49 protein-coding genes (2 of these 49 cut by a window edge) are annotated in these 57,671 nt (G+C 72.2%); 30 read left to right on the top strand and 19 right to left on the bottom strand.

What is annotated here, in order from left to right; all coding sequences use genetic code 11:
- The 3 genes from ACRWK8_RS00735 to ACRWK8_RS00725 all read right to left on the bottom strand — a co-directional run.
- Positions 1-2,740, bottom strand: partial view of an ABC transporter permease gene (locus tag ACRWK8_RS00735; RefSeq protein WP_431867629.1) — the 5' portion only. Its footprint begins 206 nt before the window's first position; only the first 2,740 of its 2,946 coding nucleotides appear in the window; it begins with the start codon at positions 2,738-2,740; its stop codon lies off the left edge, out of view.
- Positions 2,741-3,397, bottom strand: a complete 657-nt coding sequence (locus ACRWK8_RS00730; protein WP_378734887.1) for an ABC transporter ATP-binding protein — start codon at positions 3,395-3,397, stop codon at positions 2,741-2,743.
- A gap of 637 nt (positions 3,398-4,034) precedes the next feature.
- On the bottom strand, positions 4,035-5,222 hold the full coding sequence (locus ACRWK8_RS00725) for an alpha/beta hydrolase (protein WP_378734889.1): 1,188 nt from the start codon (positions 5,220-5,222) through the stop codon (positions 4,035-4,037).
- A 73-nt stretch (positions 5,223-5,295) separates the two neighbouring features.
- On the opposite strand from ACRWK8_RS00725, the gene ACRWK8_RS00720 reads away from it, so the two are divergent.
- The 6 genes from ACRWK8_RS00720 (at position 5,296) to ACRWK8_RS00695 (ending at position 14,007) form a co-directional block, all read left to right on the top strand.
- Entirely contained in the window at positions 5,296-5,991 is a 696-nt protein-coding gene (locus tag ACRWK8_RS00720) for a TetR/AcrR family transcriptional regulator (protein ID WP_378734891.1), read from the top strand.
- Between the two features lie 176 nt (positions 5,992-6,167).
- Positions 6,168-9,539 (top strand): pyruvate carboxylase, encoded by a 3,372-nt coding sequence (locus ACRWK8_RS00715; protein WP_431867625.1) that lies wholly within the window; start codon positions 6,168-6,170, stop codon positions 9,537-9,539.
- A 268-nt stretch (positions 9,540-9,807) separates the two neighbouring features.
- Positions 9,808-10,521: a PIG-L deacetylase family protein gene (locus ACRWK8_RS00710; protein ID WP_378734896.1), complete on the top strand. Its 714-nt coding sequence runs from the start codon at positions 9,808-9,810 to the stop codon at positions 10,519-10,521.
- A 75-nt stretch (positions 10,522-10,596) separates the two neighbouring features.
- Entirely contained in the window at positions 10,597-11,457 is an 861-nt protein-coding gene (locus ACRWK8_RS00705; protein WP_431867623.1) for an NAD-dependent protein deacetylase, read from the top strand.
- Between the two features lie 131 nt (positions 11,458-11,588).
- On the top strand, positions 11,589-12,794 hold the full coding sequence (locus ACRWK8_RS00700; protein ID WP_431867621.1) for an FAD-dependent monooxygenase: 1,206 nt from the start codon (positions 11,589-11,591) through the stop codon (positions 12,792-12,794).
- 100 nt (positions 12,795-12,894) lie between these two features.
- Positions 12,895-14,007 carry a CobW family GTP-binding protein gene (locus tag ACRWK8_RS00695; RefSeq protein WP_378734902.1) on the top strand — a complete coding sequence of 371 codons (1,113 nt, stop codon included), beginning with the start codon at positions 12,895-12,897 and terminating at the stop codon, positions 14,005-14,007.
- Positions 14,008-14,189: 182 nt separating this feature from the next.
- Here ACRWK8_RS00695 and ACRWK8_RS00690 read toward each other — a convergent pair whose 3' ends face one another.
- The gene (locus ACRWK8_RS00690) at positions 14,190-15,206 is read right to left on the bottom strand and encodes a LacI family DNA-binding transcriptional regulator (RefSeq protein WP_431867618.1); all 1,017 of its coding nucleotides are present in this window, start codon (positions 15,204-15,206) and stop codon (positions 14,190-14,192) included.
- Between the two features lie 217 nt (positions 15,207-15,423).
- On the opposite strand from ACRWK8_RS00690, the gene ACRWK8_RS00685 reads away from it, so the two are divergent.
- Genes ACRWK8_RS00685 through ACRWK8_RS00670 form a run of 4 tightly spaced genes read left to right on the top strand, consistent with a single transcriptional unit; the run spans position 15,424 to position 20,059 of the window.
- Positions 15,424-16,716: an extracellular solute-binding protein gene (locus ACRWK8_RS00685; RefSeq protein ID WP_431867616.1), complete on the top strand. Its 1,293-nt coding sequence runs from the start codon at positions 15,424-15,426 to the stop codon at positions 16,714-16,716.
- Complete coding sequence (locus ACRWK8_RS00680) at positions 16,713-17,600, top strand: carbohydrate ABC transporter permease (protein ID WP_431867614.1); 888 nt, start codon at positions 16,713-16,715, stop codon at positions 17,598-17,600. The genes ACRWK8_RS00685 and ACRWK8_RS00680 overlap by 4 nt, the downstream gene beginning before the upstream one ends.
- A 1-nt stretch (position 17,601) precedes the next feature.
- Positions 17,602-18,432 (top strand): carbohydrate ABC transporter permease, encoded by an 831-nt coding sequence (locus ACRWK8_RS00675; protein WP_378734910.1) that lies wholly within the window; start codon positions 17,602-17,604, stop codon positions 18,430-18,432.
- Positions 18,433-18,457: 25 nt separating this feature from the next.
- Complete coding sequence (locus tag ACRWK8_RS00670; protein ID WP_431867611.1) at positions 18,458-20,059, top strand: glycoside hydrolase family 43 protein; 1,602 nt, start codon at positions 18,458-18,460, stop codon at positions 20,057-20,059.
- A gap of 43 nt (positions 20,060-20,102) precedes the next feature.
- Here ACRWK8_RS00670 and ACRWK8_RS00665 read toward each other — a convergent pair whose 3' ends face one another.
- Positions 20,103-20,810 carry a MerR family transcriptional regulator gene (locus ACRWK8_RS00665; RefSeq protein WP_378734914.1) on the bottom strand — a complete coding sequence of 236 codons (708 nt, stop codon included), beginning with the start codon at positions 20,808-20,810 and terminating at the stop codon, positions 20,103-20,105.
- A gap of 51 nt (positions 20,811-20,861) precedes the next feature.
- Here ACRWK8_RS00665 and ACRWK8_RS00660 point away from each other — a divergent pair, with 51 nt between their 5' ends.
- Positions 20,862-21,737: a CPBP family intramembrane glutamic endopeptidase gene (locus ACRWK8_RS00660; protein ID WP_431867609.1), complete on the top strand. Its 876-nt coding sequence runs from the start codon at positions 20,862-20,864 to the stop codon at positions 21,735-21,737.
- A gap of 243 nt (positions 21,738-21,980) precedes the next feature.
- Here the strand turns inward: ACRWK8_RS00660 and ACRWK8_RS00655 are convergent, their stop codons facing one another.
- Complete coding sequence (locus ACRWK8_RS00655; protein WP_431867607.1) at positions 21,981-22,661, bottom strand: LysE/ArgO family amino acid transporter; 681 nt, start codon at positions 22,659-22,661, stop codon at positions 21,981-21,983.
- A gap of 93 nt (positions 22,662-22,754) precedes the next feature.
- Here ACRWK8_RS00655 and ACRWK8_RS00650 point away from each other — a divergent pair, with 93 nt between their 5' ends.
- Positions 22,755-23,636 (top strand): LysR family transcriptional regulator ArgP, encoded by an 882-nt coding sequence (locus ACRWK8_RS00650; RefSeq protein WP_378734920.1) that lies wholly within the window; start codon positions 22,755-22,757, stop codon positions 23,634-23,636.
- A 7-nt stretch (positions 23,637-23,643) separates the two neighbouring features.
- Here ACRWK8_RS00650 and ACRWK8_RS00645 read toward each other — a convergent pair whose 3' ends face one another.
- Entirely contained in the window at positions 23,644-24,693 is a 1,050-nt protein-coding gene (locus ACRWK8_RS00645) for a LacI family DNA-binding transcriptional regulator (RefSeq protein ID WP_378735361.1), read from the bottom strand.
- A 249-nt stretch (positions 24,694-24,942) separates the two neighbouring features.
- On the opposite strand from ACRWK8_RS00645, the gene ACRWK8_RS00640 reads away from it, so the two are divergent.
- The 5 genes from ACRWK8_RS00640 (at position 24,943) to ACRWK8_RS00620 (ending at position 32,014) form a co-directional block, all read left to right on the top strand.
- The gene (locus tag ACRWK8_RS00640; protein WP_378734922.1) at positions 24,943-27,252 is read left to right on the top strand and encodes an AbfB domain-containing protein; all 2,310 of its coding nucleotides are present in this window, start codon (positions 24,943-24,945) and stop codon (positions 27,250-27,252) included.
- A gap of 117 nt (positions 27,253-27,369) precedes the next feature.
- Positions 27,370-28,488 carry an ABC transporter substrate-binding protein gene (locus ACRWK8_RS00635; protein WP_431867604.1) on the top strand — a complete coding sequence of 373 codons (1,119 nt, stop codon included), beginning with the start codon at positions 27,370-27,372 and terminating at the stop codon, positions 28,486-28,488.
- Positions 28,489-28,527: 39 nt separating this feature from the next.
- Positions 28,528-30,048, top strand: coding sequence for a sugar ABC transporter ATP-binding protein (locus ACRWK8_RS00630; protein ID WP_431867602.1), 1,521 nt, complete (start codon positions 28,528-28,530; stop codon positions 30,046-30,048).
- Entirely contained in the window at positions 30,045-31,007 is a 963-nt protein-coding gene (locus tag ACRWK8_RS00625; protein ID WP_431867601.1) for an ABC transporter permease, read from the top strand. The genes ACRWK8_RS00630 and ACRWK8_RS00625 overlap by 4 nt, the downstream gene beginning before the upstream one ends.
- Positions 31,004-32,014, top strand: a complete 1,011-nt coding sequence (locus tag ACRWK8_RS00620; protein ID WP_378734930.1) for an ABC transporter permease — start codon at positions 31,004-31,006, stop codon at positions 32,012-32,014. Before ACRWK8_RS00625 ends, ACRWK8_RS00620 begins: the two co-directional genes overlap by 4 nt.
- Positions 32,015-32,066: 52 nt before the next feature.
- Here ACRWK8_RS00620 and ACRWK8_RS00615 read toward each other — a convergent pair whose 3' ends face one another.
- Positions 32,067-32,861, bottom strand: coding sequence for a winged helix-turn-helix domain-containing protein (locus ACRWK8_RS00615; protein ID WP_378734932.1), 795 nt, complete (start codon positions 32,859-32,861; stop codon positions 32,067-32,069).
- A 172-nt stretch (positions 32,862-33,033) separates the two neighbouring features.
- Between ACRWK8_RS00615 and ACRWK8_RS00610 the strand changes: the two genes are divergently transcribed.
- Positions 33,034-33,882, top strand: coding sequence for a TIGR03620 family F420-dependent LLM class oxidoreductase (locus ACRWK8_RS00610; protein ID WP_378734934.1), 849 nt, complete (start codon positions 33,034-33,036; stop codon positions 33,880-33,882).
- A gap of 55 nt (positions 33,883-33,937) precedes the next feature.
- Here the strand turns inward: ACRWK8_RS00610 and ACRWK8_RS00605 are convergent, their stop codons facing one another.
- The gene (locus ACRWK8_RS00605) at positions 33,938-35,752 is read right to left on the bottom strand and encodes an AMP-dependent synthetase/ligase (RefSeq protein ID WP_431867600.1); all 1,815 of its coding nucleotides are present in this window, start codon (positions 35,750-35,752) and stop codon (positions 33,938-33,940) included.
- Between the two features lie 264 nt (positions 35,753-36,016).
- On the opposite strand from ACRWK8_RS00605, the gene ACRWK8_RS00600 reads away from it, so the two are divergent.
- Both ACRWK8_RS00600 and ACRWK8_RS00595 read left to right on the top strand, forming a co-directional pair.
- Positions 36,017-37,231, top strand: a complete 1,215-nt coding sequence (locus ACRWK8_RS00600; RefSeq protein WP_431867599.1) for an acyl-CoA dehydrogenase family protein — start codon at positions 36,017-36,019, stop codon at positions 37,229-37,231.
- 56 nt (positions 37,232-37,287) lie between these two features.
- Positions 37,288-37,521 carry a hypothetical protein gene (locus ACRWK8_RS00595; RefSeq protein ID WP_378734940.1) on the top strand — a complete coding sequence of 78 codons (234 nt, stop codon included), beginning with the start codon at positions 37,288-37,290 and terminating at the stop codon, positions 37,519-37,521.
- A 5-nt stretch (positions 37,522-37,526) separates the two neighbouring features.
- Here ACRWK8_RS00595 and ACRWK8_RS00590 read toward each other — a convergent pair whose 3' ends face one another.
- The 4 genes from ACRWK8_RS00590 to ACRWK8_RS00575 all read right to left on the bottom strand — a co-directional run bounded on the left by ACRWK8_RS00590 (position 37,527) and on the right by ACRWK8_RS00575 (position 40,442).
- Positions 37,527-38,264 (bottom strand): class I SAM-dependent methyltransferase, encoded by a 738-nt coding sequence (locus ACRWK8_RS00590; RefSeq protein ID WP_431867598.1) that lies wholly within the window; start codon positions 38,262-38,264, stop codon positions 37,527-37,529.
- Positions 38,265-38,334: 70 nt separating this feature from the next.
- Positions 38,335-39,384, bottom strand: coding sequence for an aldo/keto reductase (locus ACRWK8_RS00585; protein WP_431867597.1), 1,050 nt, complete (start codon positions 39,382-39,384; stop codon positions 38,335-38,337).
- A gap of 51 nt (positions 39,385-39,435) precedes the next feature.
- Entirely contained in the window at positions 39,436-39,759 is a 324-nt protein-coding gene (locus ACRWK8_RS00580) for a putative quinol monooxygenase (protein WP_431867596.1), read from the bottom strand.
- Between the two features lie 170 nt (positions 39,760-39,929).
- Positions 39,930-40,442 carry a lumazine-binding domain protein gene (locus tag ACRWK8_RS00575; RefSeq protein ID WP_431867595.1) on the bottom strand — a complete coding sequence of 171 codons (513 nt, stop codon included), beginning with the start codon at positions 40,440-40,442 and terminating at the stop codon, positions 39,930-39,932.
- A 272-nt stretch (positions 40,443-40,714) separates the two neighbouring features.
- Here ACRWK8_RS00575 and ACRWK8_RS00570 point away from each other — a divergent pair, with 272 nt between their 5' ends.
- The 3 genes from ACRWK8_RS00570 (at position 40,715) to ACRWK8_RS00560 (ending at position 45,491) form a co-directional block, all read left to right on the top strand.
- Positions 40,715-42,349, top strand: coding sequence for a bifunctional aspartate transaminase/aspartate 4-decarboxylase (locus ACRWK8_RS00570; RefSeq protein ID WP_431867594.1), 1,635 nt, complete (start codon positions 40,715-40,717; stop codon positions 42,347-42,349).
- 41 nt (positions 42,350-42,390) lie between these two features.
- Positions 42,391-44,082: an aspartate-alanine antiporter gene (gene aspT, locus ACRWK8_RS00565; protein WP_431867593.1), complete on the top strand. Its 1,692-nt coding sequence runs from the start codon at positions 42,391-42,393 to the stop codon at positions 44,080-44,082.
- Positions 44,083-44,255: 173 nt separating this feature from the next.
- Positions 44,256-45,491 (top strand): PucR family transcriptional regulator, encoded by a 1,236-nt coding sequence (locus tag ACRWK8_RS00560; RefSeq protein ID WP_431867592.1) that lies wholly within the window; start codon positions 44,256-44,258, stop codon positions 45,489-45,491.
- 60 nt (positions 45,492-45,551) lie between these two features.
- Here the strand turns inward: ACRWK8_RS00560 and ACRWK8_RS00555 are convergent, their stop codons facing one another.
- Positions 45,552-46,517 carry an LLM class F420-dependent oxidoreductase gene (locus tag ACRWK8_RS00555; protein WP_431867591.1) on the bottom strand — a complete coding sequence of 322 codons (966 nt, stop codon included), beginning with the start codon at positions 46,515-46,517 and terminating at the stop codon, positions 45,552-45,554.
- Positions 46,518-46,692: 175 nt separating this feature from the next.
- Between ACRWK8_RS00555 and ACRWK8_RS00550 the strand changes: the two genes are divergently transcribed.
- From ACRWK8_RS00550 to ACRWK8_RS00535, 4 genes are all read left to right on the top strand, one after another.
- A complete protein-coding gene (locus ACRWK8_RS00550) occupies positions 46,693-47,223 on the top strand; it encodes a YbhB/YbcL family Raf kinase inhibitor-like protein (RefSeq protein ID WP_378734960.1) in 531 nt (176 codons plus the stop codon).
- 257 nt (positions 47,224-47,480) lie between these two features.
- Positions 47,481-48,524 carry an ATP-grasp domain-containing protein gene (locus ACRWK8_RS00545; RefSeq protein WP_378734963.1) on the top strand — a complete coding sequence of 348 codons (1,044 nt, stop codon included), beginning with the start codon at positions 47,481-47,483 and terminating at the stop codon, positions 48,522-48,524.
- Positions 48,521-49,309 (top strand): inositol monophosphatase family protein, encoded by a 789-nt coding sequence (locus ACRWK8_RS00540; RefSeq protein WP_431867590.1) that lies wholly within the window; start codon positions 48,521-48,523, stop codon positions 49,307-49,309. Before ACRWK8_RS00545 ends, ACRWK8_RS00540 begins: the two co-directional genes overlap by 4 nt.
- Before the next feature lie 124 nt (positions 49,310-49,433).
- Positions 49,434-49,889 (top strand): DUF1707 SHOCT-like domain-containing protein, encoded by a 456-nt coding sequence (locus ACRWK8_RS00535; protein ID WP_378734968.1) that lies wholly within the window; start codon positions 49,434-49,436, stop codon positions 49,887-49,889.
- 21 nt (positions 49,890-49,910) lie between these two features.
- Here ACRWK8_RS00535 and ACRWK8_RS00530 read toward each other — a convergent pair whose 3' ends face one another.
- Positions 49,911-50,405 carry a DUF3145 domain-containing protein gene (locus tag ACRWK8_RS00530; RefSeq protein WP_378734970.1) on the bottom strand — a complete coding sequence of 165 codons (495 nt, stop codon included), beginning with the start codon at positions 50,403-50,405 and terminating at the stop codon, positions 49,911-49,913.
- A gap of 433 nt (positions 50,406-50,838) precedes the next feature.
- Here ACRWK8_RS00530 and ACRWK8_RS00525 point away from each other — a divergent pair, with 433 nt between their 5' ends.
- The 3 genes from ACRWK8_RS00525 (at position 50,839) to ACRWK8_RS00515 (ending at position 54,117) form a co-directional block, all read left to right on the top strand.
- On the top strand, positions 50,839-51,318 hold the full coding sequence (locus ACRWK8_RS00525) for an RNA polymerase sigma factor (RefSeq protein ID WP_378734972.1): 480 nt from the start codon (positions 50,839-50,841) through the stop codon (positions 51,316-51,318).
- A 3-nt stretch (positions 51,319-51,321) separates the two neighbouring features.
- The gene (locus ACRWK8_RS00520) at positions 51,322-51,741 is read left to right on the top strand and encodes a hypothetical protein (protein ID WP_352387743.1); all 420 of its coding nucleotides are present in this window, start codon (positions 51,322-51,324) and stop codon (positions 51,739-51,741) included.
- A 225-nt stretch (positions 51,742-51,966) separates the two neighbouring features.
- Positions 51,967-54,117, top strand: coding sequence for a CHAT domain-containing protein (locus ACRWK8_RS00515; protein WP_431867589.1), 2,151 nt, complete (start codon positions 51,967-51,969; stop codon positions 54,115-54,117).
- A gap of 48 nt (positions 54,118-54,165) precedes the next feature.
- Here the strand turns inward: ACRWK8_RS00515 and ACRWK8_RS00510 are convergent, their stop codons facing one another.
- The 4 genes from ACRWK8_RS00510 to ACRWK8_RS00495 all read right to left on the bottom strand — a co-directional run.
- Positions 54,166-54,819 (bottom strand): MBL fold metallo-hydrolase, encoded by a 654-nt coding sequence (locus ACRWK8_RS00510; protein ID WP_378734975.1) that lies wholly within the window; start codon positions 54,817-54,819, stop codon positions 54,166-54,168.
- Between the two features lie 99 nt (positions 54,820-54,918).
- Entirely contained in the window at positions 54,919-55,743 is an 825-nt protein-coding gene (locus ACRWK8_RS00505; RefSeq protein WP_378734977.1) for an enoyl-CoA hydratase-related protein, read from the bottom strand.
- Between the two features lie 257 nt (positions 55,744-56,000).
- Positions 56,001-56,579, bottom strand: a complete 579-nt coding sequence (locus ACRWK8_RS00500; RefSeq protein WP_378735365.1) for a DUF5998 family protein — start codon at positions 56,577-56,579, stop codon at positions 56,001-56,003.
- An 86-nt stretch (positions 56,580-56,665) separates the two neighbouring features.
- On the bottom strand, positions 56,666-57,671 hold the 3' portion of the coding sequence (locus ACRWK8_RS00495; protein ID WP_378734979.1) for a bifunctional acetate--CoA ligase family protein/GNAT family N-acetyltransferase. 1,715 nt of this gene lie beyond the right edge of the window; only the last 1,006 of its 2,721 coding nucleotides appear in the window; its start codon lies beyond the right edge, outside the window; the stop codon is at positions 56,666-56,668.

The raw sequence follows: 57,671 nt of genomic DNA, 5'->3' as shown, positions 1-57,671 counted from the left end.
GGGCGATCCCGCTCACGGTGATGACCAGGGACTCGATCAGGAAGAGCCTGCGGACCCCGGAGATCTGCATGCCGATGGCGCGCAGGACGCCGATCTGGTTGCGGCGCTCGGAGATCGACCGGATGCTGACCACTCCGAGGGCCGCGCAGCCGACCACGAGCCCGAAGCCCATGAACGCCATGAGAAGCCACTGCACGACGCCGTTGGACGAGGCCCGGAACTCCACCTCCTCGCGCATCGGGGTGGTGGTGACCCCGTGGTCCATCAGCGCCCTCTGGAGGGCGACCTCCAGCTTGCCGACCTCGTCCCGGTCCTGTGCCCGGACGAACCAGTTCCCGGGTACGGCGTCCTCACCGGTGACCCGGCTCAGCCCCTCGGTCGAGGTGACGACGTCACCCAGGTACTCGGCGCTGCGGTCCACGACGCCGATGACCCGGAGCGTCGTGGTGGTGTCGCCGTCCGGTTCGGTGACCTCCAGCCTCAGGTTCGCGGGCAGGCCGTCGTCCAGGACGTCGACGCCCTCCAGTTCGAGGTCGCTCCCGCCGCCGACGAAGGCGGCGGAGTCGCTGGGGATCATGGCGGCGGAGACCACGGCGGTGTTCGGGGTGCGCCGGAGCTCGTCCCAGACCTCCTCGGAGGTGTCCAGGCCGTCCGCGCGCAGGAAGACCGGGTAGCGGTTGCCGAGCAGGTAGTCGTCGTCGGCCCCCCATACCCGCACCTCCTCCGCGTCCGCGTCCGCGTCGATCTGGCGGGCCTCGGTCGTGACCTCCTGGTAGCCGCCGACGCGCTCCACCTTCGCGGCGTCCACGCGCGGGCTCTCCGCCAGGACGGTGCCCAGTTCGGGCGGCGCGCCCTGACCGGCGACCCACTCGGCCCGCACGTCGAACCCGCCGGTCACCGAACGGTGGTCGGAGTAGACCTGGTTGACGGCGGCGGTGACGAACCCGCTGAGGGTGATGGTGAGGACCACGATGCTCAGCATCGCGATCGTCATCCCCGCCTGGGCACGGTTGCGCACGGAGTAGGCCACCGAGATGGGCACCACGGAGGCCATCGACGGCAGGGGCGCCAGGACGCGGCGCAGGAAGCTCTGGACGAGGTCGCTGTTGGCCACGAACAGCCACACCCCGGCGGCGACCAGCGCCATCCCGGCGAGGAAGAACAGCGTGATCCCGGAACCGGTGTCCCCGAACAGCTCCCCCGGCACGGACCAGAGCGCGATGATCACGGCGGCGCACAGCGAGTGGGCCGGGCGCCTGGGCACCCGCAGCCTCGGCAGGAGCGCGCCCAGGCCCCCGAGCGCCAGCGTCAGACCGGTCAGGGTCTCGGTCGCGGTGCCGTTCTGGACGCCCAGAGCGGCCGTGGCCAGCCCGAGCAGCAGGATCAGGGAGAGCAGGGGCACGGTCCACCAGCGGCGCCGCGACGGGGCCTCGGACCCGCGCAGCGCGGACACGATGTCCACCTTGGAGGCGCGCGCGGCGGCGAAGGTGAACACCACCGTGATGACGCCGACGCCGATGAGGTAGGCGGTCGCCATGGCCACGGGGTCGAACCCGAACTCCAGCGCGGGCGGGGGCAGGGCCGGGTCGGCGACGCGGTCGCTCAGCACCCGCGAGGCGGCCACGCCCGCCAGCCAACCGGCCAGTGTTCCGGCCGCCGAGGCCAGCACCGCGTAGCCCAGCCCCTCGACGGTCAGGACGAGGCCCAGCCGTCCGCGTTTCATGCCCATCGCCCGCAGGACGCCGAACTCCTGGCGGCGCTCCCCCGCGAGCATCATGACGACGAGCACGATGAGGAGCACGCCCGCGACCATGGAGAGCTGGCTGAAGAGGAGGAACAGGGTCGCCAGGTCCGTCGTGAGACGGTCCGCGCTCTCGTGCGCGGAGGCGCGGAGCGGTTCGGCCTCCCACCCGTTGGTCCTGACCAGGGAGGAGAGGTCGGTGCGGACCGGGTCCTCGTCCGCCTCCCAGGTGACCTCCTGCCCGTAGGACAGGGTGACGGTGTTCACCCGGCCGGTCAGGTCGGCGGTGCGCTGGAGCGCGGAAAGCGGCACGAGGGCGGACTCGGGCGGGGCGAGGGGCGCACCGGCCTCGTAGACGCCGACGACGCGTGCCTGGCGTCCGGCGACGACGACCGTGTCGCCGCGGTCGGCGCGCAGCTCCCGCGCGGCCTCCCGGCTCAACAGGACGTCGTCCTGGCCGAGGCCGCCGCGCGAGATCTCCGCGCCGTCGCCGTCCACGAGCCGGATCGCGGCGTCGTTGTTGGCGACGCCGAGCACCGTGAGCCCGGGGTCGCCGCGGTCGGCGCGCTCGTGGGCCACGGGGAGGCGCAGGGTGAGCAGGGAGGAGACGGTGGTGTCGGGGTCGTCCAGGGCCCTCTCGACGGACCGGACGTCGTCGCGCTCCAGCATGGGAGGTCCGGCGTCGGGGTCGTTGTCGGGGTCGTCCTCGTCGCGGTCGTCGTCCCCGCCCGGCGTCACGACCGCGTCGACCTCACCGAGGTCCGCGGTCTGCTGCGCGCGCATCGCCTGGTGGAGCGTGGACTCCAGCGTGAAGGAGGCCGAGAAGAGCAGCGCGGCCAGAGACAGGCCCATGGCCACGAGGAGGGTCTGCCCCGGGCGCCGCCCGACGTTGCGCGCCGCGATGCGGACGCTCAGTCGGCCCCGCGCCGAGAGCGCCACCAGTGCGATCAGCGCCAGGGGGGACGCGACCGCGACGGCCAGCGTGATTGCGTCGTTCATCTACTGGTCGCCCCCGGCGGCGGCGTCGGCGGTCCGCGTGGTGTGGTCCTCGACCCGGTCCACGAGGCCGTCGAGCATGTGGACCTCGCGGTCGCCGTAGGCGGCCACGTCGGGGTCGTGCGTGACCATGATCAGGGTGAGGCCGTCGGCGTGGAGCTCCCGGAGCAGCGTCAGCACCTCCTCGGTGGAGGCGGAGTCCAGGGCCCCGGTGGGCTCGTCCGCCCAGACGATGGCGGGGGCGTGCACGATGCCGCGGGCGATCGCGACCCGCTGCTGTTGGCCGCCGCTCAGTTGGGCGGGGACGTGGTCGGCGCGTTCACCCAACCCCACGCGGGTGAGCGCCGAGACCGCCTTGCGGCGGGCCTCCCTCGGCCGGACCCCGCCCAGGAGGAGGGGCATCTCCACGTTCTCCACGGCTGAGAGGACGGGGATGAGGTTGTAGCCCTGGAAGACGAAGCCGGTCCGGCGGGCGCGCCACGCCGTGCGCCTGCGCTCGGACATGGAGTGGATGTCCTCACCCTCGACGAGCACGCTGCCCCCGTCGATCCGGTCCAGGCCGGAGGCGCAGTTCAGCAGGGTCGACTTGCCGCACCCGGAGGGCCCCATCACCGAGACCCATTCGCCCTCAGCGACGTCCAGGGAAACACCGCGCAGCACCGGAACCGCAATCCGGCCGTCACCGTATGTCTTTGTTATGTCTTTCAAGCGCACGACTGGGTTGGTCACGAGTTCCCTTACTGATGTCACGAGTCCACCACCGACCAGTGGTGTCCCACGCGCCTGGACCGCCCACTCGATCAGTTTCACAGTTGATCAAGACTTGCGAGCCAAATCGAAGCAGAGGCAATGCACCTTGTCAACACTCCCCAAGGATTTCCGAACCGAAATGATCCGACCCGATCGACCACCCCCGGAAAGGGACCGGGTACCGGCCAGAACAATGGTTTCACCTTTGCCGCAAGCCGACCCACGGGCAGGTTGGGCGCGCTTCACCGGCGGAAATGGGGTTCCGCCCCAGACGTTTTCCCCGCTGCGCACGGAACCCGCCGGGACGCCGGGAATCACTGCCAGTAGGCGCTTCTGCACGCCAAGCCTCTTCTGGAGGCACTCCCGGAGGGTGAAATCAGGGGACCAGAACAATGAGGACACGATCCTGATACCGACTCTTAGGACTCCTTTAAGTTGAATCCCGGACCATGTGTCGAATCGGGAACCGCAGAAAACGCGAAAGAAGGCCGACTCACCGTGATGCGGATATCACGCACCGGGTCCGTCGGCCCTGGGAATACGGGACCTACAAATGGTCGCCGAGGAAGTCGTCAATACTCTGCCGCGCGACCTGACTGGAGAATCCACCCCAGTTCAGGTCGAACATGTGCTCGGTCCACGGCAGTTCCACGTGGTGGTGGGGAACTCCGACCGACGCGAGGCGGTCGGCCATGCGGTCGTTGTCCTCGGTGCCGAGAAAGAAGTCGTGGCCCGCCGTGATCAGCAGAGTCGGGGGACCGTCCTCGTCCACCTGGAGAAGGGGCGACATCGCCTCGTACTCCTCCGGATACTCCTCCGGTGGGCCGCCGACCATGCGCTCACTCGACTCCAGCAGGTCGTCCCCCACCGGGGACCGCCGCTGCCGCCAGGGGACCGGCGGGGCCTCGTCGGTGCCGTCGGTGGCCGAGTACCACGCCACGACCGCGTCCACCTCCGGAACCTCGGTGTCACAACTGGGTTCGGGGCCGTCCGCGTGCGCGGCCAGCAGGACCAGGAGCCCGCCCGCCGACTGGCCGTTGAGCGCGATCCGCGCGGGGTCGCCGCCGTAGTCGGCGGCGTTCTCGTGCACCCAGCCCAGGGCGCAGCGCACGTCGGCCAGCGAGGCCGACCAGTCGCCGTCCGGGAAGTACCGGTAGTCCACGTCGAACACCACCCGCTCGCCCCCGCTGTCCGCGAGCCAGGTGTCCCAGCGGGGCAGCAGGCTCTGCGGCAGGTCCTCCGCGCCTCCGTGCACGTTGACCACCACCGGGAGCCGGGCGTCCTCGGGGACCCCGCCCTCGGGTCGCCACACGTCGAGCTCCAGCGGGTCTCCCCCGGGGCTGGCGTACTCCAGCGTGACCGGTTCGCGGTCGGCCGTCGTGGCGAACCCGGCCGCGTACTGGAACGGGTCCAGCCGCACGCCCTCGGCGCGGGCCGTCCGCCAGACGGACACCGAGGGAACCAGTGCCAGGACCAGTAGGAGCACGTTCACCAGCGCCAGCAGGAGCGCGCCGCGGCCGCCCCGGGAACGCCTGGCCCACAGTGCCAGCACCACGCCGCACAGGGAGACCAGGGCGAACACGGCGGAGAACTCCAGCGCGACCAGCGCGGCCTGCCACATCGCCAGGGACACGGGCGGCAGGAGGACGAGACCGACCCCGGCCAGGGTGGTCAGGCACAGCAGGGCCGAGCCGGCGAGGAGGAGCCGCGAGCGGGCGGGGGCATCTTCGAGCAAGCGCGCACAACCTTAATACGTACGTATCGATACGAGCGTATCATTCCTGCGCGCCCTGTGCCAGAATGCGTCCGTGCCGAAGAACGTGGACAGGGAGGGCCGGCGACGCGAGATCGCCGAGGCCCTACACCGGATAGCCGCGCGCGAGGGCCTGGAGGGCGTCAGCGTCCGGACCGTCGCCGCGGAGGCGGGCCTCTCGGCGGGCGCCGTCCAGCGGGAGTTCGACTCCAAGGACAGGCTGCTCCGCTTCGCCCTCCGAGCGACCGTGGACGAGGTCACCGAACGCTTCGGGCGATTACGGATCGGGCCGGGAGGGCTGGACTTCTCGGCGGCCCTGCGTCAGGTGCTGCTGGAGCTGCTGCCCACCGACGGACGGAAGCTGGCCCAGGCCCGCATCTGGTCGGCCTACTACGCCCGCGCCGCCGTGGACCCGGTGTTCGCGGACACCCTCGAGGCCCTGACCGAGGAGACCCGCGCGAGCTTCCTGCGGCTCCTTGAGTACGCGCGGAGCCAGGGCGCCCTCGCGCCCGGCACGGACCTCGAAGCCGCCACCGAGATGCTCCTGGTGATCATCGACGGACTCTGGATCGGCTGCGCGCGACTGCCCGAGGCCGCCTCCCTGGACGGACACCGCGCGGCGGTCGAGGCCACCGTCGAGCTGCTGGGCCAGCCGACACCGGAGGGGCCCCGGAGGAACGAGGACCCAAGGTCCCGAAATGCGCAGATCATACGAAACACCCCAGCGCAGAACGAACCTACCCACGGGTAACCCCGACCGGCGCCCCACTCCGCGCCGCTCGTTAGGGTTCCCGTGGCCCTGCCTGGGCACCGCTTCCCTGGAGTGGCGCCCTGCGCGGCCACCGGCAGCACCCGGAGTACCGGCAACACCGGCGACGGCGCCGGCCCGTGCCGGTACCGCGTCACGGAGTCCAGGAGGCATCCGGCATGTTCGAGAAGATACTGGTGGCCAACCGAGGTGAGATCGCCATCCGCGCCCTGCGCGCGGGGCACGAACTGGGGGCCCGCACCGTCGCGGTCTTCCCCCACGAGGACCGCCACTCACTGCACCGGCTCAAGGCCGACGAGGCCTACCAGATCGGTGAGCCCGGGCACCCCGTCCGCGCCTACCTGTCCGTGGACGAGATCGTCCGCGCGGCACGGGAGGCGGGCGCCGACGCCGTCTACCCCGGCTACGGGTTCCTGTCCGAGAACCCCGCCCTGGCCCGGGCCTGCGCCGAGGCGGGCATCACCTTCGTCGGTCCGCCCGCCGAGGTCCTGGAACTGACCGGGAACAAGGCGACCGCCATCGCCGCCGCCAAGCGGGCCGGCATCCCCGTCCTGGACTCCACCGCGCCCTCCACCGACGTCGACGGCCTGGTCACCGCCGCCGAGGAGATCGGCTTCCCGGTCTTCGTCAAGGCCGTGGCCGGTGGCGGCGGCCGGGGCATGCGCCGGGTGGACGCTCCCGGCGCCCTGCGTGAGTCCATCGAGGCGGCCATGCGCGAGGCCGAGACCGCCTTCGGCGACCCCACGGTGTTCCTGGAGCGCGCCGTGGTGGACCCGCGCCACATCGAGGTGCAGATCCTCTCCGACGGCGAGGACGTGATCCACCTCTACGAACGCGACTGCTCGGTCCAGCGCCGCCACCAGAAGGTCGTCGAGCTGGCTCCCGCCCCCAACCTCGACCCGGAACTGCGCGAGCGCATGTGCCGGGACGCGGTGCTGCTCGCGCGGGAACTGGGCTACCGCAACGCGGGCACGGTCGAGTTCCTGGTGGGCCGGGACGGCCGACACGTGTTCATCGAGCTCAACCCGCGCATCCAGGTCGAGCACACGGTGACCGAGGAGGTCACCGACGTGGACCTCGTGCAGTCCCAGATCCGGATCGCCTCCGGTGAGACCCTCGCGGAGCTGGGCCTGTCCCAGGACGCGATCGTCCTGCACGGCGCCGCGCTCCAGTGCCGCATCACCACCGAGGACCCCGCCAACGGGTTCCGGCCGGACACTGGGACCATCAGCGCCTACCGGTCCCCCGGCGGCTCGGGCATCCGTCTGGACGGCGGGACCGCGGCGGCGGGGTCGGAGGTCAGCGCGTACTTCGACTCGCTCCTGGTCAAGCTCACCTGCCGGGGCCGCGACTTCGCCACGGCGGTGAGCCGCGCCCAGCGCGCGGTGGCCGAGTTCCGGATCCGGGGCATCTCCACCAACATCCCCTTCCTCCAGGCCGTGCTGGAGGACGAGGACTTCCGACAGGGCCGGGCCACCACCTCGTTCATCGAGGAGCGCCCCCAGCTGCTGACCGCGCGCCCCTCCGCCGACCGGGGCACCCGCCTGCTCACCTACCTGGCCGACGTCACGGTGAACAAGCCGCACGGCGAACGCCCCCACCTGATCGACCCGGCGTCCAAGCTTCCCGCCGTCCCCGAGGGCGCCCCGCCCGCCGGGTCCCGGCAGCGCCTGCTCGACCTCGGCCCGGAGGGGTTCGCCCGCTGGATGCGCGAGTCAGCGACGCTGGGCGTCACCGACACCACCTTCCGCGACGCCCACCAGTCGCTGCTCGCCACGCGGGTGCGCACCCAGGACCTCCTGGCGGCCGCGCCCGCCGTCGCGCACACCCTCCCCGAGCTCCTGTCCCTGGAGTGCTGGGGCGGGGCCACCTACGACGTGGCCCTGCGCTTCCTGGCCGAGGACCCGTGGGAACGGCTGGCGGCGCTGCGTGAGGCCGTGCCCAACGTGGCCCTCCAGATGCTCCTGCGCGGCCGCAACACCGTCGGGTACACCCCGTACCCCACCGAGGTCACGAACGCCTTCGTGCGGGAGGCCGCCGCCACCGGCGTGGACGTCTTCCGGATCTTCGACGCCCTGAACGACGTCGAGCAGATGCGCCCGGCCATCGACGCGGTCCGCGAGACCGGCACCGGGCTCGCGGAGGTCGCGCTCTGCTACACCGCCGACCTCTCCGACCCGGCCGAGAAGCTGTACACGCTGGACTACTACCTGAGGCTGGCCGAGCGGATCGTGGAGTCCGGCGCGCACGTGCTAGCGGTCAAGGACATGGCCGGACTGCTGCGCGCACCGGCCGCCTCCCGGCTGGTGAGCGCGCTGCGCCGCGAGTTCGACCTGCCGGTCCACGTGCACACCCACGACACGGCGGGGGGCCAGCTCGCCACGTACCTGGCGGCGGTGAACGCGGGCGCGGACGCGGTGGACGGCGCGGTCGCGTCCATGTCGGGCACCACCTCGCAGCCCTCCCTGTCCGCGATCGTGGCCGCCTTCGACCACTCGGACACCCCCACCGGCCTCTCCCTGGACGCGGTGAACGAACTGGAGCCGTACTGGGAGGCGGTGCGCAGGGTCTACGCGCCGTTCGAGGCGGCCCTGACCTCACCGACCGGCCGCGTGTACCACCACGAGATCCCCGGCGGCCAGCTGTCCAACCTGCGCACCCAGGCGGTCGCGCTGGGGTTGGGCGACCGGTTCGAGGACATCGAGGCCGTGTACGCCGCCGCCGACCGCATGCTGGGCCGCCTGGTCAAGGTGACCCCCTCCTCCAAGGTGGTCGGCGACCTGGCTCTGCACCTGGTGGGCGCGGGGGTCTCGCCCGAGGAGTTCGAGGAGGACCCGGACCGGTTCGACGTGCCCGACTCGGTGGTGGGCTTCCTCCGGGGTGAGCTGGGGGTTCCCCCGGGTGAGTGGCCCGAGCCGTTCCGCACCAAGGCGTTGCGCGGGCGTGGTGAGGCCCGTCCCACCACTCCGCTCAGCGAGGTCGACCGCGCCGGGCTGGACGAGGAGCCCCGAGCCACGTTGAACCGGCTCCTGTTCGCCGGGCCCACGAAGGAGTTCGAGGCGCACCGGGCCGCCTACGGCGACACCAGCGTGCTGGACAGCCGGGACTTCTTCTACGGTCTGCGCGAGGGCGAGGAGCACGTGGTGGACCTGGAGCCGGGCGTGCGCCTGCTCATCGGGCTCCAGGCGGTGAGCGAGGCCGACGAGCGCGGGATGCGCACCGTCATGACCACCCTCAACGACCAACTGCGGCCGCTGCACGTGCGCGACCGCTCCCTGGCCTCGGACGCGCCCGAGGCGGAGAAGGCCGACCGCGACGACCCCGCGCAGGTCGCGGCTCCCTTCGCCGGGGTCGTCACCCCGACCGTGGCCGTGGGCGACGAGGTCGCCGCCGGGGACACCGTCGCGACCATCGAGGCCATGAAGATGGAGGCCTCCATCACCACCCCGCGTGCCGGGGTGGTGGCGCGGGTGGCCGTCGAGGGCGTCCAGCGCGTGGAGGGCGGCGACCTGATCGTCCACCTCCGGTGAGACTCCGGGTGGCCGCCCCGAGGGCGGCCACCCGCCGTCCGGCACACGGGAACTCCCGCGTGGCGGGGGCTTCCGGGGGCCGGGGTCGGCCCCGCCCGTTGGGCCGCCCGGATCCGGTGGAGGTGGGCGGCCCGCCGGAGACCGACAGGTACGGCGCGGTCGCGCGCACGCCCTGACCCGCCCGCGCCCCGGGGTGGTCCTCTGTGGCGGTTTCGTACGATGAAGACCGACTCGATCACGCGGGGCGTCCCGCGACGAAAGGAACCCCGTGGCTGACGTACCCGAACGCGCCCTGGTCGTGATGGCCCACCCCGACGACGCCGACTTCTCCTGTGCGGGGACCGTCGCGGTGTGGACCGAGGCCGGAGCCGAGGTGGTCTACCTGATGGTCACCGACGGTGAGGCGGGCGGTGACGAACTCACGCTGGAGAGCGCGGAGATCGCCGCCATGCGCCGCGAGGAGCAGCGCCGGGCCGCGGCCGAGGTCGGGGTCAAGGACGTGCGCTTCCTGGGCTACCCCGACGGGAGGGTGGAGACCACCCTCGACCTGCGCCGGGACATCACGCGGGTGATCCGCCAGGTCCGCCCCGAACGCATGGTCATCCCCAACCCCGAACGTGACTGGGACAGCGTCGCCGCCAGCCACCCCGACCACAGGGCCACCGGCGCGGCCGCGTTCGACGCGGTCTTCCCCGACTCCCGCAACCCGCACGCGCACCGCGAGCTCCTCCACGAGGAGGCCCTGGCCCCGTGGACCGTCCCCGAGGTGTGGGTGGTCGGCGGCCCGGCGCCACACACCCACTCGGACATCACCGACGTCTTCGAGCGCAAGGTGGCGGCGCTGGCAGCGCACGAGAGCCAGATCGGTGACATCGCCGAACTGGAGCCCATGCTGCGCCAGTGGATGGGCGTCAACGCCGCGGAGGCCGGGCTGCCCGAGGGGCGCCTGGCCGAGGTCTTCCGGGTCGTGCGCACCGTCTGACGCGTCTGGGGGGCGGCCCCACCGGCCCCGCCCCGGCGACCGAGGCGTCGGCGATGCACGACCTATCCTCGAAGGGTGACGAACACGTTCCACCCCACCGGGGCGACCGAGGCCGCCCACCGTGTACGCGACGTCCTCGGCGCGGGGCCGGTGGTCGTGCTGACCGGCGCGGGGATCTCGACGGACTCGGGCATCCCCGACTACCGGGGCCCGGACTCACCGCCGCGCAGGCCCATGACCTACCAGGAGTTCGTCGGGGACGCGGCCTTCCGGCGCCACTACTGGGCGCGTAACCACGTGGGCTGGCGTCACGTGGCGGCCACCGCCCCCAACGACGGCCACCGTGCCCTGGCCGAGCTCGAACGCGCCGGGCTCGTGTCCGGGGTGATCACCCAGAACGTGGACACCCTGCACGACGCGGCGGGCAGCCGGAACGTCATCGACCTGCACGGCCGCTACGACCGTGTGGTCTGTCTGGGCTGCCGGGCCGTGACCGGCCGCGCCGAGCTGGCCGTGCGGCTCACCGACCTCAACCCGGGCTTCGCGGAGGAGGTGGCCGACGTCGAGGTGGCCCCGGACGCCGACGCGGTGCTGGCCTCCACCGCGCACTTCCGGGTCGCCGACTGCTCCGACTGCGGCGGCGTCCTCAAGCCGGACATCGTGTACTTCGGTGAGAACGTGCCCCGGCCACGGGTGGAGGAGGCCTACGCGATGGTCGACGGAGCCGCCGGACTCCTGGTCGTGGGCTCGTCGCTCACGGTCTTCTCCGGTCGCCGGTTCGTGAAGCGCGCCGTGGGGCAGGACCACCCGGTGGTCATCCTCAACCGGGGGCCCACGCGCGCCGACGACGCCGCCACCCTGACCGTGGGGTTGGGCTGCTCGGAGGTCCTGCGCGCGCTGGCGGACGGACACACCGCGCGTCGCGGATCTCCCTGACGCCACCGCACGCGACGTCCCGCCGTTGTGTACCAACCGGACGGTACAGTACACCCGAGGGCGTCCCGACGGCCCTCCGCCGGCTCCTCCGGGCGGGGAGAACCACCATCCGAGCGCACACGGAGGTCCACGTGCCGATCAGCAACAGGAACATCCTCGTCTCCGGGGGCGGCGTGGCCGGAAGCGCGCTGTCCACCTGGTTGGCCCAGCGGGGCTTCCGACCCACGGTGGTGGACGTCGCTCCGGGGCCGCGCCCGGAGGCCTGTCCCGCCGAGGTCTCCCGCCAGGGGATGGCCCTCCTGGACCGGATGGGCGCGGGCGAGAGGGTCCGCGCCCTCGGCTCACCCGTGACCGAGGTCCGCACCCACGTCAGCGGACGCCGGGAACCCACCTGCGTGCCCGGGGACCCCGGGACCCTGGTCGTCCGACACGAGGACCTGGTCGGCGCCCTGCGGGAGGACGAGGGCCGGGTCGAGTACCTTCCCGGCGACGGGATCACCGCGCTGAAGCAGGACGCGGACGGCGTCGACGTCACCTTCGCGCACGCTCCCGCACGCAGATTCGACCTGGTCGTGGGCGCGGACGGCCCGTACTCACCCGTGCGGGGGCTCGCCTTCCCCGGCCCGGACGAGAAGCGCCTGCGCTACCTCGGCACCAACACGGCGACCTTCGAGACCGACAACGTCCTCGGCACCGACAACGCCACGGCCTGGCACGTGTGGCCGCACCGGGGCTGCCTGGTCACGACCCTGCCCGGCGGCGACCGCGCCTCGGTGACCCTGGTGGTGCGCGAGCGCTTCCCGGTCGACGCGGACTCCCTGGACCAGGAGGCCCGGCGACGCTGGGTGGAGGAGGCCTTCGGCCGGGACGGCTGGGAGATGCCCCGGCTGCTGCGCGCCGCGCGCGAGGCCGACCTGCGCGTGGCGCCGTCCACCCAGGTGCGTATGGACGTGTGGGAGCACGGTCGCGTGGTGCTGGTGGGTGACGCGGCGTGCGCTCCCGACCAGCTGAGCGGACAGGGTCCGACGATCGCGCTGATGGGCGCCCTGGCGCTGGCGGGCGAACTGGTGTTCACGGAGGGCGACCACGGTCGAGCCTACTTCTCCTACGAGGCGGCACTGCGGCACTCCGTGCGCGAGGCCCAGACCGTGGCTCCGTACGTGGTGGACAGCGTGGCCCCGGAGGCGGGGCGCTACGAGACGTGGATCCGGGAGCGCGCCGAACTGGCCCTGGCCCGGGGTACCCGGCTGATGGGGCGCCTCGGCATCCGCCCGCCCGTGGACGCGGTGGGCGGGGAGTTCGCGCTGGAACGCTACGCCTCGGTCCTCGACGGCTGAGGTTCCGGGGCCCTCCCGACGGGCGCACCCTGGTGTTCCGGGGTGACGCACGCGTGCGCTACGATAATGATTATCGTTTCCGCCCCAGGGAGGATCCCCCATGACCGTAGCGACACCCCTGCGCGTGGTCGTGGTCTCCGGGCTGCACCGGCTGGCCCGGCGCGGCACCGTGGACGACCTCGTCACCACCGTCCCCGGTGCCGTCACCCTCCACCACGACCTGGACGGGATCTCCGAGGGCGTCGTCCTCCGGGTCACCCGCGACAGGTGGGGCGTCCTGGACCGCGCTCCCGTCGACCTCGACCACCCGTGCGCCACCTGCGCGCTGCGCGAGGACCTGCTCCCCGTCCTGCTGGAGCTGGCCGCGCGCGGCGAGCACGGCCTGTGCGTGGTGGAGACCTGGGACGCGGTCGAACCCCGCTCCGTGGCCGAGGCGATCGCCGCGCGCGAGGAACTCCACCTGGCCGCCGTGGTCACCGCCGTCGACGCCGAACGCCTGCTCCCGGACCTGTCCAGTGTCGACGCCCTCTCCGACCGCTCCCTGGGCGTCGTCCCCGAGGACCGGCGCACCGTCGCGGGGGTCCTCTCCGGCCAGGTCGAGTACCCCACGGTGGTCACCCTCCACGGAGACCGCCATCGGGAGGAGGCCCGCGCGCTCGTCGAGCACCTGAACCCGGCGACCCTGGTGGTCCCGCCCGGGGGTGGCCTGGTCGCCCTCACCGAGGGGCGCTTCCGCCCCGAGGTCGCCGCGAACCGGCTCAACCCGACGTGGGCCCAGTACCGGGACGCGTCCGACGCGAGGGTCGGCACCGTGGTGTGGACCCGGAGACGCCCCCTGCACCCGGTGCGGCTGCACGAGGCCCTGGAGCGGATCGTCTCCACCGGACTGCGCGGGCGCGGCCGGATCTGGCTGGCCAGCAGACCCGACACCCTGCTGACCTGGGAGAGCCACAACGGCACCCTGGTACTGGAGAGCGCGGGCCCCTGGCTGGCCGCCCTGCCCGGCGCCGCCCTCGACCTGGTCTCCGACACCCGGCGCGCCTCGGCCTCCCTGGACTGGGACCCGGTGGTGGGTGACCGCCGCCAGCACCTGGCCGTCACCGGGGTGGACCTCGACGCCGACCGGCTGACGGACCTCCTCGACTCCTGCCTCCTCACCGACGAGGAGGCGGGGAGCCCCCTCGCCGTGGACCCCTTCGCCGACGCGCTCTAGCCCGTCGACCCGTACCGGTGGTGTCCGCCGTCGGCACCCACCGGTCCCGAGAACGGGGCCGACCGTTCGTGATCCGGTCGGCCCGAAGGGTTCCCGGGGTCCTCCCTCCCCGGAGCCCCCTCCCCCGCCCCGGGAACCCGCCTCCGCCCGGGGGCCCGGCCGGGAGCAACCGGCTCCCGCGCTCACTCCTTGGGCGGTGCCGTGCTGTCGCGTCGGACCAGACGGGTGGCCAGTTCCATCCGAGTGGTCTCGGGCTCGCCCCCGTTGACCAGGTCGAACAGCATGCGCGTGGCCATCTGCGCCATGTCCCGCAACGGCTGCCGGACGGTGGTCAGCGGCGGGGTCGCCCACCTGGCCTCGGGGAGGTCGTCGAACCCCACCACCGAGACGTCGTCCGGCACCCTCAGGCCGCGTTCGTACAGGACCTCGTAGGCACCCCGGGCCATCTGGTCCGAACCCGCGAAGATCGCCGTCGGCGGTTCGGGCAGGTCGAGCAGGACCTCCGTGAGGTCCTTGCCGGTCCCGGCCAGGAAGTCCCCGTGAGTGACGTAGCCGTCGAGCACGGGGAGCCCCGCGTCGCGCATGGCGCTGCGGTAACCGTCCACGCGGGCCCTGCTGCACATGACGTCCGGCGGGCCGGCGAGCATGGCGACGCGCCGGTGACCGAGGCCGATCAGGTGCTCGGTCGCGGTCAGACCACCGTCCCAGTTGGCGGCGCCCACCGCCGGGGTCTCCCGCGCGGGGTCTCCGACGGGGTCGACGAGGACCACGGGGATCCCCAGCGCGTCCAGCTGGTCCTGCTGCTGGGGGGAGAGCTCGGACAGCACCAGCACCACCCCGTCGGAGCGCCGGTCCTGGATGTTGTCGAGCCACCTGCGGCCGGGCCTGCTGCGCTTGCGGTCGTGCACGGCGGAGACCACGACCCCGAATCCCGCGTCGTGCGCGACCTCCTCGACCCCGGTGAGGATCTCCATGGCCCAGGGGCTGCCCAGGTCCAGGAAGACGAGGTCGATCAGCCCGACCGGTCGGCGCTTGCGGTGACGCCGTTGCTGGTAGCGGTGCTGCTCCAGCAACCGCTCCACCTGGCGGCGGGTCTCGGCCGCCACGTCGAGATGACCGTTGATCACCTTGGAGACCGTCGAGACGGAGACCCCCGCCTCACCAGCGATCTCGGCCAGTGTGGGGCGACTCTTCGCCATGTGCCTCCTCGTCGTCGAAGACCGGTGTCCCGTGATTCACACTGCGCTGGATTCTATCCCGAAAGTTTTCGGAACCGAACACCGCAACCTCCTCGCAATCCAGACTCCCCTTGACGGAGGCACAGGGACGACTTAGCGTCAGCCTTCCGAAAGCTATCGGAAATCTTTCGAATACTTTCGGCACCCCCCGGAACAACGGAAGAACGGTGTACACGCCATGAGTCGCACCCACCGGACACGTGTGATCGGCAGTACCTCCCTGGCCCTCTCCCTCCTCCTCGCCACCGGCTGCGGCACCTCCGGCCCGGGTGGAGCCGACACCGTGCAGGTCTGGGCCCTGGAGGACGCGGCGGTCAACGAGATCGTCGAACGGGGCATCGAGGCGCACAACGCGTCCCATGACGTGCCCGCCGAACTCGTCACCTTCGTCAACGACGCCTACAAGCAGCGCCTCCAGGTGGCGCTCGGCTCCCCCAACGCGCCCGACGTGTTCTTCAACTGGGGCGGCGGCAACCTCGCCCAGTACGCCGACCAGGGCCGGGTCCTCGACCTCACCCCGGCCCTGGACGACAACCCCGGGTTCCGCGACGCCTTCCTTCCCAGCGTCCTGGACGTGGCCGCCATCAACGGCTCCTACTACGGCGTGCCCCTCCTCGGCGTGCAACCCGTCGTCATGTACTACAACAAGCCCGTCCTGGCGGCGGCCGGACTCCAGCCCCCGCGGACCCTCGCCGAGCTCCACGAGGCGATCGACGTCCTCCAGGCCGACGGCGTCACCCCGATCGTCCTCCCCGGCGCGCAGGGCTGGACCCAGCTGATGTGGTTCTCCTACCTCGTGGACCGGACCGGCGGCCCCGACGTGTTCCAGGCGATCGTGGACGAGGAGGAGGGCGCCTGGCGGCACCCCGCCGTCCTGGAGGCGATGGAGGCCTGCCAGGACCTGGTCGACCGGGGCGCCTTCGGCACCAACTTCACCTCCATCGACTACGACAACGGCAGCGCCTCCACCCTCCTGGCCACGGGCGAGTCCGCGATGTTCCTGATGGGCAGCTGGGACCTCGCCCAGCAGATGGACGCCAACCCCGAGTTCGTCGAGAACGGTGATCTCGGGTTCACCTCCTTCCCCGCCGTGGAGGGCGGGGCGGGGGACCCCGACGCGATCGTCGGCAACCCCAGCAACTACTTCTCCGTCAACAGCGACAGCGAGCACGCCGACGCGGCGACCGACTTCCTCGTCGAGACCATGGCCTCCGAGGAGTACGTGGCCGAACTCATCAGGGAGGGCCAGGTCCCCGCCGTCGAGGGCATCGAGGACCAGCTCCAGGAGAGCGACCACGCCGAGTTCGCCACCTTCACCCACGCACTGGTCTCGGAGGCGCCCACGTTCACCCAGTCGTGGGACCAGGCCCTGCCCCCCGCGGCGGCCGAGGCCATGCTGACCAACCTCCAACTGCTCTTCATCGGCGACGTCACCCCCGAGGAGTTCGCCGAGGACATGGAGCAGCGGTGAGGAACTCCGCCACGGTACGGCCCGGACTCCTCTGGGTCACTCCGGCCCTGCTGTTCTTCGGCCTGTTCGGCCTGGCCCCCGTGGCCGTCGTGGGGTACCTCAGCCTCACCTCGTGGGACGGGATCGGCACCCCGCAGTGGGTGGGACTGGCCAACTGGTCGGCGCTCCCGGGCGACGGCCAGGTCCGCGGCGGACTCACTGTCACCCTGACCCTGACCGCCCTGTGCTGGGCGACCCAGACCCCGCTGGCGCTGGCCTTCGGGGTGTGGGCGGCCGGTCCCCAACGCGTCCGGGCGGTGGTGAGCGCCGTCTTCTTCCTGCCGCTGCTGTTGTCCACCGCGGCCATCGCCCTGGTGTGGAAGGCCCTGCTGGACCCGAGCTTCGGCATCCCCTCCCAGGTCAGCGAGTGGTTCGCGCTGAGCCACAGCAACGTGCTGGGAGATTCCACACTGGCGCTGTACGCGATCGTGCTCATCCTGCTGTGGCAGTTCCTGCCGTTCCACATGCTCCTGTACCAGGCGGCCGCGCGACAGGTGCCGCGATCGCTCCACGAGGCGGCCGAACTGGACGGGGCCTCGGGTCTCCAGCGCTTCCTGCACATCACCGTGCCACAGCTGCGGCACACGATCATCGCGTCGTCGGTGCTGATGCTCGTCGGCTCGATGACCTACTTCGAGACGGTCCTGCTGCTGACCGGCGGGGGGCCGGGCAACGCCACCCGCATCCTGCCACTGCACATGTACAACCAGGGGTTCGTCTCCTTCCAGATGGGCTACGCCAGCGCCATCGCGGTGCTGCTGGTGGTCCTGGGAACCGGACTGTCCCTGGCGGTGGTACGGGTGACCGGCTACTCCCGCATGACCAGCCAGAGGGAGGGGATATGACATGGCGTCCCGAACCGGTGCGCGACCGGCGTACGCCTCGGGGATCGGCGCCGCCCTGTGGCTGCTGGTCGTGTGCGTGCCCCTGTACTACCTGGTCGCCACGAGTCTGCGCGGACCGGGCGACTACCTGTCGCGGGGACCGCTCTCCCTGCCCGAATCACTCACCCTGGACAACTACCGCAACGCCTTCGAGGTCGGGTTCCTCGGCTTCCTGGCCAACAGCCTGATCGTGGCGTCCGGAGCGATCCTCCTGGTCCTGGTGGTGGCCGTACCCGCCGCGTTCGCGATCGTGCGCGGGCGCAGCCGCGCCATCCGGATCAGCTTCACCCTGTTCCTCCTGGGGCTGGCGGTCCCGGCCCAGGCGGTGATCATCCCCATCTACCTGATCATCACCCGGCTGCACCTGTACGACAGCCTGCCGGCGATCATCCTGCCGACCGCCGCGTTCACGCTCCCGATCTCCATCGTCGTGCTCACCAGCTCGCTGAGGGACGTGCCCGGCGAACTGTACGAGGCGATGGCGCTGGACGGCGCCGCGACCTGGCAGGTGTTCCTCCGCCTGGTCCTGCCGCTGTCACGGCCGGGCGTGGTGACGGTGGCGATCTTCGTCGGCCTCAACGCCTGGAACAACTTCATCTTCCCGCTGGTGCTCACCCAGAGCGAGTCCAACCGGGTCCTCCCCCTGGGGCTCTGGGCGTTCCAGACCCAGTACGGCACCGACGTCCCCGGCCTGATGGCCGCCGTGGTGCTCTCCACCCTCCCGATCCTGGCCCTGTACCTGTTCGGCCGAAGACACCTGCTGGGCGGCCTCGCCGCCGGTTTCGGCAAGTAGAGGACCACCCCACCGAAAGGCCGTGATGACGAACGCGACCATCACCAACCCCGTCCTGCCCGGGTTCCACCCCGACCCGTCGATCCTGCGGGTCGGCGAGGACTACTACCTGGCGACCTCGACCTTCGAGTGGAGCCCGGGGGTGCTCCTGCACCACTCCCGGGACCTGGTCCACTGGCGCCCCCTCGGCGGAGTCCTCGACCACGACCGGCTGCTCGACCTCACCGGCCACCGCGACGGAGCGGGTGTGTGGGCGCCGTGCCTGTCCCACAAGGACGGGGTGTTCCACCTGATCTTCACCGACGTGGAGAACTACGCCGGAGGCTTCTGGGACACGCCCAACTACGTGACCACCTCCCCCACGCCCGACGGGCCGTGGAGCGACCCCGCGCCGATCCACTCGATGGGCTTCGACCCGTCCCTGTTCCACGACGAGGACGGCCGCAGCTGGGTGGTCAGCAGCCTCATGGACTGGAGGCCCGGGCACCACGCCTTCGCGGGGATCGTGCTCCAGGAGCTGGACACCGAGTGGATGCGCCTCCTGGGCGAGCCGACGGTGGTCTTCGAGGGCACCTCGGCCAGGGTGACCGAGGCCCCGCACCTGTACCGGGAGGACGGGTGGTACTACCTGGTGACCGCCGAGGGAGGGACGCAGTGGGACCACCAGGTGACGGTGGCGCGGTCCCGGGAGATCACCGGCCCCTACGAGGTGGACCCGGCCGGGCCCACGCTGTCCTCCCGGCGGCACCCGTCACTTCCCCTGCAGAAGGCCGGGCACGGGAGCCTGGTCAGCACCCCGTCGGGTGAGTGGTTCCTGGCGCACCTGACGTCCCGCCCGCTCACCGAACGCGGCCGTTGCGTGCGCGGTCGCGAGACGGCCCTGCAACGCGTGGACTGGGTGGACGGCTGGCCCCGGGTCCGCGACGGGGTGCCGCACGTGGAGGTCGAGGGACCCGCGCTGGAACCGCACCCGTGGCCGGAGGTGCCCGCGCGGGACGACTTCGACGCGCCGGTGCTGCGCCCGGAGTGGAGCACGCTGCGGCGGCACGTGGACGAGGAGTGGCTCTCGCTGACGGAGCGCCCCGGCCATCTGCGGGTCCAGGGCGGACAGTCGCCCTCGGGCACCCGCGGCCCCAGCCTGGTGGCGCGACGGGTCCAGCACGAGCGGTGCGCGATGGAGACGGTGATGGAGTTCTCCACCCACACCTTCCAGCGGATGGCCGGACTGACGGCGTACTACAACATGCGGCAGTGGCACTACCTGCGCGTCGGGTTCGACGAGCGGGAGGGCCTGTTCGCGGGGGTGCTCAGCTCGGATCGGGGCCGGGTCCGCGAGTCCGGTGAGCGGATCGACGTGCGGGGCTGGGAGCGCTTTCACCTGCGCGCGGAGATCGACGGGGCCGAACTGGCGTTCGCGCTCTCCCCCGACGTCCGCGACTGGACTCCCGTCGGCGGGGTCCTGGACGCCAGCATCCTGTCCGACGACTACGCCGCCGAGTGCGCGGCCGACGGTGAGACCGCCACCATCTGGGGATTCACGGGCGCCTTCCTCGGGCTGTGGGTCCACGACCTGACCGGCACGGGCTGCCACGCCGACTTCGACCACGCCACCTACCAGGGATCCTGAGAATCGGACGGGGAGTGCCGGATGGGCACTCCCCGTCCGGCACTCAGAGCCGGTCGAGCGCGTCGAGCTGCGCGGCGTTCAGACGCAGGCGCCGCAGTTCGTCGAGCAACCCCGCGAGCCTGCCCTGGGGAACCCGCACGCCCGCGAGTGACGACAGATGCGGGCGCAGCGCGTCGGCGACGTGGCCCCGCGCCGTCTCGTCGGCGTCGGGAGCGAGTGCGACGAGAGCGTCGATCGCGGCGAAGAAGGAGGGGGCGTCCCTCAGACCGCCGATCGCGGCGAGGCCCTCCTCCACCACCGAGGTGTCCCCGCCGGACAGGTGCACGACGAGGGTGGCGATGTCGGAGTCGAGCCTGGCGGCCTCCGTCGGCAGGCCCGACGCCCGGTGCACGGCGGCGAGGGCGCCCACCACCCCGTCAGCGGACTCGGGCTCCCGCCACTGCTCGCGCAGGGAGCGCACGAGTTCCCGTTGGGTCCGCAGACGCGACATCCGGGCCTCGATGTCGGCCTCCACCCGGTCCAGGACCGCGACGGCGGACGCGTCCTCGTCCAGTGCCTCCCCGACGTCGGTGAGGCCGACGCCCGCCTCCACCAGGTGCCGGATCCGCAGCAGCCGGACCAGGTCGTCCGCCGTGTACCGCCGGTACCCGTTCACCGACCTCGGCGGCTCGGGCAGCAGTCCGATCTGGTGGTAGTGGCGCACCGTCCGCACGGTCACCCCGGCCAGGTCCGCCAACTCGCGTGTGCGCATCTTCTGGGCCTCCTTGACTACGACGCTACGTCATGGTTTGGGATGGTCCGCATGAACGCATCCGCCGCACCCTCGTACGTACACGCCCTGCGGTCCAGGCCACAGGTCTGGCGCACCCTCCTGGCCTTCGCCACGGGTCTGGGGGCCCTTCTCGTCGTGCTCCTCGTGGCGGCCGTCCCCGCCGGGATCGCCCTGGACCGTCTCCTCGGCGTGGAGCCCTTCGACCCGGCCGACCCGAGTTTCACCGTCGGGTTCTGGCTCGCCGGGAACCTGCTGCTCGCGGCGTTGATCCCCGTCTCCGGCCTGGCCCAGTGGGCGATCTACCGGGAGCGCCCCGGGTGGCTGTCGTCGGTCACGGGCCGGTTCCGCTGGGGGGTGCTGGCCCGCGCCGCGACCGTCGTGGTCCCGCTCTGGGTGGTCTACACCGCCGTGCTGCACCTGGTCATGCCGTTCGGGAGCCCCGAGTTCACGGCGGCGACCCTCACGCTGGCGATCGTCGCGATCGTGGTCGTCCCCTTCCAGTCCGCTGGTGAGGAGTACCTGTTCCGCGGGCTGCTCTTCCGAGCGGTCGGCGCGCGCTTCCGCCGCCCGGGCGTCTCCCTGGCCGTCGCCACGTCGGTCACCGCACTGGCGTTCGGCGCGATCCACGGTTCCCTGGACGCCTGGGCGCTGGGCTACTACGTCGTCGCCGGGGTGTGCCTCGCCCTGGTGACGCACCGCACCGGGGGCCTCGAATCAGCGGTCCTGGTCCATGCCGTCAACAACACCGTGCTGATGGTGTCGGTGATCCTGGCCGATCAGCTGGATGATCTGGCGGTGGTGACCGGCCCGGTCCTCGTGGTGCCGATGATCGTGATGGTCCTCGCCACCCTGGGCCTCTGGAAGCTGGCCCCGGGAAGAGAGCCCGCCCAGGCGGTCGCGCCCTGAACCCACCCCCGCGTCGCGCGGAGCACCAAGGGGAGCCCGATCGTGACCGCCACCGATGGGGACCATCCCCGCGTGCGCGGGGATCACCCTCTTTGACCTGCGACGCTGTGGAGCGAACCCGGCGGAATCCGCAAGTTGTCGAGAAACGGACTCCGGCGACAAACACCCCAGAGAGCACCTGGGTTCACTGTCGGTGGTGGCGTCAACACCCAGTCTTCCGCATCGCACCGACCATCGGGACGGCTAACCGCCCAGGGCCAGGCTGACGCCCAGGGTGAGCATCACGGCCGCGATGATCCCGTCCAGCACCCGCCAGGCGCCGGGGCGGGCGAAGACCGGGCGCAACAGCCTCGCGCCGAAGCCCAGGGCGAAGAACCACAGGAAGCTCCCGGCCACCGCCCCGGCCGCCCACCACCAGCGGGCCTCCCCGGCCTGCTGGTTGGCGACCGACCCGAGGAAGACCACCGTGTCCAGGTACACGTGCGGGTTGAGCCAGGTGAGCGCGAGGGCGGTGAGCACCGCCGCTCTGAGCCCGGTGGACCGGGTCGCCAGCGCGGTGCCCGTGCCCCGCCCCGTTGCCGCCGGGGCGGGGGCGTTCTCCGCCGGTACCAGGACCTCGGCCCGTCCCGGCCGCAGGGCCCGGTGGGCCGCCAACAGGCCGTACACCACGAGGAAGCCCGCACCCAGGAGGCGGACCACCACCATCGCGGTGGGCATCGCCTCGACCAGGCCGCCGATGCCCGCGACTCCGGCGGTGATGAGCGCCGCGTCGGAGACCGCGCAGACCAGCACCACAGCCAGCACGGCGGAGGGTCTGCCGTCGATGCCGAGGCGGAGCAGGTACGCGTTCTGGGCGCCGATGGCCACGATGAGCGCCAGTCCGGTGCCCAGGCCCATCAGTGCGGGAAGGAGTGTCTCGTTCACTGGGAAAGCGTCCACCATGAGGACCCGTGCAGTAAAGCTACACTTTCTCAGATCCCCTTAGGACTTCTTATGAGCGCACGTCAGGAGCGTACGATGCCCTTCCAGTTCGACCATCTGCGCACCCTGACCGCCCTGGTGGAGGAGGGCACCTTCGAGGCGGCCGCCCGACGTCTGCACGTCACCTCCTCGGCGGTGTCGCAGCGGGTCCGGGCGATGGAGCAGGCGGCGGGCCAGGTCCTGGTCCGCCGCACCAACCCGGTCCTGCCCACCGAGGCGGGCGACGCGGTCCTGCGCCACGCCCGCCAGGTGCTGCTCCTGGACCAGGAGGTGCGCTCGGAGCTCCGGAGCGTCGGCCACGAGCGGGGGCACGCGCGGGTGCCGCTCGCCGTGAACGCCGACAGCCTGTCCACCTGGTTCCTGGAGGCCCTGCCACCCGGGCTGGGCGCCGTCTTCGAACTCCACCGGGAGGACGAGGAGCACACCACGGGCCTGCTGAGGTCGGGAGCGGTGATGGCGGCGGTGACCTCCACTCCGGAGGCGGTCCAGGGCTGTTCCGTCGAACCCCTGGGCAGCCTGCGGTACCAGGCCGTGTGCGCCCCGGACTTCGCGGAACGCTTCGGCGCCACCGACCCCCGGCGCCTCCCGGACGCGCCGATGGTGAACTTCGACCGCAAGGACGACCTTCAGGACCGCTTCCTGCGCGACCTCACCGGCGGCGGCTCACGGGGGCCGACCCACTACGTCCCGGCTTCGGAGGACTTCGCCCGCGCCGTCCTGCTGGGCTGGGGCTGGGGTGTGATCCCCGAGCAGCAGTGCGCCGAGGGCCTGGCGTCCGGGGCTCTGGTGCCGCTGGCCCCGGAGCTCCCGGTGGAGGTCCGGCTGTACTGGCAGCGCTGGAACCTGCGGTCACCGCTCCTCGACGAGGTCACCCGGCACGTCCGTGCCGGGGCCGCCGCCCACCTGCGTCCGGTGTGAGCGGTCCTCAGGGTTTTCCCACGGTGCTCTCCCTGGGGACGAGGGCGAAGCCCGGCTGGACCCGCCGGGGCGGGATCGCGCCCCCCGGACCCTCGGAGAGGCGTTCCAGGAGCGCGTCCGTGGCGGCCCGGGCGATCGCCCGCTTGTGCGGGGCGACGGTGGTCAGGGTGGTGGTGCAGTACCGGCCGTCCTCGATGTCGTCGAAGCCCACCACCGCCACGTCCTCGGGGATGCGCAGACCGCGCTCGGTGAGGGTGCGCATGGCGCCTATGGCCACGAGGTCGTTGTAACAGAACACCGCGTCCGGGCGGACCCCCGAGTCCAGGAGGCGGGCCATCGCCTGGGCTCCGTCCTCACGGGCGTAGCCGTCGGTGACCGCGACGAACGCGTCGCCGGTGGGCCGTCCGTGCTCCGTCATCACCTCGCGCCATCCCTGGAGCCGCAGGTGGGCGGTCTGACGGGCACGCCCGTGCCGGGCTCCGAGGAAGGCGATCCGCCGTCGGCCGATCTCCACCAGGTGGGCGGCGGCCGTGCGAGCGGCGGCGACGTTGTCGATGGCGACGTGGTCGTGGGGGGCGTCGTACTCGCGCTCTCCGAGCAGCACCAGGGGCGCGTCGCTCTCGCGGGCGAGCAGGTCCTCGTTCTCCAGTTCGATGGGGCTGAGGATGAGCCCGTCGATCACCCGGGCCCGCAGCCCCTGGGCGAAGAGCACCTCCTGGTCGCGGCGCCCTCCGGTGTGGTCGAGCAGCACGATGTAGTCGAGCCCGCCCGCGTACTCGATGACGGCGTCCGCGAGTTCGGCGAAGTAGGGGTTGCCGAGCTCGGGCAGGGCGAGGGCGATCATCCCGGTCCTGCCCTTGCGCAGGTGGCGGGCGGTGAGGTTGGGGCGGTATCCGAGCTCGTCGATGACCCGCTGGACGCGCTGGCGGGTCTCGGGGGTGACGTGCCGGTAACCGTTGACGACGTTCGACACGGTCTTGACCGACACCCCCGCCCGTAGCGCGACGTCCTTCAGGCTGATGCCCACTCGCTTCCCCTTCCGGGCCGCTGCACCCAGGGCCGTTGAGTTTTACATCGTTATACAACACGGGTGCGGGCCCTGCACAGCGATGCTGACGGGCCCGTTTCACCGACACCACAGGGCTTGGGTGTTCCTCGGATGTCCAGCGGGTTTCCGTTCAGGGTCTGGACAGGACTCCTTGATCGTGCTGTCATCTTGGCTAAGTCAGGTTTCCCACGTTGTAAAAAGCGGGGGTGGCGCTGCCTCGTGCAGGTCCTCCCGCACCACTCGACACGGAGAACCCCCATGAGACGTCAACCCCCCGCGTCCCCGACTCCCCCACCGCCCCGCCGGACCGTCCGCGCGACCGCCCCCGTTCTGGCCGCGTTCCTGACCGCCTCGGCACTGGTCGCGCTCCCGGCCGCCGCCTCGGCCGAACCCCGCCTGGAGACCCCCTGGACCTCGGAGGTCTCCCCGGACAACGCCCTGCCCGAGTACCCGCGTCCGCAGATGGTGCGCGAGGACTGGGAGAACCTCAACGGCCTCTGGCAGTGGGCCCCCGCCGAGGAGGGCGAGGACCCGCCGTTCGGCACCGACCTGGACGGGGAGATCCTGGTCCCCTACCCGGTGGAGTCCGCCCTGTCCGGCGTGGAGGAGCACCACGACCGCCTCTGGTACCGCCGCACCGTGGAGGTGCCGGACTCCTGGGACGGTGACCGCGTCCTGCTCAACTTCGGCGCCGTGGACTGGGACTCCGAGGTGTGGGTGAACGGCACCTCCGTGGGCTCCCACCAGGGCGGATTCGACAAGTTCTCCTTCGACGTCACCGACGCCCTCCAGGAGGGTGAGAACGAGGTCGTCGTGGGGGTCCACGACCCCAGTGACGAGGGTGAGCAGGCCGTCGGCAAGCAGCGGCTGGAGCCCGGCGGCATCTGGTACACCACCTTCACGGGGATCTGGCAGACGGTGTGGATGGAACCGGTCTCCGAGGCCCACGTCACCCGCCTGGACATCACCCCGGACGTGCCCGGCGAACGGGTCGAGGTGGTGGTCAACGCGACCGGCGCCGAGGGCACCGAGGCCACCGTCACCGTCCGGGACGACGAGGGCACCGAGGTGGGCTCGGCCAGCGGCGACCCGAACTCCGCGATCACCGTGCCGGTCCCGGACGCCCGCCTGTGGAGCCCGGACGACCCCTACCTGTACGACGTCGACGTCACCCTCACCTCCGGCGACGAGGTCCACGACGAGGTAGCGGGCTACACCGGGATGCGCTCCATCGAGACCGGGGAGGTGGACGGGGTCCTGCGCCCGCTCCTGAACGGCGAGTACGTGTTCCAGGTGGGCACGCTCGACCAGGGCTACTGGCCGGACGGCGTCTCCACCGCACCGACCGACGAGGCCCTGCGCTTCGACATCGAGTCGCACAAGGAACTGGGCTTCAACACCATCCGCAAGCACGTGAAGGTGGAGCCGGACCGCTGGTACTACTGGGCCGACCGGCTCGGAGTGATGGTCATGCAGGACATGCCGTCGATGTCCGGTGACCCGAGCCAGGCCGGGCGCGACCAGTTCGAGACCGAACTGCACGCCCTGGTGGACGAGCACCGCAGCTTCCCGTCCATCGTCAACTGGATCGTGTTCAACGAGGGCTGGGGCCAGTACGACGGCGACGTCCGCCTCACCGAGGAGGTCCAGGCCTCCGACCCCTCCCGCCTGGTCACCGGCGCCTCCGGCTGGCACGACACCGGCAACGGGGACATCGTCGACTCCCACATCTACGTCGGTCCGGGCGACCCCGCTCCGGTGGAGGACGAACGGATCTCGGTGCTGGGCGAGTTCGGCGGCTACAACCTGCCGGTGGAGGGCCACGAGTGGAGCCCGGGCGACGGGTTCGGCTACGAGGACATCAGCGACGGCCACTCCCTGGCCACCCGGTACACGGGCCTGATGGCGGGCGTGCAGCGGCTGGAGCGCACCCACGGGCTGTCCGCCGCGATCTACACCGAGATCACCGACGTGGAGACCGAGCTCAACGGGTTCTGGACCTACGACCGCCGGGTGCTCAAGGTCGACCCCGAGATCGTCGCCCGGGCGCACGCGCGACTGCTGGCCGGGGAGCCGGTCGGCGGTGTCGCGGAGGTACCCGTGGAGGAGAACCTGTCCCTGCGGGTCACCACGCCCGGCCACGAGGACCGCTACCTCGCCCACGAGGGCGGGCTCGGCGTCACCACCCCGGTCGACGACGGCAGCCCCGAGGCCGACAGGACCGCTGCCACCTGGCGGTTCGTGCCCGGCCTGGCCGACGACCAGTGCCTGTCGCTGGAGTCGGTGGACCACCCGGGCGAGTACCTGCGGCACGCGGAGTCGCGGGTGAGCCGGGAGCCCGCCGACGGTTCCGGGCTCTTCGAACAGGACGCCACCTGGTGCGCGGTGCCCGGACTGAGCGGCGAGGGGATCTCGCTGCGCTCCTACAACTTCCCGGACCGGTATCTGCGCCACTACGACTCCGAGCTCTGGTTGTCCGGGGCGGGCACCGTCGGCGAGGACCGCGACACCGCCGAACACTACGACCACGACACCTCGTGGTCCGTGGAGTCCCCCTGGGCTCCCTGACCCGACCCGCGTGAGCCGAACCCCCCTCCCCGGGGCGCCCCCGACCCGGCGCCCCGCTCCCCCACCCCTGCGCCGACTCCCCCGTCGGCGTCCCCTCGACCCGGGCGGAGACCGGACATGAACGAACACCACACCCACCACACCGGTGCGGGAGCGCTCCCCCGCCCCCGTCGGATCCTGCTGGCCACCGCCGCCGTGGGCGCGGCACTGGCGCTGGCCGCCACCGGCTGCGCCCGGGGCGAGGACGACGCCGCGGGGAACACCGCCACCGGGGACACCGAGGGCCAGGCCCAGGTGCTGGACGAGGCGGCCAGCGGGGGCGATACCTGCAACGCCGGGGACCACGGGATCGAGCCCTTCGAGCTCACCGAGAGGAAGGTCGGCTTCTCCCAGTCCGAGGCCGAGTCCAACCCCTTCCGCATCACCGAGACGCAGTCCATCAAGGACGAGGCCGCCGCCCGGGGGATCGACCTCATCACCTCCAACGCCCAGTCCGACTTCTCCCAGCAGATCAGCGACGTCCAGGACCTCATGTCCCAGGGCGCGGAGGTGCTGATCATCGCCCCCCTCAACTCCGACGGCTGGAAGCCCGTCCTGGACCAGGCACGCGCCGACGCCGTCCCGATCATCACCGTCGACCGGCCCATCAACGGCACCGCCTGCGAGGACTACGTGACCTTCATCGGGTCCGACTTCGTGGAGCAGGGCCGCCGCGCCGCCGACCAGATGATCGACGCGCTGGGCGGCGAGGGCGAGGTGGCCATCCTGCTGGGCGCACCCGGCAACAACGTGACCACCGACCGCACGAGCGGCTTCCTGGAGCGGATCGAGGCCGAGGCCCCCGGGATCGAGATCGTGTTCCAGCAGTCCGGCGACTTCACCCGCGAGGGCGGCCAGTCGGTGACCGAACAGCTCGTCCAGTCGCAGCCGGACATCTCCGGGATCTACGCGCAGAACGACGAGATGGGCATCGGCGCGGTCACCGCGCTCAACGGCGCGGGCAAGGCGCCGGGCGACGTCGAGATCGTGACGGTGGACGGCACCCGGGCGGCGGTGGAGTACATCGTCGACGGGTGGATCTCGGCGGTCGTGGAGTCGAACCCGCGTTTCGGACCGCTGGCCTTCGAGGCGGCCTCGGCCTTCGGCGCCGGTGAGGACGTCGGCACACAGCTGATCATCACCGACCGCGAGTACGACGCGGAGAACGCCGAGGAGGAGCTTCCGCATGCCTACTAGGCCGGGCGGGGCGCCCACACGCGCGGAGGAGGTGGGGCGGTGACCGTTCCGGTCCTCGGCACCCGCGGGCTGACCAAGCGGTTCCCGGGCGTCCTGGCGTTGGACGGGGTGGACTTCGAGCTGCTTCCGGGCGAGGCGCACGCGTTGGTCGGAGAGAACGGCGCGGGGAAGTCCACCCTGATCAAGGTGCTGACGGGAGTGTACCAGCCCGACGGGGGCGAGTTGCGCCACCACGGCGAGCCCGCCCGGTTCGCGACGCCCCTGCACGCGCAGCGGGCGGGTATCGCCACCATCTACCAGGAGGTCGACCTGTTGCCGCTGCTGAGCGTGGCGCGCAACCTCTACCTGGGGCGTGAGCCGAAGCGGTTCGGGCTGATCGACTTCGCCCGCATGCACCGCGACGCCGCCCGGACGCTCGCGGACTACGGGGTGGACGTGGACGTGCGCCGTCCGCTGGGGACCCTGTCCATGGGCGCCCGGCAGATGGTGGCGCTGGCCCGGGCGGTGTCGGCGCGGGCCCGCGTGGTGATCATGGACGAGCCGACGTCGTCGCTGGAGCCGCGGGAGGTCGAGACGCTCTTCGGGGTGATCGAACGCCTGCGCGGGGAGGGTGTGGCGGTGGTCTACGTGAGCCACCGCCTCGACGAGCTGTACCGGGTGTGCGACCGCGTGACGGTGCTGCGGGACGGGCGTCTGGTGCACCGGGGAGCCATGGCCGACCTGGAACGGCTGCGCCTGGTGTCCCTGATGCTGGGCCGGGACATGGAGCGGGTGGAGCGCGAGGGCGCCACCACGTTCTCCGGGGACCGCGAGGCGTGGTCGGGGACGCCCGCGTTGGAGGCCGAGGGGTTGGGGGCCCGGCACCGGCTGCACGACGTGTCCCTGACCGTGCGCCCGGGCGAGGTCGTGGGGCTCGGCGGCCTGCTGGGATCGGGCCGCACCGAGACCGTGAAGGCGATCGCGGGCGCGCTGCCGCTGGACGCGGGCCGCGTCTCGGTGGTGGGCGTCCCCCTGCGGACGGGGTCCACGGCGGCCGCGATCCGGGCGGGGGTGAGCCTGCTGCCGGAGGACCGCAAGCACGAGGGCATCGTCCCCGGCCTGTCCATCCGGGAGAACATCGCGCTCGCCGCCATGCCGGGGCTGAGCCGGTTCGGGCTGGTGTCCGAGCGGGCGGTCGACCGGGTGGTGGAGCGGTTCATGGAGCGGCTGCGGATCAAGGCCGTGGGGCCGCACCAGAAGGTGGAGGAGCTGTCCGGCGGCAACCAGCAGAAGGTGCTGCTGGCCCGGTGGCTGGCGCTCGAACCGAGGGTGCTGCTGCTCGACGAGCCCACGCGCGGGATCGACGTGGGCGCCAAGGCGGAGGTGCAGCGGTTGGTGGACGAACTGGCCGAGGAGGGGCTGGCCGTGCTGCTGGTCTCCTCGGACCTGGAGGAACTGGTGGAGGGTGCCGACCGGGTGGTGGTGCTGAGGGACGGCGCGGTCGCGGGCGAGCTGGTCGGTGACGAGGTCACCGAGGACTCCCTCCTTGCCGCGATCGCCCGGGGCGGTGGGGAACCGTGAACCTCACCCTGCGGGGGCGCCCCCGCGTGGACCGGGAACACGTCCTGCTGTGGATGCGGGACTACGGCGTGTACGTGGGCGTGGCGCTGGTCGTGCTGTTCAACGTGGCGTTCACGCCGCACTTCCTGACCTTCGAGAACTTCCGCACGCAGGCCGTGCAGGTCTCCCCGGTGCTGATCGTGGCCCTGGGGATGGCGCTGGTGATCGCGACCGGCGGCATCGACCTCAGCGTGGGTTCGGTGATGGCGCTGTCGGCCGCGATGATCTCGCTGTACCTGGGGTACGGACCGCTGGTGGCCGTGCTCGTCGCGGTGGGCGTGGGCGCGCTCGCCGGGGCCGCCAACGGTGTCCTGGTGGCCTTCGCCGGTGTGCAGGCGATCATCGTGACGCTGGCGATGATGATCGGCGGACGGGGGCTGGCCCTCGTCCTGCTGCCGCAGCTGGACGGCGTCCGCAACCCGGACCTGCGGGAGCTGGGTTCGGGATCGTTCCTGGCCGTCCCCTACGTGGTGTGGATCGCCGCGCTGCTGGTGGCGGTGGTGGCGTTCCTGGTGCGCCGGAGCGTGTTCGGCCGGCGGCTGGTGGCGGTGGGCGGCAACCGCCGGGCGGCGGAGCTGTCCGGGCTGCCGGTGCGCCGGGTGCTGCTCGGCGTGTACGCGCTGAGCGGGGCCCTGGCGGCGGTGGCCGGGGTGCTGGTGACCGCGAGGTTGCAGGCCGCCGACCCGAACTCGGTGGGCGTGCTGATCGAACTGTCGGCGATCACGGCCGTGGTGGTCGGCGGCACCCCGCTGACGGGCGGACGGGTGCGGATCGCCGGGACGGTGGCCGGGGCGGTGCTGATGCAGCTGCTCGTGGCCACGCTCATCAAGCACGACCTGCCGCCGTCGTGGACGCAGATGGCGCAGACGGCCGTGATCATCGGCGCCGTCTACCTGGCCCGGGATCGGGGGAGGACATGAGGACCACCGTGGACGGAGCGGGGCCGCGCGTCGGCGGCCGGGAGTCGGCCCGGGGTGTGCCCTGGCGTGAGCTGGCCGCGCGGCACGGTGCCCTGGTGGTGCTGTTGCTGGTGGTGGCGGTGGCCGGGGCGAGCCTCGACGGGTTCCTGGCCCCGGGGAACCTGAACCGGATCGCCGTGAGCGCGTCGTTCCTGGCGGTCATCGCTCTGGGCATGACGTTCGTGATCATCACCGGTGGGATCGACCTGTCGGTGGGCACGGTGTTCGCGCTCGGCGGGGTGCTGGCCGCGTGGGCGTCGCGATACGGGGAGCTGGCGCTGATGGCGGTGCCGCTGGCGGTGTGCGGTCTGATCGGTCTGCTCAACGGGGTGCTGATCGCGCGGGCGCGGCTGGCCCCGTTCATCACCACCCTCGCGACCATGCTGGGCGCCTGGGGACTGATGCTGTCGGTGTCCGACGAGGGCAACACCACCTACCTGGTGGCGGACGGGCTGGCCCTCTCGGCGCTGGTGCACGGGAAGCTGTTCGGGGTGCTCGGGTATCCGTTCCTGCTGGTCGTGGCGGTGTTCGTGATGGGCGGCCTGGTGCTGCGGCGCACCACGGTCGGCCAGCACGTGTACGCGGTGGGCGGGAACGAGCGGACGGCCGCCCTGATGGGCGTGCCGGTGGCGCGGACCCGGATCGCGGTGTACACGTTCTCCGGCCTGTGCGCGGGCACGGCTGGGGCCCTGAACGCGGTGTGGCTGGGCTCGGGGGTGACGATCTTCGGGATCGGCACGGAGCTCCAGGCGATCTCGGCGGTGGTGATCGGCGGAACCCTGCTGACCGGCGGATACGGGTTCGTGGGCAGCACCCTGGTCGGGGTCCTGCTGCTGGGGGTCATCCAGAACGTCATCAACGCGGTCGGTTCCCTGACCTCGGCGTTCCAGGAGGTGGTCAGCGGCCTGTTCCTGATCACCGTGGTGCTCGTGCAGCGGCGCCTCAGCAGGGGACGCGACCCCGGCTGAGGCGGTCGGCGCGCGTGGCGTCCACCGTTCCGCGTCCCCGGGTCGGCGGGCGCTACGCGAGGGTCCTGGAGTCGCCCTGGTCGTCGAGCAGGCCCAGGTCCCGTTCGGTGACCACGCCGAAGTGGAGCGCCTTGTCGATGAGGACCTGGGACCGCCAGCCCTGGCCCTGGCCACCGCCCTCCAGTTCGACCTTGAACTTGTCCTTGAGGAGGTAGTTCACCTGGGCGTTCACGGCAGCGGTGCCGATTCCCAACCGGTGGGCCACCTGGCTCTGGGTCGGGACCGGCGGGGTGAGGCCGCGCAGCCGGGGTTCGCAGAAGGCGACCAGGACGCGGTAGTAGGTGTGCCACCGGTCCATACGGAAGCTGTTGGCCTCGGTGCGTTCACTGGTCGTGTCCGACCACCCGTCGTCGGCGCCGACGCCCCTCGGGGAGAGGACGGCGCTGCAGGCCGCCGGAGCCATCACCAGGAAGCTGTGTTCCCCCGTCGCTCCGGGGATGCGCACGCGGGAGGTCTCGAAGGGCACCACCATGCCGTGGGTGTTCGGCTGGACCTGGACGTACCCGGCCGACCGTTCGGTGTTCTCCACGATGTAGGACTTGTTGGGGCTGAGATTGCTGATCCGCCAGTGGTCCCCGTGTGAGGTGATCTCTCCGGCGTGCCGGTGTACCGCCCGGTCCCCGGCGCCGAGTCTCATGTCCACGTCGCGGCTGCGGCCGCCGCGCCCGAAGGTCCGGGTCTCCCCCGGACTCAGGTGGTGGGTGTCCATGGGGGTGTCGCTCTCGTAGTCCTGTTGGACCGTGACGACCAGGTCGAAGTCGTCGACCGGGAACAGGTGCACGCTCATCTCGCCGTCTCCAGGGGGTCAGAGGAGAAGCCCACGGGGTCGGGGCCCGCCCCCGCAGGATACTTCGGGGACCCCGACGGGCGGGGCGGGCGCGGGTCCGCGCCAGCGGGCCCGCACCGCCGTAGGTTGGTGGCGGCACCGCCGGGATCACCGAGCTCACCGAGGAGTATCCATGGGTCTGAACGCGACACCGGTCGACCTGGGAAGGTACGGCGTCTGGCTGCGCCACCAGGACCTCGACGAGGACGTCGCCGCCGAGATCGAGCGCCTGGGGTTCGGCGCCGTGTGGCTGGGCGGTTCCACCCCGGCCGACCTGGAGCCGGTGGCCACGGCCCTGGCGGCGACGTCCCGTCTGGCGGTGGCCACGGGGATCGTGAACATCTGGGCGGCACCGGCCGAGGAGGTCGCGGACGCCTTCGCGCGCCTGGAGTCCGCCTACCCGGGGCGGTTCCTGCTGGGGATCGGTGCCGGTCACCGGGAGCTCAACGGGCCCGACGCGGTCCGGCCGCTCCAGGGGATGCGGGACTACCTGGACGTGCTCGACCGTGAGGGTGTCCCCGCCGACCGGAGGGTGCTGGCGGCGCTGGGCCCGAGGATGCTCACGCTGAGCGCGGAGAGGGCGGCGGGCGCCCACCCCTACCTGGTCCCCCCGGCCTACGACCGGTTCGCGCGCGGGGTGCTCGGGGACGGCCCCCTCCTGGCCACCGAACACAAGCTGGTGCTCGGCGCCGACCGTGCGCGGACGCGGGAGGAGGCCCGCCGGGGGATGGCGTTCTACCTCGGCATGCGCAACTACGCGGCCAACCTGGAGCGGCTGGGGTACACCGTGCTCGACCTGGCCGACGACGGCAGCGACGTCCTGATCGACGCCCTGGTCGCGCAGGGCGGGGCGGACCAGGTGGCGTCGGAGTTGCGGGCGCACCTGGAGGCCGGGGCCGACCACGTGGTGGCGCAGGCGATCCCCGGGGAGTCCGGTCTGCTCGGCTCGCTCTCCCGGCTGGCTCCGGCGCTGACCTCCTGACCCGTTCCGGGCCGGGCCGCGCGGCGGCGCCCGGCCCGGAACGGGACCCCCGGGCTCAGTCCCGGTAGAGGGCGGCCACCTCCTCCGCGTAGCGCTCCTCGACCACACGGCGGCGGAGCTTGAGGGAGGGGGTGAGCTCGCCGGTTCCGGGCCCCCACTCCCCTGCCAGCAGCCGGTACCGCTTGACCTGCTCGGGACGGCTGAGCCGGGCGTTGGCCGCGGCCACCGCGCGCTCGATCTCGGCCAGCACCTCGGGGTGGGCGTCCAGCCCCGCGCCGTCGGCGTCCAGCCCGCGTTCGCCCGCCCACAGCGGAGTCATCTCGGGGTCGAGGACGAGCAGTGCCACCAGGTAGGGGCGGGCGTCGCCGTGCACGAGGGCCTGCCCCACCAGCGGGTGCTCCTTGAGCGTGTTCTCCACCAGGACGGGCGGGATGTTCTTGCCGCCCGAGGTCACGATGATCTCCTTCTTGCGGTCGGTGATCCAGAGGAAGCCGTCCTCGTCGATCCGGCCGACGTCGCCGGTGGCGAACCAGCCCTCCTCGTCCGTGGCGGGGCTGACGGTCCCGTCCGGTTGGAGGTAGCCCTCGAAGACCGAGCGGCCGCGCAGGTGTACCTCTCCGTCGTCGGCCAGCCGTACCTGGATGCCCTCGATCGGGCGACCCACGGAGCCGAGGCGGTTGCGGCCCACGTCCGGGGTGTTGAGCGTGGCCACGCCGACGGACTCGGTGAGCCCCCAGACGTCCATCACGGCCAGGCCCAGGGACGCCCAGAAGCGCAGCACGTCCACGGGCATGGGCGCCGAGGCGCTGGAGGCCAGGACCACCCGGTCCAGGCCGAGCCGGGCGAGCAGCGGCGTGAGCACGGAGGCGTGGACCTCCCGGTAGCGCGCCTCCAGTCCGGGGGGTATCTCCTCACCGCGTTCCCGGTGGCTGTGGTAGTCAGCGGCCACGTCCCGGGCCGTCGCGACCACGGCGGCGATCTCCTCGGGCAGGGCGGCGAGGGAGGCCCGTACTCCGGTGGCCAGCTTCTCCCACACGCGCGGCACCCCCACGAAGTGCGGGGGGCGGATCTCGGGCAGTGCCCCGGCGAGGGCGGCGGGATCCGCGCACATCCACACGTGGGAGACACGGAAGAGCGGCAGGTAGAGGCTGAGCAGCCGTTCCGCGATGTGGGCGAGCGGGAGGTAGCAGACGTGGCTGGGATGGTCGGGCAGGTCCACGGCGGCGTCGAGGGCGGTCGCCTGGGCGAGGACCTGGCGGTGGGTGATGGCGGCGCCCTTGGGGTCGCCGGTGGTGCCGGAGGTGTAGACGACGGTGACCAGGTGGTCGGGGGTGAGGTCGCGCCAACGGTCGAAGGCTCCGGAGGGCACGGTGTCGATCAGGCCGTCGTAGGGGGTGTGTCCGCGTCCGGGGTCGGGCCGCTCCAGCACCACCAGGGTCTCGAGGGCGGTTCCGGGGTCGTCGAGGAGCTTCTCCCAGTGGACGGCGACGTCGGGGTCCTCCACCACGGCGAGACGGGCACGGCTGCGGCGGCAGACGTACCCGATCTGTTCGGGGGCGGCGGTGGAGTAGACGGTGGTGGGGACCGCCCCGGCATGGACGAGGGCGAGGTCGGAGAGCCAGTGTTCGGGCCGGTTGCCCATCATGAGCAGGACGTGGTCGCCGGGGCGGACGCCGAGCGCGGCGTAGCCCTCGGCCAGGGCGGCGACCGCCTCACGCGCCTGCTCCCAGGTGAGGGTGGTCCAGCCGGTGGCCCCGGGCTCCCGCCAGGAGAGCGCGGGGAGGCCGGGGTGCTCACGAGCGTTGCGCAGGAGGAGTTCGGGGAGGGTGCGGTTCGTGGGATCGTCCGTGGTGCCGGGGGCGGAGGTCATGTGTGCTCCTGGGGCAGCTTCCTCGTATATGTGATCCAGAACACACGAGAGCCTAGCAGTCCACCTTTCCCCGGAAAGGGCGACGAAGAGGCGCTTTCCCGTGAAAGGACGGACCGAAACGGGGGCGTCGCACACCCCCGGGCCACCCCGCCCCGACTCTGCGGGGAACCGGACGCTACTGATAAGTAATATTCATCTGGGGTAACCACTGGTAACACCTCGAGCGCCGTCCCCCTGTCCCGCGTGACCCCAAGGAGCCACCCCGTGCCCGACTTCTCCCTCCAGCTTCCCGAAGAGATCAGCGACGTCCGGGACTGGGCCCACGGGTTCGCCGCCGACGTCATCCGCCCCGCCGCCGCCGAGTGGGACGAGCGCGAGGAGACCCCCTGGCCGATCATCCAGGAGGCCGCCAAGATCGGCCTGTACTCCCTGGACTTCTTCGCGACCCAGGCCTTCGAGGAGAGCGGCCTCGGCATGGCCGTCACCATCGAGGAACTGTTCTGGGGGGACTCCGGGATCGGCCTGGCCATCATGGGCACCGGCCTGGCCGCCGCGTCGCTGAGCACGACCGGCACACCCGAGCAGATCGGTGAGTGGGCGCCGCAGATGTTCGGCACCCCCGACGACGTCAAACTCGCCGCCTTCTGCTCCTCCGAACCCGACGCGGGTTCGGACGTCTCCGCGATCCGCACCCGCGCCGTCTACGACCAGGCCAAGGACGAGTGGGTGATCAACGGAGTCAAGACCTGGGCCACCAACGGCGGCATCGCCCACGTGCACGTGGTGATCGCCTCCGTCGAGCCCGAGCTGGGCTCGCGCGGGCAGGCGTCGTTCATCATCCCGCCGAACACCCCCGGCCTGTCCCAGGGCCAGAAGTTCGCCAAGCACGGCATCCGCGCCTCGCACACCGCCGAGGTCGTCCTGGACGACGTACGCGTCCCCGGCTCCTGCCTGATCGGCGGCAAGGACAGGTTCGACGAGCGGATCGCCCGCGCCAGGGAGGGCAGGCGCTCCAAGGGCCAGGCCGCCATGAAGACCTTCGAGGCGACCCGTCCCACCGTGGGCGCGATGGCGGTGGGCTGCGCCCGCGCCGCCTACGAGTACGCCCGCGACTACTCCACCCAGCGCGAGCAGTTCGGCCGCCCCATCGGCGACAACCAGGGCGTGGCCTTCCTCCTGGCCGACATGGCCACCCGCATCGACGCCGCCCGGTTGCTGGTGTGGCGAGCCGCCTGGATGGCGCGCAACGGCAAGGACTTCACCAACGCCGAGGGCTCCATGAGCAAGCTCTACGCCTCCGAGACCGCCACCTACGTCACCCAGAACTCCCTGCGCATCCTGGGCGGCAACGGCTACACAAGGGACTACCCCGTGGAGCGCTGGCACCGCGACGCCTCCATCTTCACCATCTTCGAGGGCGCCAGCGAGATCCAGAAACTCATCATCGGCCGCACCGTCACCGGCCTGCCGATCCGCTGACACGGGGGTGAACCCGCAGGTGAGCGGGGAGGCTTAGGGACGAGGAGGTGAGGCCGGTGTTCGCATGGCCCGCACTCGGAGTCCTGGTCGGCATCGCCGTACCCGTCGCCGTCATCTTCCTGGTGCTGGGCATCTTCCGGATCGTCCAGCGCCAGGCGGAGAAGGCCGTCCGCTCACCCGACTACTGGAAGCAGGTCCCCGACGGGACCGGCCCGGCCGAGGAGCAGGACGCGGCCGACGAGACCGAGGAACGGGACGGGGCCCGGGGCCGCCCCGGCGACGACCGCTAGGGCGCTCACACGGCGCGCGCGACGGTGACGATCTCGCCCTCGGCGCCGGTGAACGGCCCCCGTTCCCAGTCGCCGTACCGCTCCGCGACCTCGAACCCGGCCCCGGCGAGGAACCGGTCGAGTTCCCTCGCCGGGGTGAAGCGCAGCGCGCCCCGGTCCACCCGGAGCGGGGCGCCGTCCCCGGCGGCGACGGTCTCGGTCAGGGTGACGACCCCCTCCGCCACCGACTCCACACGGTGCTCCACCCGGAGCGCGCGCCCCTGGTGGTCCACCACCTCGGCGGCGTTCTCGGGGACCCACCGTTCCCAGGCGCGCGCCACCGGGTTCCGCGTGCCGAACACGAACCGCCCGCCCTCACGGAGCGCGGCGCGGATCGCTCCCAGCGACCGGCGCAGCTCCTGGTCGGAGACGAACTCCTGGAAGGCGTTCCCGCCCATCAGCGCGAGGTCGAACTCCTGGCGCCGCGCCAGGTCCACCGCGCGCCCCTCGACCCACTCCACGTCCGCTCGCGTCCGTGCCCGGCAGAGGGAGGGCACGTCCGGATCGATCCCGAGGAGCCGCCCCGTGTGCCCCTCCCTCCGGGCCCGGTGCAACAGCGTCCCGGTCCCGCAGCCCACGTCCACCACGGCGTCGGCCGCCATCACGTGGGACAGGTGGAAGTCGTCGCACGGGGCCCAGGGGTTGAGCAGGTCGTAGAGAGCGGCGCGGTCGTCGTCCGCGTAGGGGCGGGGGGAGGTGGCCATACGTGTCAGTGTCGCCGCCCGCCCCCGCGACCGCATCCGGTTTTCGGGTGTTCGGTTTCCGGGCGCCCGGCTACTCCTTGGAGGCGGTGGCGCCCCACCAGATGTTGACGTCGGAGTCGACCGCCCACCGGTCGATGTCGCGCAGTTCCTCCTCGGTGAACTCCGTGTTCTCCACGGCTCGGAGGTTCTGCTCCAGCTGCTCCACGCTGGAGGCGCCGACCAACGCCGTGGTGACCGTGCGCGGCCCCTGGTCCCGCAGGACCCAGGAGATCGCCATCTGGGCGAGGGTCTGGTCGCGCTCGGCCGCGATCTGGTTGAGCGCCCGGGCCCGGCCGAGCACCTCCTCGGTGAGCATGTTCTCCCGCCAGCTGGGCCGCCCCACCCCCGCACGCGAGTCCGAGGGCACCTCGCCGCCGAGGTAACGCGACGTGAGCAGCCCCTGGGCCAGCGGCGAGAAGGCGACCACACCCATGCCCTCGTCCGACGCCGCCTCCAACAGGCCGTCCTCGACCCAGCGGTTGAGCATCGAGTACGAGGGCTGGTGGACGGTCAGCGGCGTGCCGAGGTCGCGCATGATCGCCGCGGCCCGCCGGGTCAGCGACGGCCCGTAGGAGGAGATGCCCGCGTACAGCGCCCGCCCGGACACCACCGCGTGGTGGAGGGCCAGCATGGTCTCCTCCAGCGGGGTGTCCGGGTCCGGCCGGTGGCTGTAGAAGACGTCGACGTGCTCGAGGCCCATCCGGGCGAGCGAACGGTCCAGCGAGGACAGGAGGTACTTGCGTGATCCGCCCCGCTGGTGCGGCCCCGGCCCCATCACCCATCCCGCCTTGGTGGTGATCACCAGTTCGTCGCGGTAGGAGCCGAGGTCCTTCGCCAGGACACGCCCGAGGTTGGCCTCCGCGCTACCCGGCGGCGGACCGTAGTTGTTGGCCAGGTCGAAGTGGAAGACGCCCAGGTCGAACGCGCGGCACAGGATGCGGCGCTGCCCCTCCAGGTCCCGGTCGTCACCGAAGTTCTGCCACAGTCCCAGCGACAGCCGGGGCAGGTTCAGCCCGCTCCTGCCGCAGTTCCGGTACTCCAGAGAGTCGTACCGGTCGTCGTCCGCCACGTACGTGCCCAAACTTCCGCTCCCCTTCCGCCTGGTTCCCGCCACCGTCGAAACGTGCCGACGCTACTCGTCGATCGTCAGCTCGCCCATCCGGTCCCAGCCCTCGCCGTCGACCACGCGACTGACGATCAGCGGGGTCTCCTTCAGCAGCGGCTTCATCGAGGCCAGTCCGGCGCGGAAGTGGTCGCTGTTGACGTGGGCCTCCGCGGCACCGTCCTTGAAAGCCTCGACGAGCACGAACTCGTCGTCGCGCTCGACGCTGCGGGACCACTCGAACCACAGGTTGCCCGGCTCGGCTCGGGTGGCCGCGGTGAAGTCGGCGACCGCGTCGAGGAAGCCGTCGACGGCCTCCGGCCTGGTCCGGAACTTGACGACGATCAGGATCATCCCGCATCTCCTTCGTTTTGTGCCACGGGGCGCGCGGTCGTGCCGCACCCCGTCGACCACTCTCCCAGAGCCCGGGGGCCGGGGCCGCGACGGCCCGGGCACCCGAGGTGTTCGTCCCCTCACCCGGGTCCGTGTCCGACACCGCACCCGGGGGAGGCCGCCGTCCGGTCTCAGGCTCCGCCGAGGGTGGTGCCCGGCAGGCGGGTGGCGCGCCACTCGTCGTCGGAGACCTCGCGCACCTCCAGGGAACCGAGGGTCTCCTCGGGGTGGACCATCTCGACGTTGGCGACCAGGGCCTCCCCGTTCAGGTCCGTGTTCACGGTGATCTCGCCGACCTCGATCTCCTCCGCTCCGGGCAGCCCGGCGACGTAGTCGGGGAAGGCCTCCACACAGTCCTGGCCGTCGTCTCCCTGGCCGACGATCGCCGCCTGGGCGCTCTCGTCAGCGAAGGTGCAGGCCAGCTCACCGTCTCCGGCGATCAACGCGGCCACGAACCCCTCCGCCACGGTACGGGCGGCGTCGGTGGCCTCGGCGGCGTCCTCCTCGCTGGGTTCGGTGCCCTCCTGGCCGTCCCCCTGGGCAGCCTCCTCGACGGCCTCCCCGTCGGGGGCCTCATCCCCTCCGGAGCAGGCCGTGAGCGCGAGGAAGAGGGGCAGGGCTGCACACAGCAGGGTGCGTCGCATGGGGGTCGCCTTCCGTGGACGGGCGGGGAGGGCCGACAGCGGACTTCGGAGAAGCCCGGCGCCCGTCGACGCCTCCGGGGGACGCACCATTGTTACCGCATTCACCTGATTGATGACTACGTGTGCCCGCACCCGGTTCTCCGCGCACCCACTGACCAGGCAAAGCATGGGCCCTGGTTCGGTTCGGCTTGACCCCGTCCCGGGCAGGCCCCTCCAGCGCGCACTTCGCGCACACGCGCTCTCACTTTGGGTAACCGACCAGAAGGGGTTCCATGACCCATCTCGACGACGACCGCGCGACCCAGCGCGGACTGGAGGGGCTGAGCCCCTTCGAGCTCAAGGGCCATCTGATGGACCTGGCCGGGGAGTCCTCCCGCAAGAGCGCCCACGCCCTGCTCAACGCCGGGCGGGGTAACCCGAACTGGACCGCCGCACCGCCCAGGGAGGCGTTCTTCCTGCTCGGCCGGTTCGCCGTCCTGGAGTCCCGGCGCACCTGGAACGAGTGGCCCGCGGTCGCGGGGATGCCCTCCGCCAAGGGCGTGGGTGAACGGCTGTCGCTCTTCCTCGACCAGAACGCGGGCGAGCCCGGTGCCGACCTGCTCCGGCGCGTGCTCGACCGGGTGGATCCGCACCGCTGGGACGAGGTCGTGCACGAACTGGTCGACGGCGTGATCGGCGACAACTACCCGGTGCCCGACCGCGTCCTGCCGTTCGTGGCAGAGTCGGTGCACGAGTACCTGGTCCGGGCGATGGGCGATCGGGCCCCTGAGACCCCCTACGACCTGTTCGCGGTCGAGGGCGGTACCGCCGCCATGTGCTACGTCTTCGACTCCCTCCAGGCCAACCGGGTCCTGCGCCGGGGCGACCGGATCGCGCTGATGACGCCGATCTTCACCCCCTACCTGGAGATCCCCCGCCTGGACCGCTACGCCTTCGACGTCGTGGAGGTCAGCGCCTCGCGTACCACCGAGGGCGACTTCCACGCCTGGGACTACGACGACGCCGAGCTGGACAAGCTGGCCGACCCGTCCGTACGTCTGGTGTGCCTGGTCAACCCGAGCAACCCGCCCTCGGTGGCGCTCTCCGAACGCTCCCTGGAGCGCCTCCGCGACATCGTGGAGCACCGCAACCGCGACCTGGTGATCGTCACCGACGACGTGTACGGCACCTTCGTGCGCGGCTTCACCTCGCTGTTGGAGGTGTGCCCGCGCAACACCCTCGGCGTGTACTCGTTCTCGAAGTACTTCGGAGCGACCGGCTGGCGGCTGGGGGTGATCGCCCTCCAACCGGACAACGTCGTGGACGACCTGATCGCGCGTCTGGAGGGGGTGGACGCCGAGGCGGTACGACGTCGCTACTCCTCACTGTCACTGGACGTGCCGGGGATGCGGTTCGTCGACCGCATGGTGGCCGACAGCCGGTCGGTGGCGCTGAACCACACCGCCGGGCTGTCCACCCCCCAGCAGGTGCAGATGGCGCTGTTCGCCCTCTTCGCGCTCACCCATGCCGACGAGGAGTACCACGCACCGGTGATGAGCGTGCTGGACCGACGGCTCGCGGCGCTGTCCGAGGGGCTGGGCGTGCCCCTGCCCAAGGACCCCCGGCGCGCGGGCTACTACGTCGAACTCGACCTGCTGTCCTGGGCCGAACGCCACTGGGGGGCCGAGTTCGCCGCGTGGACGCGCGCGAACTACGAACCGGTGGACCCCGTCCTGCGCCTGGCGCAGGAGGACGGGGTGGTGCTGCTCAACGGCGGCGGGTTCGACGGGCCGGAGTGGTCGGTGCGGATCAGTCTGGCCAACCTCGACCACGAGGCCTACGAACGGATCGGCCGCGTCCTGAAGGAGATAGGAGAGGAGTACCACCGGAGGTACACCGAGGCCACCAGGGCCACCGATCACAGCTGAGACCCCGACCGTGCTGAGACCCCGACCGTGAGGAGTCCGCCGTGGGCGGCTGGATCACCGACCTGTTCAGGAACACCCCGGAGATCGCGCTCTTCACCGCGCTCGCCCTGGGGTACGCGTTCGGCCGGGTGCCGTTCGGACCGATCCGCCTGGGCGGGGTCTGCGGCACCCTGCTCATGGCACTGCTGATCGGCTACCTGACCGGGGCCGAACTCAGCTCCGGGGTACAGAACCTCGCGTTCGCGCTGTTCATCTTCGCCCTGGGGTTCAGCAGCGGACCGCAGTTCTTCGCCAACCTCAACCGCAAGGGCCTGCGTTACCTGGGCTTCCCGATCATCGAGGTGGTGTCGGTGATCCTCGTGGTGCTGGCGTTCACGGTGATCATGGGTCTGGACCAGGGCACGGCCGCCGGTCTGATGGCCGGTGGCGCCACGGAGTCGGCCGCGCTGGGCACCGCGAGCGAGGCGATCGGGCGGCTGGGGCTGTCGGAGGCGGAGACCCGCACCCTCCAGAACAACGTGGCCACCGCCTACACCGTCAGCTACCTGTGCGGGCTGATCACCATCGTGCTGCTCACCAGCCAGATCGCGCCCAGGCTGATGCGGGTCGACCTGCGCGCGGAGTCCGCGAGGCTGTGGCACCGGTTGAGCGGCGGGCACGACTCCCGGCCCGGAGAGCAGCCCGCCCTCCCGGACCTGGTGGGCCGCGTCTTCCGGGTGGAGGGCGGCGCCGGGCGCACGGTCGACGACCTCACCCACGCGCTGCCCGGAAGCGCGACAGTGGAGGAGCTGCGCCGGGGCGACCAGAACACGCGCCCCGAGGCCACCACGAGGGTCCGGGAGGGCGACCTGCTGACAGTGGTGGGCCGCCGTGCCGCCCTGGTCGGCGCGGAGGGCGTGATCGGCCCCGAGCAGGCCGAGGAGCCCGACGTCAAGCTGCGCTCCCTGGACGTGGTGCTCACGCACCGGGCCGCGCACAACCTGCCGCTGAGCGGGATCAGGGACGTGCTCGGCCCGGGGCTGCGGGAGTCGGTGTTCGTGGAGCGGGTGACCCGCACCGAGAGGGAGCTCCCGGCGCTGCCCGGCACGGTGCTCCAGGTCGGTGACGTCCTCACGATCCTGGGGGCGCCCAGCGACGTGGAGGCGGCGGAGCGCAGACTGGGCTACCCGGTGGCGTCGCGGTACACCACCGACTTCGTCTACCTGGGCCTCGGGCTGGTACTGGGCATCCTGATCGGGCAGATCGTGATCCCGGTGGGCAACGCGGAGCTCACCCTGGGCACGGGCGGCGGCGCGCTGCTGGCCGGGCTGGTCTTCGGGTACCTCCGGGCCAGGCGACCCACCTTCGGCACCCTGCACCCGGCCGCCGCGGGCACCATGAAGGACCTGGGTCTGGCGACCTTCATCGCCGCGGTCGGGATGTCGGCGGGTCCGTCCGCTCTCCAGCTGGTGCAGCACTACGGGGTGATGCTGCCGGTCGCGGCGGTGCTGACCACCCTCATCCCGGCGACGGTGTCGATCATCGTGGGATGGAAGGTCCTGCGCATCGAGCCACCACTGCTCATGGGGGCCGTGGCCGGTCAGCAGTGCAGCACTCCGGCGATCAGCCAGGTGGTGTCCACGGCGGGCAACTCGGTCCCGATGATCGCCTACACCATCACGTACGCGATCTCGAACATCCTGCTGCCGCTGACCGGTCCGGTCATCGTGGCACTGGCCGGGATGGTGGTGTGAGCGGCGGGCCCCGGAACCGGGGCTTGTCCCCGGGGACGACCTCTGGTCATATGGAGGAGGGTGACCGGCATCACGGTATCCACTGGCGCACAGAGCACGCGCGGGCGTGCCACCGGAGATTCGGCGCGCGGGCATGCGCTGCCGCGTCGGTGTGCGCCCGTGCCGGAGGTGACATGTCGTACCGACCACGGGAGGGCGCCCACGGCGCCCTCGTAGCGGACCTTCCCCCCGCCCTGGGAAGCAGGCTGCGTCCCCTGGTGCCGCATCTGACGGAGGAGGCCGTGGAGGCCGTCCGACGCCGGGCCGAAGCCCACTCCCAGACGTTGGAACCCGCGCACGTGGAGTCGGTGCGGACGGTGATCGGCGCCGCCGCCCACGCCTTCCTCGACCGGATCGAGGACGGCTCGGGGGCCGTGCGCCGCGCGGGCGCGGAGGACACCCCGGAGGGTCCGGGGGCGATCGGGCGGACCTTTCGCGCGTTCGGGGCCGGGGAGGCCCGGCAGGGACGCTCCCTGGAGTGCCTGCACACCGGGATGCGCACGTCGGCGGCGGTGGCGTGGCGACGCCTGGCCGGGGCCCACTCGATCGACCGGGACCAGATGGCCGCCCTGGGTGAGGCGCTCTTCGCGTTCCAGGAGGAGATCTCCACGGCCGCCGCCGAGGGGCACGCCCAGGTGCGGGGCGCGGGTGTGGAGGCGCTGCGACGGCGCCGGTCCCGACTGCTGGACGTGCTGCTGGCGGAGTCGGGCACGGAACCGGAGGCGAGGACGGTGTCGACCCTGGCGCGGGCGGCGCGGTGGCGGGTGCCCGAACGGGTGGCCGTGGCCCTGCTGCACCAGGAGGACGCGTCCGCCCCACCGGTGCCGCCCTCGGACGTGCTGGTGGACCTGGACCGGCTGGAGCCGTGCGCGCTGATACCCGATCCCGAGGGCCCGGGCAGGCTCCGGTCCCTGGAGCGTTCCCTGCGGGGGTACCGAGCGGTGCTGGGTCCGACCGTTCCCCTGGACGAGGCTCCGGCCTCTCTGGCGCGGGCGCGGGAGCTGGCCGAGCTGGCGCGGTGCGGGGTGGTGTCCGGGCCGGGCGTGCTGCGGTGGAGCGACCACCTGCCGGAGCTGCTCCTCTCGCGGGACACGGCTCTGGTGGCGGAGCTGACCCGGTCGCGGTTGGCGCCGCTGGCCGGGATGCGGGAACCACAGCGGGAACGCATGGCCGACACCCTGCTGGCGTGGTTGGAGTCGGGGTTCAACGCCAACGAGGCGGCGGAGCGGCTGCGCATCCACCCGCAGACCGTGCGGTACCGGATGCGGCAGTTGGAGGAGCTGTTCGGTTCCCGGCTCCGGGAGCCCGGAGCGCGCTTCGAACTGGAGCTGGTCCTGCGGGCCCGCAGGCTGTTGGGACCCCTGGAGTGAGCGCATACCGAACAGTCGGGATGTTCCCCGCGCGATACGGCGCGGGGAACATCCCGGGGTTCAGTCCCGGGGGGCCAAAGCCCGGACCACGGCGGCCGGGTCGGTTCCGGGCGGGCTGATCGGGGCGATCACCGGGGTGTCCACCCCCGCCTCGGCGTAGGTGCGGATCCGTTCACGGCAGTGCGCGGCCGGTCCGTGCACGACGAGTTCGTCCACCACCGAGTCCGGGATCGCCGCGAGCGCCCCCTTGCGGTCCCCCTCCTCCCACGCGCTCCACATGGGGCCGAGTTCGTCGCGGCCCAGCCACTCGTGGAAGGCCCGGTAGACGGGGACGTTCAGGTACGCCGATATCGCCCAGCGACCGATCCCCCGCGCGGTCTCGGGGTCCGTGTCGGGCACGGCGAAGATCCGCGCCACCACCTCCTTGTCGTCACCCGACTCGCGCACGATCGGGGCGACGGTGCGCACGTCCTCAGCGGACAGCCAGTTGAGGATGGCACCGTCGGCCTCGCGGCCCGCCAGGCGCAGCATGCCCGGGCGCAGCGCGGCCACCAGGACGGGCGGGGACTGCTCGGGGACGGCGCCGAGCGTGAATCCCCGGACGGAGAAGGTGTCGTACTCGGCCGTGACCTTCCGGCCGGTCAGCGCCTCGCGCAGGAACCGCACGGTGTCACGGACCCTCTTGTAGGGCTCCTCGAAGGGGAGGGAGTTCCAGCGCTCCACGATCACGTTCGAGGAGGTGCCCACCCCCAGGACGAACCGGCCGGGCGCGGCGGCGGCCATCGTGGCGGCGCTCATGGCCAGGGTGGCGGGGCCCCGCGTGTAGGCGGGGACGATCGCGGTGCCCAGCCTCAGCCCCGGCGCCCACACGCTGGCCAGGGCCAGCGGGGTGAACGCGTCGGTGCCGTTGGCCTCGGACGACCACGCGTCGGTGTAGCCGAGGTCGGGCAGGGCCTCGAAGAGCGGGCGCTGGTCGGCCAGGGGGACGCCCTCGAAGGGAACGGTGATGCCCCAGCGGTCGGTCATGACGGCTCCATGGGTCGGTGTACGAACCGAACCGGATTCGGCCCGGTGTGGCACGACCGTACCCCCGCGGCCCGCCGCGCAGAAGACCGCGCCCGAGCCAGCCGAGGCGTATGTTCGGAGTCGGGGCCCCGCGGGCCCCGAACGGACGACCCCGAGAACGAAGGAGGCCATCCCCGTGGCCAAGCCACCCTCTCCCTACGACTTCCTGCCCGTCGTCGACGCGTTCACCGTGACCAGCGACGACGTCAAGGACGGTCAGGCCCTGCCCCGGGCCCAGGTCAGCGGGATCATGGGTGCCGGGGGCGTGGACGTCTCCCCGCACCTGTCCTGGAGCGGGTTCCCCGAGGGGACCCGGAGCTTCGCCGTCACGTGCTTCGACCCGGACGCGCCCACCGCGAGCGGTTTCTGGCACTGGTCGGTCTGCGACATCCCCGTCGACGTGACCGAGCTGCCGACCGACGCGGGCAACGGTTCCGGTCTGCCGGAACAGGCCGTGACCCTGCGCAACGACGCCGGGAGCCACCGCTACGTCGGCGCGGCCCCGCCCGCCGGACACGGGCCCCACCGGTACGTGTTCGCGGTGCACGCCGTGGACGTCCCGACCCTGGGCATCGACGCCTCCGCGAGTCCGGCGTTCCTCGGGTTCAACCTGTTCTCGCACGCGATCGGCCGCGCGTTCATCACGCCCACGTACGAGCAGGACTAGCAGGACCCGGGGGGGTGACCCCCGCCGCCGGAGGGCGGGTGACGCACCGAGCGCGTCACCCGCCCTCTGCCCTTCCTCCCGGGGCCATGGAGTACACGCGCGAGGGGCCCGTTCGGTTGTCCTGGGAACCGCATCCGGCCAATCCCGGGTCGCGGGAGCACTCCCCCGTCTAGGCTCGATCCATCCCCCGGCCCACTCGAATCTCGCTCGGAAGGGTTCAGCCGGTGCCACAGCAGACTTCGAGGAAACCGACCGTCGTGGTGACGACGGCGGGTTCCGCACCCACCCCCGGAACCATCCTTCACCTGCGCGAGAACGGCTTCCGAGTGGTGGCCACCGACGTGGACCCGGCCGCTCCCGGCCTGTACCTGGCCGACCGGGGCCACCTGGTCCCGCCGGGCGCCAGCGAGGCCTTCCTCCCCCGGATGCGGTCCCTGTGCGCTGAGGAGGGGGCCGCCGCCGTGGTGCCGCTGGTGGACGAGGAACTGGTCCGCGTGGGCGGTCTGTCCGAGGACGGAATCGCCGTCCTGCTGCCCCGCCCCGGGTTCGTCACCACCTGCCTGGACAAGTACGCCCTCATGCGTCGGTTGGAGGACGCCGGGATCGGGGTCCCCCGCACCTGGCTCGCCTCGACCTGGCCCGCCGACGCCGCCGACCGGCCCCCGGGAGGGCTGATCGTCAAGCCCCGCAGCGGTCGGGGCAGCCGGGGCGTTCGGGTGGTCGAGTCGTCCCGTGACGTGGCGGGCGTGGTCGCGGAGAGCGGATACGCGGCCGACGAGCTGATCGTGCAGGAACGCGTCACCGGCCCCGAGTACACGGTGTCCGTCGTGGTGTGGCGGGACGGCGAGGTGCAGGCGGTCGTGCCCAAGGAGGTCCTGCTCAAGCAGGGCGTCACCAGGTACGCGGTCACGCGCCGCCACCCGGAGGTCGCCCGGGCCTGCCGCGCCGTCCAGAGCGCCCTGCGCGCGGACGGACCCTTCAACGTGCAGCTGTGCCTGGACGACCGGGGGCGGCCCAGGATCTTCGAGATCAACCCCCGGTTCTCGTCCACGGCGGCGCTCACGGTGGCAGCTGGGGTCGACGAGATCACCGGCCTGCTCCGCCAGGCCGTGTGCGACGGCCCCCGGCTCACCGACGAGTGGCGGGAGGGCGTCACGATGGTGCGGCGCTGGACCGACGAGTTCATGTCCGAGGAGCGGTTCGCCTCACAGGGGATCTCCCCGGCCCCGCCCGAGGGGTTGGTCCCGCCGGGACCGGTGACCTCCGGTGCGCCCGCGACCGTTCCGGCGCGGGTCCGATGAGCGCTGAGACCGCGCTCGTGGAGGCGATGGCGCGCGCGGTCACGGAGGTCGGCGGGCTGCTGCGCGCGTGGCGTCCGGACCCGGCCGCGCGGGACGGCGTGTGGGAGGGAAACCAGTTCAAGGCCGAGGCCGACGCCCGGGCGCACCGGGCGCTCTCCCTGCGGCTCACCGCGATCGACCCCGGCGCCCCGGTGGTGAGCGAGGAGGACCCGGCGTCCCTCACCCGGGAGCGCCCGCCCCGGTACTGGCTGATCGACCCCATCGACGGGACCGCCAGTTACGTCCACGGGTTCGACGGCTACGTGACCCAGGCGGCGCTGGTCGTCGGGGGGCGTCCCGAGGCGGCGGCGGTCTTCGTTCCCGAGCGGGGCACCCTCTACACGGCCGAGCGCGGGCGGGGTGCGCGGCGGAACGGGCGCGTACTGCCCCCGCGGCCACCCGCCCCGCCCGGCCGGGGTGTGCTCACCGACAACACCCCGGAACCCTCGGGGGTGGCCCGTCGCGTGTACGACCACTTCGGCTACGGCGGGTACCTGGAGAGCGGGAGCATCTCGCTGAAGCTCTGCCGGATCGCCGAGGGTGACGCCCAGTTGTTCGTGAAGGACGTCCCGGTGCGCGACTGGGACGTGGCCGCGCCCGGTCTGGTGCTGGCCGAGACGGGGGGTCTGCTGACCCGTCTGGACGGCTCAGGGTTCACCTATCAGGGGGCCTTCGAGCACGTCGGCCTGGTGGGCGCGGGCGACCCGTCCACGTGCCGCGAGGTGTCCCGTTGGCTAGCGCTCTGACCTGCGACGAAACCACCTCGCCGACGGTGGTTCGCAAACCGCTGGAACTGGGGTCCATCATCCCTTTCGCGCGCCGGACACGGCGCGTATCGTGTGGAAACCAACGCGCCTTTGGGGGTGGGAAGTGGAGGCCCAACGTCTGCCGCTGAACCAGATGCGCGCCTCGGACACCGAGCGGGACCTGACGGTCGACCGCCTCGCGGTGGCGTTCTCCGAGGGCCGTCTGGACCACGAGGAGTACGAGCGCCGCGTGGGCGCCGCCCTGAGCTCGGTCCTGGTCGGTGAGCTGCGCTCCCTGACCGCCGACCTCCCCGAACCCGAGATCCCCGTGCCGCCGCCGAGAGTCCACCGTGAGCGCCACCGCGACCGCGATCCCGCGGGTGCTCCGGTGCCCTGGGAGGAGTGGGGCGAGGAGTGGCGCTGGTGGCTGGGTGTGGCCGGGGCGCTGACGGGTGTCTGGGGCGTGGCCAGCCTGCTCGGCGGCGAACTGGTTCCGTACTGGCCCCTGGTCCCGCTGGGGATCTGGGCGGCGGTCCTGCTCGCCTCCGCCATCTGGCCGAGCGAGGACACCCCTCCCTGAGGTTCGGCGCCGGGAGGCGGCTCAGCCGACGGCGTGCAGCCAGCGCACCGGGGCGCCGTCACCCGCGTAGCGGAAGGGTTCGAGCTCCTCGTCCCAGGCACGGCCGGTGAGGCGGTCGAGTTCGGCGGCGAGGTCGGTGCCCTCGGCGGCGGCGGTGGCCATGGCGGCGCGCAGTCGACCCTCGGGAACGAGGACCTCACCCGCGGCGCTGGTCACGGCGGTGAACACGCCGAGGCCGGGCGTGTAGCTGTAGCGCATGCCGTCGCAGCCGGGCGAGGCCTCCTCGGTCACCTCGAACCGCAGGCGCTGCCATTCGTTGAGTGCGGAGGCCATGGCGGCCGAGGTCCCCGCCCTCCCCTGCCAGTTGAGCTCGGCACGGTGATGGCCGGGGGCCGCCGGCTGCGCGACCCAGTCGAGTTTGACGGGTACTCCAACGACACCCGCGACCGCCCACTCGACATGTGGGCACAGCGCCGCGGGTGCGGAGTGGACGTACAAGACGCCACGTGCGGACACCGAACCTCCTGATACGAACGAGTGCGCTTCCCCGACGCCCTCGTACTACGAGAAGGTTGCATACCCGCCTGAATGCCTTTTGCCCCATTGTGCCCCAATGGCACCCTGAGAACCATCTCGCACGCTGGTATTTTCCAGCGTTCCCACCGCACCCGGGACACCCAGTGATTAGCGTGTGGCCCAGGCGGCGACAGGGAGTCCGATCATAGTGGGGGCGGATGTGCCAGACCAGACTCGAGAGGGCATCCAGTCTCCGGAAACCCGCGACAGAAACGCCCATCAGTACTGTTCAGGGTATGTTTCTACCACTTCTTCGCCGGTTCCGGCCACAACCGGCCCCGTTCCCGCGCCGTCTCCCGAGCCGGCCGAGGCCACCGACGCCGAACTCGTCCTGGGCGCCTGCCACGGCGGGGCCGACGCGTGGGAGGCGATCGTGGACCGCCACCTCGCGATGGTGAACGCCGTCGCGCGGTCCTACCGGCTCCCCCGGCAGGACCACGAGGACGCCGTCCAGACGGTCTGGCTCCGCCTCAACCAGCACCTGACCCGCCTCCACTCACCGCACCGGCTCGCCGCCTGGCTGCGCCGGGCCACGCACACGGCCTGTGACCGTCAGCGGCGCCACCGGCAGCGCTTCGTCCCCGTGGACCCCTCGGACATGGACGGGTACGCCCACGACCGGGACGACCCCGAGCTCCGGTACCTGCACGCGGAACGGCACGCCGCCCTCCTGCGCGCCGTCGACGCCCTCACCGACCCGGTGGACCGCCGGGTCGCACGCCTCTACCTCGACGACTCCCCCGACGCCGGACCGATCTCCCACCGGACCACCCCGAACCAGCGGCGGCATCTGATCCGCCAACTCCGCCGCTCCCTTCGAGCGAACGCGGATCCGAGCGAAAGGCGTGCGTGAACCGTGCGGAACGACCCAGACCCACGTCAGGACCGATCCGGTCGGGCCGCCGCGCTGGCCGCCTTCGACCGCTCCCTGGACGAGGCCCGGATGGCCAGAACCGTCAGTGACTCGGCCCCCTCCCCGGAGGATCCGCTCCAGCGCGACGGTCGGGAGAGCGCCCCGAGCCTCCTGGGCTTCGACCTGGACGGAGTCCACCTGGACCTTCAGGTGCGCGCGAGCGGCGGCCAACGCCTCCTGTCCGGCCTGGTCAGGGGCGACTTCGACCACGTGGACGTGCGCCTCCGGCGCCCGGACGCCACGCTTCTCCTGTTCGTCGGGATGGACGGCCGCTTCGACACCTCCGTACCTCCGGGGCCGCTGTGCCTGGTCGTCGAGTGCCCCGGCCGCCCCCTCACGGTCACGGACTGGTTCACCGTCTGAACCCGGAACGGGGGCGGCGGTCGCGGGCGGGGAGCGAGAATCGGCCACGGTCCGAACCCGCATTCGGATCGTGCACCCGAGCGACCCCATGCCCTCATGCGCCCGGGTTCGTCCTGATCCACGAACGACCGGATATCCACAGGTTGACGCGGGCCACTCCCGCCCGGCCGGACACACTGCTATCACTGGAGTGGACCGCCCCCTGGCGAAAGAAGGCTGCCGGACGTGCTCCCCCGCGCAACGCCCGCCCGCTCGACCACAAGCCCTCCCCCAGACGACGACCCCCCGTTCCTGGCCACCGGACGCGCACTGTTGGCGCAGGTCAACCAGGGTGTGAGGTTGGCCCAGGCCGGACGCTGCGACCAGACCGTGGTACTCCTCGACGACACCCGCAGGCGTCTGCGCGGCCACCCCGTCTCGGAGCTCGGCCCGGTGCTCCCCGGCGTCCTCACCGACCTCGGGCTGGCCCAGACCCTCTGCGGACGCTTCGGCGCTGCCCAGGACCATCTTCACGAGGCGCTCTCCCTGGCCGAGTCGCGCCGCCTCCCCCTGCTGGGGTTGGTGGCCCGGCACAACCTCGGCTGTCTGGACCTCTACAGGGGCCACACCGACACCGCCATCACCACCTTCCACGACCTCGCGCAGCGGATGCCCGACGACCGCCAGGGCCCGCTGCGGGTGGACCTGGCCGAGGCCCTGCTCTCGGTGGGGCTGGTGGAGGAGGCGGGGCGCACCCTGGCCGAGGCCCCCTGGCGCACCGACGAGGACGGCACCGCGCGCGTGCTGGTGGAGGCCAAGCTCCGTCTCATGGAGGGGGACCACCCCGGCGCGCTCCTCCTCACCCGGAGAATCCGCGCGGGCCTGGGCCCGGGTTCGCTCTGGAACGGCCTGGCACGCCGGTTGGAACGCGTGGCCGACGGCGCCACGCGGAGCCGCGCGCCCGCCCGCCGGGCCAGGGACCTCCTGGAACTCCGTGTTCCCGCCGTGGCACCACCCTTCGGCCCGAAGCCCTCGGGGTGTCCCGGTGACCGGTCCCCCGGCCACCGGAACGCCTGGGACGTCGCCGGAGGGCGTGGTCCGCTCACGGACGCCCGTCGAGCACTGGAGCGTCTCTCCGAGCGCAGGGGCGCCGCGCCCGGGCCCTGGCTCGGGACCGCCGTCCGCGACCCGCACGTGCTCCGGGCCGGTTTGGAGACCTCCCTGCTCGCCGGGGATCCCGCGACCGCCCTGGAGTGGGCCGAGCTGGGCCGCACCTGGGCCGAGGGACTGACGCCGACCCCCGAGTCCGCCTCCGCGCCCAGGATGGCGGACCCGACCGGCCGCTACCGCCTGGCCCTGGGACGCGGCGCCGGTCCCGAGGCCCGCCACCACGCCCGGCGCTGGGAGTCCGCGCACTGGCGGGTGCCCCGTACGGGGTCCCACGCGCCACGCGAGCACCGGCTCCCGGTCCTGGAGACGCTGTTGGAGCGCCTGGACGGCCGGGCGTTCGTCCACTACACGGTGGCCGGATCCGAGGCCGTCGCGCTGGTCGCGGTGGCCGGACGCGTGCACGCGCGCGGTCTCGGGCCCCTCGTGCGCGTCCGTCGGGCACTCGGCAGGTTCGTCCACGAGCGGACCGTGCCACGGACACGGCCGCCCCGTCGTTCCGATCCCGACCGCCCGGTGTCGGGCGCGGCGGCGCTGGTCTCCTCGACCCTCCTCGCCCCGCTGCTGCCCCTGATCGGGAACCGTTCACTGCTGGTGACGGCCGCGCCGTACGTGGGTGACCTCCCCTGGGGGCAGCTCCCGGGGCTGCGCGGGCGGCCGGTGCGCCTGGTGCCCACGGCGAGGTCCTGGGCGGAACGACCGCCTGTCCGGCCCCGCCGGGACCGGGTCCTGCTGGTGTGCGGGCCGGAGCCACGCCGGGCACGGCTGGAGGTGGCCGCCCTCGCCGGAGCGCATCCGGGCGCGCGGCTCCTGGTCCACGCGGGCCGGAGGCGGATCCTCGACGCGCTGGCCCGCTGCGACCTCGCCCATCTCGCCGGGCACGGGAACGTCGGGGACCGTACGCCCATGCTCGACCGGTTCGAGCTGCGCGACGGGCCGCTGCTCGCCTGCGACCTGACGGCGCTCCCCTCCGCTCCGGCGCTGGCGGTCCTCTCCAGCTGCTGGGGCGGGCACGGCTTCGGCGGCGCGCCGGGGCGGCCGGGCGGCTTCGTGGGTGCCCTGCTGGCCCGGGGCACGCGCACGGTGGTGGCCAGTCCGGTGCCGGTGGACGACGAGCGGACCGAAGTGGCCATGCGCTCGTTCCACCGGGAGCTCGCGCACGGCGCCGAGGTGGCCGAGGCCGTGGCGGAGCACCTCGGCCACCTCGGCTTCTGCTGTTACGGGACCTGAGTGACCGGGGCGCGGCGGACCGTGTCACCACCGCGCCCCGTCACGTTCCTACCAACCGCGCTCGCGCCACTCCGCGAGGTGCGGACGCTCAGCGCCCAGGGTGGTGTCTCCGCCGTGCCCGGGGTACACCCAGGTGTCGTCGCCCAGGGCGCCGAAGAGCCGCTCCGACACGTCACCGAACAGCGTCTGGAAGTCAGTGTCGGACCAGGTCTTGCCGACCCCGCCCGGGAAGAGGCTGTCACCGGTGAACAGGTGGGTGTGGCCGTCGGGGTCGTCGTAGCGCAGGGCGATCGACCCGGGCGTGTGGCCGCGCAGGTGGATGACCGTGAGTGCGCTGTCCCCGACCGGGACGGTGCCGCCGTGGGCGACCGGCTCGTCCACCGACACCGGCAGTTCGTCAGCGTCGTCGGGGTGGGCGACCGTGCGGGCGCCGGTCTGGCCGACGACCTCGGCCAGGGCCTGCCAGTGGTCCTGGTGGCGGTGGGTGGTGACCACTCGGGTCAGCCCGTCCTCACCGATCATCTCCAGGATTCGGTCGGGTTCGGCCGCCGCGTCGATGAGGACCGCCTCGCCCGTGCTCCGGCAGCGGAGGAGGTAGGCGTTGTTGTCCATCGGGCCCACGGCCAGCTTGGTGATCGTCAGATGCGGTAGTTGGCGCAGGTCGGCGGGGCCGCCGACCTTGGTATCTCCGGAGTAGCTCACCCGACCATTGTGGCCTGTCGTGGGAAGAGTGGAAACCCGGGTGGGGCACCCGGTGATTCGGGTGTCCCGTCTCCGGCGCCGAGCGGTGCCCGGACGGCGTCAGCGTGCCCAGCGTGGCGGGCGCTTCTCGAAGAAGGACGCCCGGCCCTCCGCCGCGTCCTCACCGGCGAAGAACTCGGCGGAGAGCTCTCCCATGCGGGTGAACACCTCGGTGCGCCGGTCCGGGGCCGCCTGGGCTCCGCCGCCGAGCTCCCCCAGGAGTTCCTTGGTGCGGGACAGCGCGGTCGGGGCCGAGCCGCGCAGCCCTTGGAGGACGGCGTCCAACGCCTGGTCCATGTCGCGGTCGGGGACGGCCTGGGTGATGAGCCCCGCCCGGGCCGCGTCGGAGGCGTCGAAGAGCTCCCCGGTGAGGAAGTAGCGGCTGAGCTGGCGCGAGTGCATGCGCGCCGAGACCGGGACGGAGATGATCGCCGGAACCACTCCGATCCGCACCTCGGTGAAGGCGAAGGTGGCGCTCTTGGGGGCGAGCGCGATGTCGGCGGCGGCCACCAGGCCGATCCCGCCCGCGCGGGCCGCACCGTTGAGGGCGGCGACCACCGGTTTGGGGCCGCCCATGATCTGCTCGAAGATCTCGGGGAGCTCCGGCGCGGGTGCGACCGGGGCCCCCTGGAGGGCCGCACCGACCTCCTTGAGGTCCGCGCCCGCGCAGAACACCGGGCCGCTCCCGGTGAGGACCACGCCCCGGACCTCGTCGTCGGCCATGGCGGCGGAGAGCGCCGCCGAGAGCTGGGAGCGCAGCCGGGCGGACAGCGCGTTGCGGTTGCGCGGGGAGTCCAGAGTGATGGTGGCGATGGCCCGGTCGACGTTCGAGCGTACGAGGGGGGCGTCGCCCGAGGGGTTCGGGGGTGTCGGGTGCTGCGTCATCGCTGGCTGACCTCTCTCCGTTGGACGCGCGCGGAGGCCACGGCGTCACTGGCGGCGGTACGGCGGCGGTCCCGGCCATGCCGACCGACGACGAGTCTGCCGGGTCCGTGTTACGGGCGAGCGCGCTCGTGTTACGTGCACCACACGCTAGCGTTCACGCCCGCCCCGGCTCCCACCGCCCCACGGAACGGGGCCGGGGCGGCCTCCGTGGAGATCGCCCCGGCCCCGCCGGGTGTGCTTGGCTCGCGTCCGCCGTGTCAGCGACGCGTGGTCGCGGCGGACAGCGCGTCCGCGAAGTGCAGCATGGTGGTGACCGCCTCCGCGCCGTCTGCCGCCTCGCTGACCCTCAGAGTGAGCGGCTCGGCGGTGAGGGCGCCCGTGTATCCGTGGTCGAGCTCGCAGCTCTCGTCCGCGCACGAGGCCGGTTCGAGGTCGATGTGCGCGACCGCGCCCCAGTTCACCGAGAGGTTCACGCTGAGCACCAGCTCACTGGGCAGGCTGCCCGGCGTGTACTGGGCGGGGTTGGGAACGACCCGGGTCAGCGCCACCGACTGGATGTTGCCCAGCTGGATGCTGTCGGTCGTGGTGGAGGCGTGCGAGGTCCCACCGGGTTCGGTGGGCGGGTGCTCGTCGGTGTGACAGACGACGAGACGGGTGGCGGTCAGCAGCATGACGGTGATGTGCCGACGCATCTCCATGGCCGGGTCGAAGGTCGCCTCATGGTGCACGATGAACGCCTCGGCGTCCTCCTCGCCCAGGGTGGTCGCGACGGCGTCGATCACCAGAGCCGGGTAGTAACCGCTCCGCTCGATCTCCAGGCGCCAATCCGTGGACACGGCACGTGTTTTCCTCATACCTCTATCCTGCCCCCTTCCGGCGACACTTCGCGACCGTCCGCCGAAACGGGAGACCCATTCCCTGATCAGAACGTCACCCCGCGCAGACGGCGCGGTCCCACGTCGGGACGGACCTCGGGGGCCTCGCGCAGCCACATTCGGGCGCCCAGGACGTGCGCTCCGGTGGCGTTGACCAGAACCGGGTCCAGGTCCACGTAGCCGATCTCCGGGAAGGCCTCCACCAGTCGGGACACCCGGATGAGCAGTTCCTCCAGGGCCTCCACGTTGGGCTGCTCGGCCAACGAGGTGGCGCCCGCGGGCAGTCCGAACAGCAGCGGGGCGGCCCGAACCGCGTGGATGAGGTCGGCCGCGTCCATGTCGGTTAGCGGCGCCAGCCGGAAGGAGCGGTCGTCGAGCAGCTCGGCGGTGACGTCCGCCAGCCCGAAGGAGACCACCGAGCCGAAGGACTGGTTGTCGCCCGCGCGCACCACCGTGGGAACGCCGGGCGCGGCCATCCGCTGGACCACCAGCTCCGCCTCGCCACCGAAGCGGTCCTCCAGGGACAGGTAGGCGCTCCGAACGTCCTCGGGCGTGCGCAGGTCGGCGCGGACGAACGTGCCTCCCGCGCGCACCCGCAGGTCGGGGGCGTCGGCCTTGACCACGGCGGGGTAGCCGAGCTCACCGGCGGCGACCACGGCCTCCTCGGCGGAGGTGACCCTGATGTCCGGGTAGGCGGCGATACCGTAGCAGGCCAGGAGGTCGCGGGCGTCCTCGGAGGAGATCGCCGTCTCCTCGTCGTAGCGTCGCTCGCCGCCGAACCAGGCGACGTCGTCGTCGGTCGGCGCGGCCTTCTTGAGCGCGCGGCCGATGGTGGCACGGGCCCGGGCGCGGTCGATGTCGGGCAGTTCGGGGTGGCGTCCGGGCTTGCGGTTGCGCCACTGGGCGTACCGGGTGGCGTGGGCGACGGCCCGGACGGCGTCCTCGGGAGAGGGGTAGGAGGGCACCGAGCCGTGCAGGGTCTGCCCCTGGTCACCGACGTGCCTGAGCTCCTCGGGGAGGCCCTGGCGCGCGAGATAGGTGGTGACGATGGGC

The sequence above is a fragment of the Nocardiopsis eucommiae genome (assembly GCF_965344335.1).
GTDB classification, from domain to species: domain Bacteria; phylum Actinomycetota; class Actinomycetes; order Streptosporangiales; family Streptosporangiaceae; genus Nocardiopsis; species Nocardiopsis eucommiae.
The sequence above is the reverse complement of the archived record's forward strand: the minus strand, read 5'-3'. Positions and strand labels throughout refer to the sequence as shown.

Coding starts and splice junctions, on each gene's coding strand:
- ACRWK8_RS00675 (WP_378734910.1), top strand. CDS start 17,602: ATGGCGTCCCGAACCGGTGCGCGACCGGCGTACGCCTCGGGGATCGGC.
- ACRWK8_RS00715 (WP_431867625.1), top strand. CDS start 6,168: ATGTTCGAGAAGATACTGGTGGCCAACCGAGGTGAGATCGCCATCCGC.
- ACRWK8_RS00690 (WP_431867618.1), bottom strand. CDS start 15,206: ATGGCGAAGAGTCGCCCCACACTGGCCGAGATCGCTGGTGAGGCGGGG.
- ACRWK8_RS00665 (WP_378734914.1), bottom strand. CDS start 20,810: ATGCGCACACGCGAGTTGGCGGACCTGGCCGGGGTGACCGTGCGGACG.
- ACRWK8_RS00610 (WP_378734934.1), top strand. CDS start 33,034: ATGGGTCTGAACGCGACACCGGTCGACCTGGGAAGGTACGGCGTCTGG.
- ACRWK8_RS00580 (WP_431867596.1), bottom strand. CDS start 39,759: ATGATCCTGATCGTCGTCAAGTTCCGGACCAGGCCGGAGGCCGTCGAC.
- ACRWK8_RS00505 (WP_378734977.1), bottom strand. CDS start 55,743: ATGACGCAGCACCCGACACCCCCGAACCCCTCGGGCGACGCCCCCCTC.
- ACRWK8_RS00695 (WP_378734902.1), top strand. CDS start 12,895: ATGACCGTAGCGACACCCCTGCGCGTGGTCGTGGTCTCCGGGCTGCAC.
- ACRWK8_RS00560 (WP_431867592.1), top strand. CDS start 44,256: ATGTCGTACCGACCACGGGAGGGCGCCCACGGCGCCCTCGTAGCGGAC.
- ACRWK8_RS00640 (WP_378734922.1), top strand. CDS start 24,943: ATGAGACGTCAACCCCCCGCGTCCCCGACTCCCCCACCGCCCCGCCGG.
- ACRWK8_RS00540 (WP_431867590.1), top strand. CDS start 48,521: ATGAGCGCTGAGACCGCGCTCGTGGAGGCGATGGCGCGCGCGGTCACG.
- ACRWK8_RS00590 (WP_431867598.1), bottom strand. CDS start 38,264: ATGGCCACCTCCCCCCGCCCCTACGCGGACGACGACCGCGCCGCTCTC.
- ACRWK8_RS00575 (WP_431867595.1), bottom strand. CDS start 40,442: ATGCGACGCACCCTGCTGTGTGCAGCCCTGCCCCTCTTCCTCGCGCTC.
- ACRWK8_RS00670 (WP_431867611.1), top strand. CDS start 18,458: ATGACGAACGCGACCATCACCAACCCCGTCCTGCCCGGGTTCCACCCC.
- ACRWK8_RS00620 (WP_378734930.1), top strand. CDS start 31,004: ATGAGGACCACCGTGGACGGAGCGGGGCCGCGCGTCGGCGGCCGGGAG.
- ACRWK8_RS00570 (WP_431867594.1), top strand. CDS start 40,715: ATGACCCATCTCGACGACGACCGCGCGACCCAGCGCGGACTGGAGGGG.
- ACRWK8_RS00555 (WP_431867591.1), bottom strand. CDS start 46,517: ATGACCGACCGCTGGGGCATCACCGTTCCCTTCGAGGGCGTCCCCCTG.
- ACRWK8_RS00605 (WP_431867600.1), bottom strand. CDS start 35,752: ATGACCTCCGCCCCCGGCACCACGGACGATCCCACGAACCGCACCCTC.
- ACRWK8_RS00615 (WP_378734932.1), bottom strand. CDS start 32,861: ATGAGCGTGCACCTGTTCCCGGTCGACGACTTCGACCTGGTCGTCACG.
- ACRWK8_RS00650 (WP_378734920.1), top strand. CDS start 22,755: ATGCCCTTCCAGTTCGACCATCTGCGCACCCTGACCGCCCTGGTGGAG.
- ACRWK8_RS00685 (WP_431867616.1), top strand. CDS start 15,424: ATGAGTCGCACCCACCGGACACGTGTGATCGGCAGTACCTCCCTGGCC.
- ACRWK8_RS00660 (WP_431867609.1), top strand. CDS start 20,862: ATGAACGCATCCGCCGCACCCTCGTACGTACACGCCCTGCGGTCCAGG.
- ACRWK8_RS00635 (WP_431867604.1), top strand. CDS start 27,370: ATGAACGAACACCACACCCACCACACCGGTGCGGGAGCGCTCCCCCGC.